The 56779-nt window shown below is 61.7% G+C and carries 52 protein-coding genes and 3 tRNA genes (1 of these 55 only partly in view); 20 read left to right on the plus strand and 35 right to left on the minus strand.

The features are described 5' to 3' along the window. Positions 1-432: the 3' portion of a sulfite exporter TauE/SafE family protein gene (locus tag G7016_RS14985; RefSeq protein WP_258195199.1), read on the plus strand. Its footprint begins 324 nt before the window's first position; only the last 432 of its 756 coding nucleotides appear in the window; the start codon falls outside the window, past its left edge; its stop codon occupies positions 430-432. Positions 433-532: 100 nt separating this feature from the next. Here the strand turns inward: G7016_RS14985 and G7016_RS14990 are convergent. From G7016_RS14990 to rluD, 6 genes are all read right to left on the minus strand, one after another. Then, positions 533-608, minus strand: a tRNA-Lys gene (locus tag G7016_RS14990). A 5-nt stretch (positions 609-613) separates the two neighbouring features. Beyond that, positions 614-690: transfer RNA gene (locus G7016_RS14995), tRNA-Pro, on the minus strand. A gap of 4 nt (positions 691-694) precedes the next feature. Beyond that, positions 695-770, minus strand: a tRNA-Asn gene (locus tag G7016_RS15000). 281 nt (positions 771-1051) lie between these two features. Beyond that, positions 1052-3616, minus strand: coding sequence for an ATP-dependent chaperone ClpB (gene clpB / locus G7016_RS15005; protein WP_181115646.1), 2565 nt, complete (start codon positions 3614-3616; stop codon positions 1052-1054). A 289-nt stretch (positions 3617-3905) separates the two neighbouring features. Further along, complete coding sequence (gene pgeF / locus G7016_RS15010; protein WP_181115648.1) at positions 3906-4661, minus strand: peptidoglycan editing factor PgeF; 756 nt, start codon at positions 4659-4661, stop codon at positions 3906-3908. Continuing rightward, the gene (gene rluD, locus G7016_RS15015) at positions 4658-5620 is read right to left on the minus strand and encodes a 23S rRNA pseudouridine(1911/1915/1917) synthase RluD (protein ID WP_181115650.1); all 963 of its coding nucleotides are present in this window, start codon (positions 5618-5620) and stop codon (positions 4658-4660) included. Before rluD ends, pgeF begins: the two co-directional genes overlap by 4 nt. A gap of 159 nt (positions 5621-5779) precedes the next feature. Between rluD and G7016_RS15020 the strand changes: the two genes are divergently transcribed. From G7016_RS15020 to G7016_RS15035, 4 genes are all read left to right on the plus strand, one after another. Beyond that, positions 5780-6805 (plus strand): outer membrane protein assembly factor BamD, encoded by a 1026-nt coding sequence (locus G7016_RS15020; RefSeq protein ID WP_181115652.1) that lies wholly within the window; start codon positions 5780-5782, stop codon positions 6803-6805. Between the two features lie 103 nt (positions 6806-6908). Then, positions 6909-7139: a PP0621 family protein gene (locus G7016_RS15025; protein ID WP_181115654.1), complete on the plus strand. Its 231-nt coding sequence runs from the start codon at positions 6909-6911 to the stop codon at positions 7137-7139. After that, positions 7129-8721: a two-component system sensor histidine kinase NtrB gene (locus tag G7016_RS15030; protein WP_375139696.1), complete on the plus strand. Its 1593-nt coding sequence runs from the start codon at positions 7129-7131 to the stop codon at positions 8719-8721. Before G7016_RS15025 ends, G7016_RS15030 begins: the two co-directional genes overlap by 11 nt. 2 nt (positions 8722-8723) lie before the next feature. Continuing rightward, entirely contained in the window at positions 8724-10064 is a 1341-nt protein-coding gene (locus G7016_RS15035; RefSeq protein WP_181115656.1) for a sigma-54-dependent transcriptional regulator, read from the plus strand. Between the two features lie 212 nt (positions 10065-10276). Here the strand turns inward: G7016_RS15035 and thiO are convergent, their stop codons facing one another. The 7 genes from thiO to G7016_RS15070 are packed head-to-tail and all read right to left on the minus strand — an operon-like array spanning position 10277 to position 17207. Then, complete coding sequence (thiO, locus tag G7016_RS15040; protein ID WP_181115658.1) at positions 10277-11365, minus strand: glycine oxidase ThiO; 1089 nt, start codon at positions 11363-11365, stop codon at positions 10277-10279. Positions 11366-11380: 15 nt separating this feature from the next. Next, positions 11381-11794, minus strand: a complete 414-nt coding sequence (locus G7016_RS15045) for a type IV pilin protein (RefSeq protein WP_181115660.1) — start codon at positions 11792-11794, stop codon at positions 11381-11383. A 9-nt stretch (positions 11795-11803) separates the two neighbouring features. Further along, positions 11804-15037, minus strand: coding sequence for a pilus assembly protein (locus G7016_RS15050; RefSeq protein WP_181115662.1), 3234 nt, complete (start codon positions 15035-15037; stop codon positions 11804-11806). Beyond that, entirely contained in the window at positions 15018-15530 is a 513-nt protein-coding gene (locus G7016_RS15055; RefSeq protein WP_225771716.1) for a pilus assembly PilX family protein, read from the minus strand. The genes G7016_RS15050 and G7016_RS15055 overlap by 20 nt, the downstream gene beginning before the upstream one ends. After that, positions 15527-16258 (minus strand): PilW family protein, encoded by a 732-nt coding sequence (locus tag G7016_RS15060; protein WP_181115664.1) that lies wholly within the window; start codon positions 16256-16258, stop codon positions 15527-15529. The genes G7016_RS15055 and G7016_RS15060 overlap by 4 nt, the downstream gene beginning before the upstream one ends. Then, on the minus strand, positions 16255-16731 hold the full coding sequence (pilV, locus tag G7016_RS15065) for a type IV pilus modification protein PilV (protein ID WP_181115666.1): 477 nt from the start codon (positions 16729-16731) through the stop codon (positions 16255-16257). The genes G7016_RS15060 and pilV overlap by 4 nt, the downstream gene beginning before the upstream one ends. Continuing rightward, on the minus strand, positions 16725-17207 hold the full coding sequence (locus tag G7016_RS15070; protein WP_181115668.1) for a GspH/FimT family pseudopilin: 483 nt from the start codon (positions 17205-17207) through the stop codon (positions 16725-16727). Before G7016_RS15070 ends, pilV begins: the two co-directional genes overlap by 7 nt. A 122-nt stretch (positions 17208-17329) precedes the next feature. On the opposite strand from G7016_RS15070, the gene G7016_RS15075 reads away from it, so the two are divergent. Then, entirely contained in the window at positions 17330-17884 is a 555-nt protein-coding gene (locus G7016_RS15075; protein ID WP_181115670.1) for a GspH/FimT family pseudopilin, read from the plus strand. Here G7016_RS15075 and ispH read toward each other — a convergent pair. The 6 genes from ispH to murJ form a co-directional block, all read right to left on the minus strand. Further along, positions 17868-18815: a 4-hydroxy-3-methylbut-2-enyl diphosphate reductase gene (ispH, locus tag G7016_RS15080; protein WP_181115672.1), complete on the minus strand. Its 948-nt coding sequence runs from the start codon at positions 18813-18815 to the stop codon at positions 17868-17870. The two genes, G7016_RS15075 and ispH, sit on opposite strands and share 17 nt — an antisense overlap. 35 nt (positions 18816-18850) lie before the next feature. Then, positions 18851-19288: an FKBP-type peptidyl-prolyl cis-trans isomerase gene (gene fkpB / locus G7016_RS15085; protein ID WP_181115674.1), complete on the minus strand. Its 438-nt coding sequence runs from the start codon at positions 19286-19288 to the stop codon at positions 18851-18853. Further along, the gene (lspA, locus tag G7016_RS15090) at positions 19281-19793 is read right to left on the minus strand and encodes a signal peptidase II (RefSeq protein ID WP_181115676.1); all 513 of its coding nucleotides are present in this window, start codon (positions 19791-19793) and stop codon (positions 19281-19283) included. Before lspA ends, fkpB begins: the two co-directional genes overlap by 8 nt. Further along, positions 19786-22617, minus strand: coding sequence for an isoleucine--tRNA ligase (gene ileS / locus G7016_RS15095; RefSeq protein ID WP_181115677.1), 2832 nt, complete (start codon positions 22615-22617; stop codon positions 19786-19788). Before ileS ends, lspA begins: the two co-directional genes overlap by 8 nt. 21 nt (positions 22618-22638) lie before the next feature. Beyond that, positions 22639-23565, minus strand: coding sequence for a bifunctional riboflavin kinase/FAD synthetase (ribF, locus tag G7016_RS15100; protein WP_181115771.1), 927 nt, complete (start codon positions 23563-23565; stop codon positions 22639-22641). A 121-nt stretch (positions 23566-23686) separates the two neighbouring features. Further along, a complete protein-coding gene (gene murJ / locus G7016_RS15105) occupies positions 23687-25225 on the minus strand; it encodes a murein biosynthesis integral membrane protein MurJ (RefSeq protein WP_181115679.1) in 1539 nt (512 codons plus the stop codon). Positions 25226-25420: 195 nt separating this feature from the next. Here murJ and rpsT point away from each other — a divergent pair, with 195 nt between their 5' ends. Then, positions 25421-25699, plus strand: coding sequence for a 30S ribosomal protein S20 (gene rpsT / locus G7016_RS15110; RefSeq protein ID WP_181115681.1), 279 nt, complete (start codon positions 25421-25423; stop codon positions 25697-25699). Positions 25700-25772: 73 nt separating this feature from the next. Here rpsT and G7016_RS15115 read toward each other — a convergent pair whose 3' ends face one another. From G7016_RS15115 to rplU, 5 genes are all read right to left on the minus strand, one after another. Then, a complete protein-coding gene (locus G7016_RS15115; protein WP_181115683.1) occupies positions 25773-26243 on the minus strand; it encodes a CreA family protein in 471 nt (156 codons plus the stop codon). Between the two features lie 8 nt (positions 26244-26251). Then, positions 26252-27370, minus strand: a complete 1119-nt coding sequence (proB, locus tag G7016_RS15120) for a glutamate 5-kinase (protein WP_181115685.1) — start codon at positions 27368-27370, stop codon at positions 26252-26254. A gap of 127 nt (positions 27371-27497) precedes the next feature. Further along, positions 27498-28718: an Obg family GTPase CgtA gene (gene cgtA, locus G7016_RS15125; RefSeq protein ID WP_181115695.1), complete on the minus strand. Its 1221-nt coding sequence runs from the start codon at positions 28716-28718 to the stop codon at positions 27498-27500. A 189-nt stretch (positions 28719-28907) separates the two neighbouring features. Beyond that, entirely contained in the window at positions 28908-29165 is a 258-nt protein-coding gene (gene rpmA / locus G7016_RS15130) for a 50S ribosomal protein L27 (protein ID WP_040261664.1), read from the minus strand. Positions 29166-29203: 38 nt separating this feature from the next. Beyond that, positions 29204-29515 (minus strand): 50S ribosomal protein L21, encoded by a 312-nt coding sequence (gene rplU / locus G7016_RS15135; RefSeq protein ID WP_181115697.1) that lies wholly within the window; start codon positions 29513-29515, stop codon positions 29204-29206. A 297-nt stretch (positions 29516-29812) separates the two neighbouring features. On the opposite strand from rplU, the gene G7016_RS15140 reads away from it, so the two are divergent. The 3 genes from G7016_RS15140 (at position 29813) to G7016_RS15150 (ending at position 31527) form a co-directional block, all read left to right on the plus strand. Beyond that, positions 29813-30781 carry a polyprenyl synthetase family protein gene (locus G7016_RS15140; RefSeq protein ID WP_181115699.1) on the plus strand — a complete coding sequence of 323 codons (969 nt, stop codon included), beginning with the start codon at positions 29813-29815 and terminating at the stop codon, positions 30779-30781. 86 nt (positions 30782-30867) lie between these two features. After that, entirely contained in the window at positions 30868-31206 is a 339-nt protein-coding gene (locus tag G7016_RS15145) for a zinc ribbon domain-containing protein YjdM (RefSeq protein ID WP_181115701.1), read from the plus strand. 78 nt (positions 31207-31284) lie between these two features. Next, a complete protein-coding gene (locus G7016_RS15150; RefSeq protein ID WP_181115702.1) occupies positions 31285-31527 on the plus strand; it encodes a PA4570 family protein in 243 nt (80 codons plus the stop codon). A gap of 108 nt (positions 31528-31635) precedes the next feature. Here G7016_RS15150 and G7016_RS15155 read toward each other — a convergent pair whose 3' ends face one another. From G7016_RS15155 to G7016_RS15170, 4 genes are all read right to left on the minus strand, one after another. Then, positions 31636-32253, minus strand: a complete 618-nt coding sequence (locus G7016_RS15155; RefSeq protein ID WP_181115703.1) for an FKBP-type peptidyl-prolyl cis-trans isomerase — start codon at positions 32251-32253, stop codon at positions 31636-31638. 60 nt (positions 32254-32313) lie between these two features. Continuing rightward, the gene (locus tag G7016_RS15160; RefSeq protein WP_181115705.1) at positions 32314-32802 is read right to left on the minus strand and encodes a TIGR00645 family protein; all 489 of its coding nucleotides are present in this window, start codon (positions 32800-32802) and stop codon (positions 32314-32316) included. A 108-nt stretch (positions 32803-32910) separates the two neighbouring features. Then, positions 32911-33252, minus strand: coding sequence for a PA4575 family protein (locus G7016_RS15165; RefSeq protein ID WP_181115707.1), 342 nt, complete (start codon positions 33250-33252; stop codon positions 32911-32913). Positions 33253-33360: 108 nt separating this feature from the next. Further along, positions 33361-35802: a Lon protease family protein gene (locus G7016_RS15170; RefSeq protein WP_181115709.1), complete on the minus strand. Its 2442-nt coding sequence runs from the start codon at positions 35800-35802 to the stop codon at positions 33361-33363. Positions 35803-36038: 236 nt separating this feature from the next. Here G7016_RS15170 and G7016_RS15175 point away from each other — a divergent pair, with 236 nt between their 5' ends. The 4 genes from G7016_RS15175 to G7016_RS15190 all read left to right on the plus strand — a co-directional run bounded on the left by G7016_RS15175 (position 36039) and on the right by G7016_RS15190 (position 39479). Further along, entirely contained in the window at positions 36039-36527 is a 489-nt protein-coding gene (locus tag G7016_RS15175; protein ID WP_181115711.1) for a DUF3015 domain-containing protein, read from the plus strand. 59 nt (positions 36528-36586) lie between these two features. Further along, a complete protein-coding gene (locus G7016_RS15180; RefSeq protein ID WP_181115713.1) occupies positions 36587-38440 on the plus strand; it encodes an Lnb N-terminal periplasmic domain-containing protein in 1854 nt (617 codons plus the stop codon). A gap of 103 nt (positions 38441-38543) precedes the next feature. Further along, positions 38544-38900 (plus strand): hypothetical protein, encoded by a 357-nt coding sequence (locus tag G7016_RS15185; RefSeq protein WP_181115715.1) that lies wholly within the window; start codon positions 38544-38546, stop codon positions 38898-38900. Positions 38901-38978: 78 nt separating this feature from the next. Next, complete coding sequence (locus G7016_RS15190; protein WP_181115717.1) at positions 38979-39479, plus strand: GreA/GreB family elongation factor; 501 nt, start codon at positions 38979-38981, stop codon at positions 39477-39479. 58 nt (positions 39480-39537) lie between these two features. On the opposite strand, the gene ettA is transcribed toward G7016_RS15190, so the two are convergent. Continuing rightward, the gene (gene ettA, locus G7016_RS15195; protein WP_181115719.1) at positions 39538-41202 is read right to left on the minus strand and encodes an energy-dependent translational throttle protein EttA; all 1665 of its coding nucleotides are present in this window, start codon (positions 41200-41202) and stop codon (positions 39538-39540) included. Between the two features lie 243 nt (positions 41203-41445). Here ettA and G7016_RS15200 point away from each other — a divergent pair, with 243 nt between their 5' ends. From G7016_RS15200 to G7016_RS15210, 3 genes are all read left to right on the plus strand, one after another. Next, positions 41446-45264 carry a sensor domain-containing protein gene (locus G7016_RS15200; protein ID WP_375139697.1) on the plus strand — a complete coding sequence of 1273 codons (3819 nt, stop codon included), beginning with the start codon at positions 41446-41448 and terminating at the stop codon, positions 45262-45264. A 186-nt stretch (positions 45265-45450) separates the two neighbouring features. Then, positions 45451-46704, plus strand: a complete 1254-nt coding sequence (gene glyA / locus G7016_RS15205; RefSeq protein ID WP_181115724.1) for a serine hydroxymethyltransferase — start codon at positions 45451-45453, stop codon at positions 46702-46704. Positions 46705-46854: 150 nt separating this feature from the next. Continuing rightward, positions 46855-47424, plus strand: a complete 570-nt coding sequence (locus G7016_RS15210; protein ID WP_181115726.1) for a hypothetical protein — start codon at positions 46855-46857, stop codon at positions 47422-47424. 2 nt (positions 47425-47426) lie between these two features. On the opposite strand, the gene yjiA is transcribed toward G7016_RS15210, so the two are convergent. The 3 genes from yjiA to G7016_RS15225 all read right to left on the minus strand — a co-directional run bounded on the left by yjiA (position 47427) and on the right by G7016_RS15225 (position 50773). Further along, a complete protein-coding gene (gene yjiA / locus G7016_RS15215; RefSeq protein ID WP_181115729.1) occupies positions 47427-48407 on the minus strand; it encodes a GTPase in 981 nt (326 codons plus the stop codon). An 87-nt stretch (positions 48408-48494) separates the two neighbouring features. Beyond that, the gene (locus tag G7016_RS15220; protein ID WP_181115730.1) at positions 48495-48695 is read right to left on the minus strand and encodes a YbdD/YjiX family protein; all 201 of its coding nucleotides are present in this window, start codon (positions 48693-48695) and stop codon (positions 48495-48497) included. An 11-nt stretch (positions 48696-48706) separates the two neighbouring features. Further along, a complete protein-coding gene (locus tag G7016_RS15225; protein WP_181115732.1) occupies positions 48707-50773 on the minus strand; it encodes a carbon starvation CstA family protein in 2067 nt (688 codons plus the stop codon). A 234-nt stretch (positions 50774-51007) separates the two neighbouring features. On the opposite strand from G7016_RS15225, the gene G7016_RS15230 reads away from it, so the two are divergent. Beyond that, complete coding sequence (locus G7016_RS15230; protein ID WP_181115734.1) at positions 51008-51364, plus strand: PilZ domain-containing protein; 357 nt, start codon at positions 51008-51010, stop codon at positions 51362-51364. A gap of 4 nt (positions 51365-51368) precedes the next feature. Here G7016_RS15230 and G7016_RS15235 read toward each other — a convergent pair whose 3' ends face one another. Continuing rightward, a complete protein-coding gene (locus G7016_RS15235; RefSeq protein ID WP_181115736.1) occupies positions 51369-52058 on the minus strand; it encodes an HAD-IA family hydrolase in 690 nt (229 codons plus the stop codon). Between the two features lie 66 nt (positions 52059-52124). Next, positions 52125-53492, minus strand: coding sequence for a DNA repair protein RadA (gene radA, locus G7016_RS15240; protein WP_181115738.1), 1368 nt, complete (start codon positions 53490-53492; stop codon positions 52125-52127). Between the two features lie 186 nt (positions 53493-53678). Between radA and mscL the strand changes: the two genes are divergently transcribed. Beyond that, positions 53679-54125 (plus strand): large-conductance mechanosensitive channel protein MscL, encoded by a 447-nt coding sequence (gene mscL, locus G7016_RS15245; RefSeq protein WP_181115741.1) that lies wholly within the window; start codon positions 53679-53681, stop codon positions 54123-54125. Here mscL and G7016_RS15250 read toward each other — a convergent pair whose 3' ends face one another. Beyond that, the gene (locus G7016_RS15250; RefSeq protein ID WP_181115743.1) at positions 54126-54896 is read right to left on the minus strand and encodes a ferredoxin--NADP reductase; all 771 of its coding nucleotides are present in this window, start codon (positions 54894-54896) and stop codon (positions 54126-54128) included. Between the two features lie 114 nt (positions 54897-55010). On the opposite strand from G7016_RS15250, the gene G7016_RS15255 reads away from it, so the two are divergent. Next, positions 55011-56135, plus strand: coding sequence for a methyltransferase (locus G7016_RS15255; RefSeq protein WP_181115745.1), 1125 nt, complete (start codon positions 55011-55013; stop codon positions 56133-56135). Positions 56136-56779 lie beyond the last annotated feature (644 nt).

Here is a 56779-nt window from a genome sequence, read left to right on the forward strand (position 1 = left end):
GGCGTGTTCGCGATCGGCTATGCGCTGTATTCACTGAGCGGCGTGAAGCCCCAGCATCAGTTCACACCACGGGCCGCGGTGCCCTTCGGGTTGGTAGGCGGCGTGTTCAGCGCGCTCTTTGGCAGCGGCGGGTTTGTGTACATCATCTATTTGAGCGGCCGCATTCAGGACAAGACCTCGGTGCGGCTCACCCAAACCACCTTGATCGGCTTCAGCACACTCACCCGCGTGGTGCTGTTCGCGCTGGCGGGCGTGTACCTGGACACCAGCCTGCTATGGCTGGCGCTGCTGTTGGCCCCGGGGATGATCGCAGGCATTACCCTGGGGCGCCGCATTACCCTGAACATGTCGCGGGAACAGTTCCTGAAGGTGATCAACCTGGTGGTGCTGGCATCGGGGGTGATGTTGGTGGGGCGGTATTTCATGGCTTAAGTGATGTGGCTCGGGTTCACCGTGTGAACGCGGGTCTACAATAAGGCAATGAAAATCTGCAGACGAAAAAAAGGCACCCTATTGGGTGCCTTTCTTTACATGGTGGGTCGTGTAGGATTCGAACCTACGACCAATTGGTTAAAAGCCAACTGCTCTACCAACTGAGCTAACGACCCAAAAATGGTCGGGGTGAGGGGATTCGAACTCCTGACATCCTGCTCCCAAAGCAGGCGCGCTACCGGACTGCGCTACACCCCGAAGTTGGCTCCGCGACCTGGACTCGAACCAGGGACCCAATGATTAACAGTCATTTGCTCTACCGACTGAGCTATCGCGGAACTACATACAACGGTACAACTGGGACTACGTTTGTTGCTTCCGAAGGGTTCGGCCTTCGTCTCAACTTGCGTCGCGTATCGCTACGTTCGCTTGTCTGAGGCGCGCCATTCTACACCTTCGTTTTACCCTGTCAACCCCTGTTTTAGCAGTAAGATGCTGATTTCCATCTTTTTTCTGCCACCGGTAAAACCGGCTTACCCAAGGACGTCTGGAGCGGGGCGCATGATATATAACATCGCCAGCGCGTGCAAGGGGTCTGCACGCACTGGCGTTATTTACCTTACGCGAACACGATTTCCTCGCCTTCCACCTTGGCGTGAATCGAGCTGCCAGGCAGGAAAGCCCCGCTCAGAATCAGCTGCGCCAGCGGGTTTTCGATCCAGCGTTGAATTGCTCGCTTCAGCGGCCGCGCCCCGTATACCGGGTCGTAGCCAATCGCGATCAGCTTATCCAAGGCTTCGTCGCTCAGCTCCAGCGCCAGGTCGCGCTCGGCCAGCCTGCTGCGCAAGCGCCCCAGCTGGATCTGCGTGATACCGGCGATCTGCTCGCGGCCCAGTGGTTCGAAGATCACCACTTCGTCCACACGGTTGATGAATTCCGGCCGGAAGTGCGAGCTGAGGGCATCCATCACCGCCGCCCGTTGCGCTTCGCGATCCCCTACCAGCTCCTGGATGCGCGCCGAGCCCAGGTTGGAGGTCATCACTACTACCGTGTTGCGGAAGTCCACAGTGCGCCCGTGGCTGTCTGTGAGCCGGCCATCCTCAAGCACCTGCAGCAGGATGTTGAACACATCAGGGTGCGCCTTCTCTACCTCGTCCAGCAGCACTACCGAGTAAGGTTTGCGCCGCACCGCCTCGGTCAGGTAGCCACCTTCTTCGTAACCCACATACCCTGGAGGCGCGCCAATCAGCCGGGCGACCGAATGCTTCTCCATGAACTCGGACATGTCGATCCGCACCATGGCTTCTTCGGTGTCGAACAGGAACTCGGCCAGCGCCTTGCACAGTTCCGTCTTGCCCACGCCGGTCGGGCCCAGGAACATGAACGAGCCACTGGGGCGGTTCGGGTCGGACAGCCCCGCGCGGGAGCGGCGCACGGCGTTGGAAACCGCAACCACGGCCTCGTTCTGGCCGATCACTCGCTTGTGCAGCAGGCTTTCCATCTTCAGCAGCTTGTCCCGCTCGCCTTCCAGCATCTTGGACACTGGAATGCCGGTCCACTTGGACACGACCTCGGCGATCTCCTCTTCGGTTACCTTGCTGCGCAGCAGCTGGTTCTCGGTCTTGCCGTGCTGGTCGACCATCTGCAGGCTGCGCTCCAGGTCCGGGATGATCCCGTACTGCAGTTCGGCCATACGGCTCAGGTCGCCACGGCGGCGCGCCGCTTCCAGCTCTTGCCGGGACTGTTCGATCTTCTGTTGGATTTGCGCAGAGCCCTGCACCTCGGCCTTTTCAGACAGCCACACTTCTTCAAGGTCGGCGTATTCGCGCTCCAGCCGGGCAATATCCTCGGTGAGTTTTTCGAGGCGCTTGCGAGCGGCCTCGTCTTCTTCCTTCTTCAACGCCTGGGATTCCACCTTCAGCTGAATCAGGCGGCGCTCCAGGCGGTCGAGCTGCTCGGGCTTGGAGTCGATCTCCATACGAATACGGCTGGCCGCTTCGTCGATGAGGTCGATGGCCTTGTCTGGCAGCTGGCGATCGGTGATATAGCGATGGCTGAGCTTGGCTGCGGCAATGATGGCGCCATCGGTGATCGCTACCTTATGGTGAACCTCGTAGCGCTCTTTGAGGCCGCGCAGGATGGCGATGGTGTCTTCCTCGCTTGGCTCGTCTACCAGCACCTTCTGGAAGCGCCGCTCGAGGGCTGCGTCTTTCTCGATGTATTGGCGGTATTCGTTGAGCGTGGTGGCGCCTACGCAGTGCAGCTCGCCACGGGCGAGTGCCGGCTTGAGCATATTGCCGGCGTCCATCGAGCCTTCGCCCTTGCCGGCGCCGACCATGGTGTGCAGCTCGTCAATGAACAGGATGACCTGCCCTTCCTGCTTGGACAGTTCATTGAGCACGGACTTGAGGCGCTCTTCGAACTCCCCGCGGAATTTGGCACCGGCGATCAGCGACCCCATGTCCAGCGACAGCAGGCGCTTGCCCTTGAGCCCGTCCGGCACTTCGCCATTGATGATGCGCTGGGCCAGGCCTTCGGCAATGGCGGTTTTACCTACGCCAGGCTCACCGATAAGCACGGGGTTGTTCTTGGTACGGCGCTGCAGCACTTGGATGGTGCGGCGGATTTCGTCGTCCCGGCCGATCACTGGGTCCAGCTTGCCTTCTTCGGCACGGCGCGTGAGGTCGACGGTGTATTTTTCCAGCGCCTTGCGCGATTCCTCAGCGTTGGGGTCATTTACCGCTTCGCCGCCGCGCAGGTTATTGATGGCGTTTTCCAGGGCTTTCTTGCTCACGCCCTGCCCGAGCAACACCTTGCCTACCTTGGTGTTCTCGTCCATCGCTGCGAGGAGCACCAGTTCGCTGGAAATGAACTGGTCACCTTTCTGCTGCGCCAGGCGATCGGCCTGGTTAAGCAGGCGCGCCATCTCCGGCGACATGTTTACATCGCCGGTGGGGTTCTGGATCTTCGGCAGCCGGTCCAGCTCCTTGGCGAGCTCTTTACGCAGGCCAGCCACATCGAAGCCTACCTGCATCAGCAGCGGTTTGATCGAGCCGCCCTGCTGGTCAATCAACGCCTGCAACAGGTGCGCAGGCTCGATGGCGGGATGGTCCAGGCCCACCGCCAAGGATTGGGAGTCGGACAGCGCCAACTGCAACTTACTGGTCAAACGGTCTATACGCATGGAAAGTCCTTCCTGATAAAGGCAGGCCGGAGCGATAACCAACTCCGCATAGATGACGAGACAACCTGCCCGAGATACCGGTTAGATAGGGGCGATTGTTCAAGATTCAAGCAGCAGGCGGCGAACACTGGCTGCAGGAGGGGGGCTTGCCACGGTGTGAGTACCGATGTGTGGCAAGCGCGGACTCTGTGGGAGTAGGCGAAAGCCTGCGAACTTTCCCGGCTACGCCTACGGCTCTGGACGCCCCCGGATGGCCGGCCCCCGGATGGTCGGCAGCAGTATCAGAGGGTCAGGCGGCGCCAGTTCCTTCGCCAGCCAACCACACCAACGAAGCAAACCGCCCTGTACGCGCCGCACGACGGTAAGAGAACCAACGCGGGTCGGTCACGGTACACAACCCGCCGCCATACACGGCTTGCACGCCCGCACTCGCCAGGCGCAGGCGGGCCAGGGCGTAGATATCGGCCATCAGCTTTCCAGGGTGCGCCCCCGGCACGAACGCGGCGGTGGCCTCTGCGTGTTGGGAGGTGAAGGCGTCGCGGACTTCTTCGCCCACTTCGAACGCACTGGGCCCGATGGCCGGGCCGAGCCATACGAGAATATCGCCGGGCGGCACGCCAAAACTGGCCACGGTTGCCTCCAATACGCCATTGGCCAGCCCGCGCCAGCCCGCGTGCGCGGCAGCGACCTGTGTACCCGCGCGGTTGGTGAACAGCGCGGGGAGGCAATCGGCGGTCATGGCGGTGCAGGCAATGCCAGGTGTGGCTGACCAACTGGCATCGGCCTCTGGCTGCCGGGCGGGGTCGGCCTCTACCACAACGGTGCTGTGCACCTGCCGCAGCCAGGCAGGACGAATACCGTACAGCCCGGCCAGCCGCCGGCGGTTTTCGGCTACGGCAGCAGGGTGGTCACCCACGTGGTCGCCCAGGTTCAGGCTATCGAACGGGGCCTGGCTAAACCCGCCAGCGCGAGTGGTGACGCAGGCCCGCACGTTGGCTGGCGCGGGCCAGTCCGGCAGAAGCAGGCTGCCGGAAAGGTCGGTCATCCGACGAAGGCCTCGCGGTCCTGCTTGAGCAGGGACGTGAGCCATACGAAGTCGTCAGGCAACGGCGACTCCCAACCCATGCGCTCACCGGTGGTCGGATGGTCCAGCTCGAGGAAGCGGGCATGCAGCGCCTGGCGCGGGAAGGTTTTCAACGCATCGACCAAACTGGCGCTGGCTGCTGGCGGGATGCGGAAGCGGCCGCCATAGGTCGGGTCGCCCACCAGCGGGAAGCCCACATGCGCCATGTGCACGCGGATTTGATGGGTACGGCCGGTTTCCAGCTTCACACGCACGTGGGTGTGCGAGCGATAGCGGTCCAGCACGCGGTAATGGCTGACGGCAGGCTTGCCGTTGTCCATCACACCCATGCGCTGGCGCTGGGTACCATGACGGCCGATAGGGGCATTGATTTTGCCGCCCGCGGTAACAACGCCCACCACCACGCATTCATAGATGCGGCTGACGCTGCGCTTTTGCAGCTGGGCGACCAGTTGCGTCTGCGCCTGTAGCGTTTTGGCGACCACCATCAGGCCGGTGGTGTCCTTGTCGAGCCGGTGCACGATACCCGCGCGCGGCACGTTGACGATGTCCGGCACGTGGTGCAACAGGGCATTGAGCAAGGTGCCATCGGCGTGGCCAGCGGCCGGGTGAACCACCAGGCCCGCAGGCTTGTTGATCACCAGGATCTGGTCGTCTTCATAGACGATGTCCAGTTCGATGTCCTGGGCGACCCATTCGCCTTGGGCTTCCTGCTCGGCTTCGAGGGCCAGCACAGCGCCGCCGTGGACTACGTCACGCGGGCGCAACACGGCGCCGTCAACGGTCAGGCGGCCTTCCTTGATCCAGGCGGACAGGCGTGAACGGGAAAATTCCGCGAACAGTTGCGCGGCAACCTGATCGAGGCGCTGGCCTCCCAGGTCGGGGGTGACTTCGGCGCTAAGCCGGATGATCTCAGACATGCTTGGCTACACAGGGAAACAGCGCGACCGCACAGCCTTTGGTTTCAGCTGCGCGCTTGTGGTTAAATACGGCGTCTTTCGCCCCGGAGGTTCGCGGGGCGCTCATCATAACAGGACGGCCGCGCCCAAGACAGCGGCCGTTAAGGGACGCAAGCCGCCATGCAAGTGAAACACCTGCTGCTGATCGCCATTGTCGGCCTTACCGCCGCCTGTTCGTCGAACAAGGAAGTGGTCGACGAGAACCTGAGCGAAGCCGAGCTGTACCAGCAGGCCCAGACCGACCTGGATAACCACAGTTATACCAGCGCAACGGCCAAGCTCAAGGCGCTCGAATCCCGCTATCCGTTCGGCCGCTACGCCGACCAGGCACAGCTGGAGCTCATCTACGCGAACTACAAGAACGCCGAGCCCGAGGCTGCCAAGTCCGCCGCCGAGCGTTTCATTCGCCTGCACCCCCAGCACCCGAACGTCGATTACGCCTACTACCTCAAGGGCCTTACGTCCTTTGACCAGGACCGCGGCATCGTGGCTCGCTTCCTGCCGCTGGACATGACCAAGCGTGACCCGGGCGCCGCTCGCGATTCGTACAACGAGTTCGCCCAGCTCACCAGCCGTTACCCGAGCAGCCGCTACTCGCCGGACGCCAAGCAGCGCATGATCTACCTGCGCAACCTGCTGGCAGCCTACGAAATTCACGTAGCCCATTACTACATCACTCGCCAGGCCTACGTGGCCGCCGCCAACCGTGGCCGGTACGTGGTGGAAAACTTCCAGGAAACCCCCGCCGTGGGTGATGGCCTGGCGGTAATGGTCGAAAGCTACCAGCACCTGCACCTGGACGACCTCGCCGATACCAGCCTGCAAACCCTGAAGTACAACTACCCGGACCACCCCAGCCTGCAGGACGGCCAGTTCACGCCGCTCAAGGAAGAGGCAGACAACCGTTCGTGGCTGTCCAAGGCAACCCTGGGCCTGATCGAGGGCGATAACACCCCGCCGCCGCCGAGCGAAAGCCGCGCCAACCAGGAGTTGGCCAAGCAGTACCAGGACGCGAAGGACAATATCCCGGCTGAACTGCGCCCTGCGGACGAAGGCGGTACCGCCGACGAGCCACCGGTCGAAAACGCCGAGCCCACGCCGCACCGTTCGTGGCTCAGCCGCCTGACCTTCGGTCTGTTCGACTGATCAGCGATGTAACGGTCGCTCCTGCAACGGGAGCGACCGCGCTGGCTCTCCCCCGCTTCCCTTGGCTACACTGCGCGCTCCTTCTTGCAGAAGCCCCGCCATCATGATTCGCCTGCTCTTCTGGATCGCCATCATCGCCGTCGCCGTGTGGGCATGGCGTACCTTCAAGGCGCCCAAGGCTCAACCACCACGCGCTTCGGGCAACACGTTGCCAATGGTGCGCTGCGCTCAATGCGGCGTGCACCTGCCCAGCGACCGAGCGCTGGCCAGTGGCACACACTGGTATTGCAGCCGCGCCCACCTGGAGCAAGGGCCCGCCCGGCGTGACCACTGAGGCCTCTGCCAGCGGCAGGGCCCAGGCGCGGCGGATGCTGCGGCTGTACCACCTGTATCGGCTGGTGATCGGCATCAGCCTGGTGCTGCTTATCTCGAGTGACATGGACAACCGCTTGCTGGAGCTGGCCGATGGCCAACTCTTTCGCATAGGCAGCTGGCTGTACCTGGTGTTCAACCTGCTGGTAGCACTCACCTTCGGCAACGCTCACCGCTCCGCCAAGGTGTTCAGCCTGTCCACGGCCGACGTGATTCTGCTGGCCGGGTTGTTCTATGCAGGCGGCGGCACCGCCAGTGGCATTGGCAACCTGATGATTGCCTCGGTGGCGATGAGTAACCTGTTGCTGCGCGGTCGCCTTGGGCTGCTGATCGCCGCCTTGGCCTCCATCGGTATAATCTACCTGACCTTCTACCTGAGCTTCACCCGCCCTTCGGCCGCCAACGATTACGTTCAGGCCGGCTCGCTGGGCGTGCTGTGCTTTGCCGTGGCGTTGATCGTGCAGGGTCTCAGCCACCTGCTGCGCACCAGCGAAACCCTGGCCGAGCAACGCGCCAGCGACGTGACCAACCTTGAAGAACTGAACGCGCTCATCCTGCAGCGCATGCGTACGGGCATTCTTGTGCTGGACGCCCAGCATCGGGTGCAACTGGCGAACCAAGGCGCGCTGGCGTTGTTTGGCAAGCCGGTGCTCAGCGGCCAGTTGATCAGCGTGCATGCCCCCGACCTGATCGAGCGGCTGCTGCAATGGCGGGTAAACCCTGCCTTGCGGGTGAAGAGCATCAAGCTTCAAGCCGACGGCCCGCCCGTGCAGGTGAGTTTTATCGCGTTGAGCCGCGGCGCGGGGCAGCAAACCTTGGTATTTCTGGAGGACTTGTCACAGATCGCCCAGCAGGCCCAGCAACTGAAACTCGCCGCGCTGGGTCGCCTTACCGCCGGTATCGCCCATGAGGTGCGCAACCCATTGGGCGCGATCAGCCACGCTGGCCAGCTGTTGCAGGAATCAGACGCACTGAACGACCCCGATCGTCGGCTGGTGCAGATCATCCTGGACCAGTCCAAGCGCATGAATCTGGTGATCGAAAACGTACTGCAGCTATCAAGGCGGCGCCCGGCCGAGCCCGAGATGCTTGACCTCTCCGCCTGGTTGAGCGCCTTCGTGACCGAATTCATGGCAACGGCGCCCAGCCATCATCGGCTGCATGCGCACATTTCCGAAGGCTTGATCGAAACCCGCATGGACCCGCACCACCTCACTCAGGTTGTCACCAACCTGGTTCAGAACGGCTTGCGCTACAGCGGCCTCAATCACACGCAGGCGCAGGTGTGGCTAAAGTTGGGAGTAGAGCGCGCCAGCGGTTTGCCGATACTGGATGTAGTGGATGACGGCCCGGGGATCGCCCCGGAAAAGCTCCAGCACATCTTCGAGCCGTTCTTCACCACCGAAACAAAAGGTACCGGCTTGGGTCTGTATATTTCTCGGGAGCTGTGCGAAGGCAACCGCGCTCACCTCGATTATCGGCCAGGCGCACAGGGCGGCAGTTGCATGCGTATTACCTTCGCTCACGCTCGAAGACAGGCCTGAACATGACGGCACGGCAAAAGATTCTAATCGTCGATGACGAACCGGACATCCGCGAACTGCTCGAGATCACACTCGGCCGCATGAAGCTGGACACGCGTGGCGCTCGAAACCTCAAAGAGGCCCGCGACTGGTTGAGCAAGGAAGCCTTCGACCTGTGCCTCACCGACATGCGCCTGCCCGACGGCACGGGGCTTGAGCTGGTTCAGTACATGCAACAGCGACACCCCAACCTGCCGGTGGCCATGATTACCGCCTATGGCAACGTGGACACCGCCATCAATGCGCTGAAGGCCGGCGCCTTCGACTTCCTCACCAAGCCCGTGGACCTGCCCCGCTTGCGAGAGCTGGTGGCAACCGCCCTGCGCCTGGTAAACCGTGCCACCGAAGCAGCTACGGCCGACGACCGGTTACTCGGCCAGTCACCTCCCATGCAGGCCCTGCGCAAGCAGATCGCGCGACTGGCCCGCAGCCAGGCCCCGGTGTATATCAGCGGGGAATCCGGCACCGGCAAAGAGCTGGTCGCCCGGCAGATCCACGACCAAGGCCCCCGCTGCGAGCGGCCCTTCGTACCAGTGAACTGCGGCGCGATCCCCACCGAATTGATGGAAAGCGAGTTCTTCGGCCACCGCAAGGGCAGCTTCAGTGGTGCCATGGAGGATAAGCCCGGGCTGTTTCAGGCAGCAGACGGCGGCACGCTGTTCCTCGATGAAGTGGCCGACCTCCCCTTGGCGATGCAGGTGAAGTTGCTACGGGCTATCCAGGAAAAAGCCATTCGCAGCGTAGGCGGGCAAAGCGAAGTGATCGTGGACGTGCGGGTACTGTGCGCCACCCATAAAGACCTCGCCCAGGAAGTACAGGCCGGGCGTTTCCGCCAGGACCTGTATTACCGGCTTAACGTGATCGAACTGCGGGTACCCCCTTTGCGCGAGCGGCGCGAAGACATCGACCTGATTGCCCAGTGCGTGCTCAAGCGCCTCGCCGCCAGCAGCGGCCTGCCCCCTGCCCGGCTAGCCACGGACGCCCAGGCCACGCTGCGTCAGTACCGCTTCCCTGGCAACGTGCGAGAGCTGGAAAACATGCTCGAACGTGCCTATACGCTGTGTGAGAACGACATCATCGAAGCGGCCGACCTGCGCCTGGAAGACCCCGCCCCCCTCCGTGAAAACGGCGAGCACAGCCTGGCCGAGGTGGACAACCTCGAGGATTACCTGGAGAACATCGAGCGCACGCTGATCCTTCAGGCCCTGGAAGAAACCCGCTGGAACCGCACTGCCGCCGCCCAGCGGTTGAACATGTCGTTTCGGTCGATGCGCTATAGGCTAAAAAAGCTAGGGCTCGAATAGGTGCGACCCCGTTCGCCAGCTTCGCTGGCTCCTCACCGGCCGACGAAACCGGCGCTATATGTAGGAGGCCTCCACCCTTGTGGGAAGCGGGCGCCCGCTCGCGAAAAAAAAGTCCATTCGCGAGCTGGCGCCCGCTTCCCACAAGGGTCCGCTGTCGCCGCCAGAACAGTGTTTTTCCATGAGAGTGAGCGAAGCTCGCGAACAGGGTAAGCTCATCGCGGCGCATAGGGCGCCGGGTCAACAATCGGCGCTCGGCCCAACATCAGGTCCGCCAGCAGCTGACAGGACGCCGGCGCCAGCACCAATCCATTCCGGTAATGCCCACAATTGAGCCACAGCCCAGGGTGGCTGGCGACCGGGCCAATAAACGGAATGCCTTCGGGTGATCCGGGCCGCAGCCCCGCCCAATGGCCAACCACTTCAGCACCCCGTAGCGCGGGCAGCAACTCCTCTGCCGAGGCTTTGAGGCTAGCCAGCGCCTGCTCCGTCGGCGTTTTGTCGAACCCGGCATGCTCCAGCGTACTGCCCACCAGAATGTGCCCATCCCGCCGAGGGATCGCATACCGCGTGCGGGCGAGCACCATGGCTGGCAGAAAATCTTCAGCGCATTTGAACAGGATCATCTGACCTTTTACCGGCTGAACGGGCAGCGCCAGCCCCAGCGTACCCAGAAGCTTTCCGCTCCAGGCGCCCGCCGTAAGCACCACCTGATCGCCGCGCAGCTCACCCTCATCGGTGAGCACACCGCCAATGCGCCCCTGATCCTCGATAAAGCCGGTAACAGGCACATGCTCCCGCAGCGTGACATTGGGCAATGCCTCCAGCGCCGCCCGCAGGGCCTTCACCAATCTGGGGTTACGCACATTGGCTACATCTGCCATATGGATGCCGCGGCTGAAACCTGGCCCGAGCACCGAGACCTTGCGGTAAACCTCCTCGATCGGTACTTGGCTCAGCGGCCGGGCCTGAGCCCGCGCCCAGTCGAGGGCTTGCGCTTCATCGTCGAGGTCCAGCCAGTACAAGCCGGTGACGTGAACTTCAGGGTCCACGCCGGTACGCCCGAACAAGTGATCGCCCAGCTGTGGATAAAAATCCTGAGACCAATGGGCCAGCGCGGTAACCGCCGGGCTGTAGCGCCACGGATACAACGGCGAGACTATCCCGCCCCCGGCCCAGGACGCTTCCTTTCCCGCCTGCTGACGGTCCAGCACGGTCACGCGCGCGCCTGCGCTGGCCAGGTTCAGGGCAGTGAGCAGGCCGATCACGCCGGCGCCTACGATCAGGATGTGTTCTTCGCTCATCAGGCTTGCGTTACCTTAGCGGCCCCAGCAGAAGGCGGTTGTAACGCCTGTCGTGGCGCCGGGATTGGTCCGTTGGCCAGTATTGGTAAGCTGGAAAGACCCGCAGACATCAGTCGCCATCATGGTGTTGTTGACGGGCGTTGCGGTAAGGGTAAACGTGGTTTTATCCCGGGCAACCGCAATGTTGTACCAAGCGTTTCCGGTAGGGTTCGCGGTGGTGATGCTGTCGGTGTTGCTGTATTGCCCAGCCTTGGAATAATGCCGTTCCAACGTCTGGGCAGATTCCGTCAGCAATTGGACGATTTCCGCCCGGTGCGTCTTTCGCACATATTTGGTGTAGCTCGGGTAAGCGATCGCCGCGAGGATGCCGATGATCGCAACGGCAATCATCAGCTCAATCAACGTAAAACCCTTCAATGAGCCTTTCATGTTTACCTCTTACTGTATCTGTCGCCACATGATGCGCCTGTTGGGGCTGCTGGTACCGTCGCCATCGTCGGGAGGGGGGTTAGGGTCATCTGCCGGATTGCGGGGTCCCTTTTCCTTGAGCGTGGTGACTGATCCGGAGGAGGAGTTGACAACTTTGGTGTCCGGATTTCCGGCAGCATCTTCCACCACGCCATTCAGCGTGGGAATGCCCGCCCCGAAGATCATGCCTGCGGAGATGGCGTCGGAGCTATCAACCACGCCGTCGCCGTTGGTATCGATCACAGCATAGGTCAACATATTCCCGGTAAGCGCCGAGAGCTCTACCAGCCTGCCAAAGCCTTGGCTGGCACAGGGGTCGGTGGTATCGACCCCTGCAGTGGTGAACAGGATTCGCCCGCGTGTATAAGCAGCCTGGTAGATCACGCGCTCTCCGACCAAGGTGTTGTTGTAGCTTAATGGCAGGTACCACCCGCTCTTCGTGGTGTAATCGACCGAGTTCTGGGACACGGTAAGGTACTGCCCCCCAGTTGCGCTGAACGACCCGGTGATGGATTGGGCCTGAAGGTTACTGACGGTCAGGTTCCCCGAAGCGCTGGTGGCATCGAGCACTGCGTAGAAGCTTTGAGTGGCGGTGGTGGTTTTGTCGCTGGTTTCAAGAAGTTTGCCCGTGCCGAAATACACCATGTAGCCTTTGCCGCTGTAGGTCGTCACCAAGGGTGGTGCGGTGATAGGCTGGGCTGCGCCGCCGGGGGCGGTGAACAGCGGGTTGCCGGAAAACGCCGTCTTCCAGCTGGACGGATTGGTACTAGTCAGGTCGAACTTCCACATCCGGCCTTTAAGGTCGCCAGCATAGGCAGCCTGAACCACATTGTTGGCATTGACCACGAGCTTGACCGACGACAAGCCATTGTCCGTTTCGCTGGTATTGATCACGATCTTGCGGATTAGCGATCCGTCCGCCACATTCACAACATAGAGCGCAGCCACTCCACTGTTACTGCCGTAGCCGTTGGAAATAAAGGCTGCCCAAGTCCCGTCAGCCAAGCGCGCGACCTCTGGCTTGGCATAGGCGTAGCCAAGGTCGTTCCAACTGTCAGTAGCACTAGCAGCGGCAGGCGCGCGAATCTCCCACAGTGCTTTCAGCGCATTACCGGCGGTTGCATCAAACAGCTGGATCGCATAGAAGGCCTTGCCTGCCCCCCCCATACCGCCGAACGCGACGGTTTTCCAGGTGCTGCCGGGCTTTACATCGAACACAGCCAGTTGGCCGTCGTTCAGGAACTTGTGGGTGGTGCCGTTGATGTACGTCGGGTCAGCAACGGTGACTAACCCTGGCAAGGCCGGGGACGGCAAGAAGCCATAGCGCCGTGCGCCCGTATTAGCATTCAGCACGTTGGTCAAGCCATCGTTAGCGTTCACGATCAGGCTGCTTGTCATGTTAGCGGCCTTGGTGGTGAGGTAGCTGCTGTAGGTGTACTCACCTGTTGCATCGGTGGCGGTCTGGTCCGTGGGTGCGGCCAGCACCACGGGGGAGTCGACAATATCCCCGAGTAACACGCTGCGAACCTTCAGCCCCGCCTTGCTGCTGGTGCCTTTGACCCACTCGATCAAATCGGAGCCCGTCACGCTTGCGCCCGTACTGCTCCGCGTACTCAAGCTAGACAAGCTTGTCGTTAAAGATGCCTGTTGGGTTGTGGCGAGGTTGGCATAGGCCAAGGTTACGGCGGCGTTGGTAGCCGTATTCCACGACTCGAAACTGCCCCCGGTGGTGCCAGCAGCCATCGTGGTATTGGTGGTCCATGCCGGTGTGCCGGTGGTGTTCAAGGTGCCATCGCTGGCGAAGGCGAACGCCCGGATGGTGCCCCGCCAGTCCGTGGGGTCGTAGAGGCTCTGGTAATAATAGTTGGCGTTATAGGTGGTAGACGACGCAGTGGTGCCACCGCCCCCAGAGCCCGAGCGTGAGCTGATATCGTTCAAAGCCTGGGTTAATACCGCTGTAAGGGTAGCGCTGTCAGTGGCTTGGTAGTACTTGCCATAACCATAGGTGGCCGCATCGGACAACATTTGGTTTGCCGCAGTAAATCCGACGGTATAGGTCACCAAGTTTTGCTTGGGAAAATCCGTGGCGTCCCAGCTTTTGCCAGAAAGGTCAGTACCGTTACTGGTGTTGGTCGCGGTGCGAAGGTCTATGTCATACCCGAACTTGGCGATGTCATCGAGGTAGAGCGAATCGCCCTCGGCATCTCCGCTGGTAGGGTTGTCGCCGTCGTTGCTTACGTTATCCCAATTGGGCAGTTTGTTCGCAGACGTTATTGCCGGATCATTGGTCGGGAAACTACGGTCATAGGTGGGCAAGCCGTCAGTGATGACCACCCCGAAATTCTTCTGGCATCGGTACTGTATCGGGCTGGTGTAGGTGCTCGGTGAGCTGTTGTAATACGGGGCCATTGACCGGAAATAGCGAGTGACTTCGTAGTAGCTTTCCGCTAGCGGCGTGTTGGCTACCGCACCTAGTGCGTTGATAGAACTTACAAGGTTGTTGTAGTTGGTCGTGGCTTGGGAGCTGGTGGTGCTCGTGGTGGCCTGCAGGTCTGTAATGGACCGCACAATGTATCCGCCAGGCCCACGGTCGGCGTTGGTTGGCGAGTTGAAGGTCGCCAGGCCCATGCGCAACGCGCGGTTGGCGGTAACCAGCGAGGCGGATACGGTACGGGCGACGTTGATGCGATAGTCCGTGGGGACGCTGCCGTCTGTATAGTCTTTGCTGGTGGTTGAGTTCGACAACAAACCTATCAGATAGGCAATGTACCGTGTTGAATAGCGGGTACCCTCGCTACCCACCGGATCGGGCAACTTGAGGCAGATACGGCTGCCGAGACTGTATCGATAAAAACCATAGTACCCAGTGCTACAGCCCCCCTTGTACAGGCTGCTCAGCAATAGGTTTTCGTTGTCCATGTCCTGGGCAGCGATATTGCTGCAGTTATCATCTCGGGTACAGGTGTACAACTGAGTACGAGTGACAGACTGGTCGAAGGCCGTCGCCCGTATAATGTTGTTCATACTCCCGGAGTCGTCTACGAGCAGCATCACATTCGGCGCGACTGCGGCGGAGCTCAACAACGGGGCACTTGCCGGTGTAAACGCAGCATACGCGGGTACGGAGGCATAAAGCCCTAATAGCACGCCAGCAAGCGCGGCGCGCCAGCTGAAGGGCTGCGGCCTAGTTGCAGTTTTTTGCATAAATGCTCTCCAGCGCAGTGCGGGCGTTGCCAACCATGCCGATACTCGTAATGCGATAAAGCGTTTGAGATTCATTGTCGGAGCCAGCCGTGGTACAGCCCAGTGCGGTTTTGGCAAGCCCCAACTGCTGCACAGCATATAGCCCACCGGTACCCGCCTGCACCCAAAGTGCATTCACCCCCTGCCCTGCTGTTTCTCGCGTGGCGGAGTCGGAAGGTGGCGCGCAGGCGGCTACGCTGCCACAGGCGGCGAGCACATAGGTAGCCTTGCTGACTGCCGTTTCCCCAACGCGTAAAGCGGCTTCCGCCACTTGGAAGGACTGGTTACGGAACTGCACGCTGCTACTCATTTTTTCCTGAAGGGTTGAATTCTGGATGGAGCTCAGACCAATAAGCGTGAGCAGCAAAAGAAAAACCAAGGCCACGATCAGTGCCATACCTTGTTCGCGGCGGGATGGGGCCACCGGCGAGCCCTGCTTGCGCGCGCCGCTCATTGCAGGCGGTTCCGCAGCGCAGCCACTACCGAATACGTACGGTCGCGGGTTCGGTTCGCTGTGTCCGTCAGCACAAGGGTCAACCGCACGGTCCGGATCCTCTCCAGCTGGGCAGCCGTTACCGTTGTCACGTAGCTGGTGACCGTGGTATCGCTGGCACTGCCCGACAGGCCAAAGCGTACCTGGAAGTCCTTCACATTACTGATGAGAGGCTGCTGGGCGCCGACAGCTCCGGTGAGGATCTGGCTATCTTTGAAGGAATATGTCACCTGACGTAACGGAAAGGCTATTTGCCCGCTGGGCACCACGGCCGCACCGTTGGTCGCGGTCGCGACGCTTCGACAGTCAGTGAGAATGGTCCATGTTGGGGCTGTGCCAGCAGTGCCCACGTCAGCGGTCACCATTTGCAGGCGGTTACCGTTGGTGCCGTCCACCGTCCAGCTGATCGGCGTCGCCAAGGCAGCAGTAAACAGGGCGGGGCTGGTAGCCGGCAATGTGATGCTGTCTGTACTCAAACATCCGAACATTCCTGTCATGCGGATTTCCTGGCTCATCCGTGAAAGCAGGTAGCGGGCGTCCTCCTGCATGGCAGAGGCGGCGTTTTGGGTCAGGTAGGTATTTTTGGCGGAGATAAACGTCTGGGTCACGCCAAGTACGATGATCAAGCCAAGCACCAAGGCGACCATCAGCTCGATAAGGGTGAGCCCACTCTGGCTGCGGCCGGTCATTGGGTTGTCACTCCACCTGTGGCAACCCGGCTGCGTAGCACGAAGGTCTGGGCCGTTGAACTGTCAGCCACCGAGCCATTGGCCGTTACCTGTTTGCCGGCACGAGAATCGTCCCAGGTAATGGTAATGGTGTAGACCACGGTGTCGGTAAGTACGATGGTGGCATTAGTGCCGCCGAGGTCGGTCACGTTTTGCCTGAAATCCATCAGGTCCTGGGTGGCCACCGTAGCGGAGGTGGTTCCGGTCGGCGCGGCCGCCAGGCTGGTAAGGGCGTATTTTCCACTCGGGTTAGCCCGGATTCGGTCCATCATGTCATAGGCAACGAAACTGACTTTGGTGCGCAGGTCGGCGCTGTCCGTGTATTTCAAGGCATTGATCTGCAACGCAGCAGCGCCGAGGAGTGCCACCGTCATGATCAACAGGGCAATAAGCACCTCGATCAGGGAAATACCTGACTGCTGCCTGCTCAGCATCCGGAGGCCGCTCCGTTGGGTACAACCCGCCCGTTCACGCAGACCAGAATGGTTCGCACAATCGTGCCATTCTTGTAGGTAAGCAAGGTTTGGGCGGTGGGGACGGCAAGCGCCCCTAGGCTATTGAACTCAATGTAGTCAGGAGTCACAGTGCCGGCGGCAATGGTGAGCGTAGGGCTGCCGCCGAGCCCGGGCAACCGGCGCAACTCGGTTACAGAGGTGCTGATGACCTGTACGGCCAGGTCACCCGTCCATATCCCTGTATTGACCGGTGCCACACGCACCCGCAGCCCACGATTGATCGCTTCGAGGCGTGCGTAGCTCAGTGCCCGAGCGATTTCCGCAGCATCAGCCTCGCTGCGGTTGCGGGCGATCAGGGTAGTGAAGCCAGGTACCACCATGGTCACGCCGATAATCAGGACGGCCACCGTAATCAGCAACTCGACCAGCGTAAATCCCTTGTTACCGTGCCGCATTGGACGCTCCCCCTCGACGCACCGACTATAAACCAGCTTCGGCGCCGGACCACTCAGCAAAGCATATACGGTTATTTCCCACTAATCAGCGCAAGGAAGCGCTGTGGAGGAATATTTCAAGGATGATCGCCATGCACCCTCAAGACACCGCCAGCCTTGGCTATTCGTTGCTGGAGCTTTTGGTAGCCATTGCTGTGCTTGTCGCCATCGCAGGGCTTGCCGTGCCAAATTTCAGGGTACTTATCGCGACGCATGAACGGCAGCTTCTGGCTGACGAATTGTCCAGTAGCCTGCGGGCCGCGCGCATGGAAGCCATCAACCGAAACAGAACTGTCATCGTCCAGGCCATGGAGGAAGACTGGGCGAAGGGCTGGAGAATCATCGTGGATGAAACCGGAAAAGGGTCGGCCGATTCGAACAATCCCACCCTTGTCATTCGCCGGGGCAACGCCCGCATACAGGCTGTTGCCACAAAGAACATGCAAGCTCAGGTCGCATTCAACTATCTAGGGATTCCACGGTCGAGCAGCCACGCGGCGCTTAACGGTTCGATACACTTTTGCGACCCGAAAGGTAGTGATCGCCATCGACGTGTAGTGCTTGCCCGCTCCGGCCGCGTGCGGGTAGCCACGTCGCCGCCGCCCACACCGCTGTGCCCCGCTACACCAACGTCTTGACCCGCAGTTCCTTGGGCATGGAGAACGTGATGTTCTCTTCGCGCCCGGCCAATTCATCGGCACCCGTGGCGCCCCAGGCCTGAAGTTGCTGGATGACACCGCGCACCAGCACTTCGGGCGCGGAAGCACCGGCAGTGATGCCGATCCGCCCTACCCCGTCGAACCAGCCCTGCTGCATGTCCTCGGCGCCGTCAATGAGGTACGCCGGGGTACCCATGCGCTCGGCGAGCTCGCGCAGGCGGTTGGAGTTGGAGCTGTTGGGGCTACCTACCACCAATACCACGTCGCACTCGTCGGCCAGCTGCTTGACCGCGTCCTGGCGGTTTTGCGTGGCGTAACAGATGTCGTCCTTGCGTGGCCCGCCGATGTTCGGGAAGCGCCCGCGCAGGGCATCGATCACCCGACTGGTGTCGTCCATGGACAGTGTGGTCTGGGTGACGAAGGCGAGGTTGTCCGGGTTGCGCACGGCGAGCGTGGCCACGTCGGCCTCGTCCTCCACGAGGTAGATCGCGCCGCCATTGCTGGCGTCGTACTGCCCCATGGTGCCTTCGACTTCCGGGTGGCCTTCATGGCCGATCAGGATGGTTTCGCGGCCATCGCGGCTGTAGCGCGCGACCTCGATGTGCACCTTGGTCACCAACGGGCAGGTGGCATCGAACACTTTCAGCCCGCGGCCGGCCGCTTCCTGGCGCACGGCCTGGGACACGCCATGAGCGCTGAAGATCACGATCACGTTATCCGGCACTTGATCGAGTTCTTCGACGAAAATGGCGCCACGGCTGCGCAGGTCTTCGACCACGAACTTGTTGTGAACCACTTCGTGGCGCACGTAGATCGGCGGGCCGAACACCTCGAGGGCGCGGTTGACGATCTCGATGGCTCGGTCCACGCCCGCGCAGAAGCCGCGAGGGTTGGCGAGTTTGATGTGCATGCTGGGCTCCGAGGCGCTGCGCCGGTTGGGTGGGCTCAAAGCGCCCGAACGTCGAGGATCTGGACTTCGAAACGCAGGGTCTTGCCAGACAATGGGTGGTTGAAGTCAACGGTGACCTGCTGATCATCGAACGCTTTCACAATGCCCGGCAACTCGGCATTGGCGGCGTCGTTGAAGATCACCAGCAGGCCTTCGGCCAGCTCCATGCCCTCGAACTGTTTGCGCGGCATCACCTGCAAGTTCTGCGGGTTAGGCTGGCCGAACGCGTTCTCCGGTGGCACGGTGAGGTCGCGCTTGTCGCCGGCCTTGAGGCCGAACAGTGCATTCTCGAACCCGGGCAACAGGTTGCCGTCACCGACCTTGAAGGTGGCCGGCGCCTTGTCGAAGGTGCTGTCCACGGTATTGCCGTCCTCCAGGTGCAACGCGAAGTGAAGCGTCACCTCGGTGTGCTGGCCGATCCGAACATCACTCATGAACCGCTTCTCCGCTTTTCTTGCTCTTGAACATATCCAGGGCCAGCATGATCGCGCCAACGGTAATGGCGCTGTCGGCGAGGTTGAAGGCCGGGAAGTACCACTGCCGGTCCCAGTGCACCAGCACGAAGTCGATCACATGGCCGAGGACGATACGGTCGTACAGGTTGCCGATGGCGCCGCCGAGCACCAGCGCCAGCGCGATGGCCAGCCAGGTATCGGCGCGGCCCAGCCGCTTGAGCCAGATGATCAGCACGGCGCTCACCACCACGGCGATAAGCGCGAACAGCCAGCGCTGCCAGCCGGAACTATCGGCCAGGAAACTGAAGGCCGCGCCGGTGTTGTAGGCCAGCGTCCAGCTGAAGTAGCTGGGGATCACCACGATCTGCTGATACAGCTCCAGCGTGTTTTCAAAGTACCACTTGCTGGCCTGGTCCAGTACCACCACCAGCACACTCAGCCATAGCCAAGCCAGGCGCCCGAAGCGCCCCGCCACGTCAGGCATAGTGACGCTCCTCGCCACCGGTAGTGATGTTGGTCACGCAACGGCCGCAGATTTCCGGATGAGCCGGGTTGGCGCCCACGTCTTCGACGAAGTGCCAGCAACGGGCGCACTTGGCGTGGCTGGACTTGACCACCTTGAGCTTCAGGCCGGCCACGTCGGTTACCACCGCATCGGCCGGTGCCGCGGCGAACGGCGCCAGGGTGGCCTTGGAGGTGATCAGCACAAAGCGCAGCTCATTGCCCAGCTTGCTCAAGTCGGCCTGCACGGCCTCGTCCGCATACAAGGTGACTTCGGCTTGCAGGTTGCCACCGATGGCCTTGGCCGTACGCTGGTTCTCCAGTTCCTTGTTCACCGAGGCCTTCACGGCCATCACGCTCTCCCAGAACGCACGGTTCAGTTCGAAGCCTTCCGGCAGCTCGCTCAGGCCGGTGTAGGCCGTGTTGAGCATCACCGACTCGTTGCGCTCGCCTGGCAGGTAGCTCCAGATCTCGTCGGCGGTGAAGGCCAGGATCGGGGCGATCCAGCGCACCAGTGCCTCTGCGATGTGGAACAGCGCGGTCTGGCAGGAACGGCGGGCAACGCTGTCGGCCGGCGTGGTGTACTGGCGGTCCTTGATGATGTCCAGGTAGAAGCCGCCCAGCTCCTGCACGCAGAAGTTGTGCACCTTGGAGTAGATGTTCCAGAAGCGGTACGCCTGGTAGTGCTCTTCCAGTTCACGCTGCAGCAGCAAGGCACGGTCCACCGCCCAGCGGTCGAGCGCCAGCATCTGATCCGGCGGCAGCAGGTCCCGCGCGGGGTCGAAGCCGCTGAGGTTGGAAAGCAGGAAGCGCGCGGTGTTGCGGATACGCCGGTAGGCATCGGCGCTGCGCTGCAGGATCTGCTCGGAAACCGCCATCTCGCCGGAATAGTCCGTGGAGGCAACCCACAGGCGCATGATGTCAGCGCCGAGGGTGTCGCTGACCTTTTGCGGCGCGACCGTGTTGCCCAGCGATTTGGACATTTTGCGGCCGTTCTCGTCCACGGTGAAGCCGTGGGTGAGCAGTTCACGGTAGGGCGCGTGATCGTCGATGGCGCAGCCGGTGAGCAAGGAGGAGTGGAACCAGCCTCGGTGCTGGTCGCTGCCTTCCAGGTACAGGTCGGCGCGCGGCCCCTGTTCGTGGCCCATCGGGTGCGAGCCGCGCAGCACGTGCCAGTGGGTGGTGCCCGAGTCGAACCACACGTCCAGCGTGTCGCTGATCTTCTCGTAATCGGCAGCTTCGGCGCCCAGCAGCTCGGCGGCGTCCAGCTTGAACCAGGCTTCGATACCTTCCTGTTCCACGCGCTGGGCCACTTCTTCCATCAGCTCGACGGTACGCGGGTGCAGTTCGCCGCTCTGCTTGTGCAGGAAGAACGGGATCGGCACGCCCCAGTTGCGCTGGCGCGAGATGCACCAGTCTGGCCGGTTGGCGATCATCGAGTGCAGGCGCGCCTGGCCCCAGTCCGGGACGAAGCGGGTTTCTTCGATGGCCTTGAGCGCACGTTGGCGCAGGGTATCGCCGGTCACCGGCTGCTTGTCCATGCCCACGAACCACTGCGCGGTGGCGCGGTAGATCAGCGGGGTTTTATGGCGCCAGCAGTGCATGTAGCTGTGGGTGATGGTTTCGGTGTGCATCAGCGCGCCGACTTCAGCCAGCTTCTCGACGATGGCGGCACCGGCCTTCCAGATGAACTGGCCGCCGAAGAACGGCAGGCTGTCCACGTACACACCATTGCTCTGGACAGGCGTGAGGATGTCGTCGTTGTGCATGCCGTAGCGTTTGCAGGTAACGAAGTCGTCCTCGCCGTAGGCCGGCGCAGAGTGAACGATACCGGTGCCCGCGCCCAGCTCCACGTACTCGGCCAGGTAAACAGGCGACAAGCGCTCGTAGAACGGGTGGTGGAAGTTGATGTTTTCCAGCGCGGCGCCCGGGGCACGGGCAATGATGTGGCCCTCGCGGCCATAGCGCTGCAGGCAGCTTTCAACCAGCTCCTCGGCCAGCACCAGCAAACGGTCGCCGATATCGACGAGCGCGTAGGTGAACTCGGGGTGCACGTTAAGTGCCTGGTTCGCCGGGATGGTCCACGGGGTGGTGGTCCAGATCACGATGGCGGCGGGCTTTTCCAGGCCCGGCAGGCCAAAGGCATCGGCCAGGGAGGCCTGGTCGGCGATCGGGAAGGCCACGTCGATGGTGGTGGACTTCTTGTCGGCGTACTCCACTTCGGCTTCAGCCAGCGCCGAGCCACAGTCGAAGCACCAGTTCACAGGCTTGAGGCCCTTGAACACGAAACCGCCCCGAACCATTTCGGCCAAGGCGCGGATTTCCCCGGCCTCGTTGACGAAGCTCATGGTTTTGTAGGGGTTGCCCCAGTCGCCCAGCACGCCCAGGCGGATGAAGCCTGCCTTTTGCTCTTCGATCTGCTCGGCGGCGTAAGCCCGGCACAGCTCGCGCGTTTTATCCGCAGGCAGGCCCTTGCCGTGGGTGACTTCCACCTTGTGCTCGATCGGCAGGCCGTGGCAATCCCAGCCCGGTACGTAAGGCGCATCGAAGCCCGCCAGCGTACGCGAGCGGATGATCATGTCCTTGAGGATCTTGTTGACCGCGTGACCGATATGAATGCTGCCGTTGGCGTAGGGCGGGCCATCGTGCAGCACGAACTTGGGCCGATCCTTGCCAATTTCGCGCAGCTTCTGGTACAGGCCAATGCTGTCCCAGCGCTGCAGTATCTGCGGCTCGCGCTGGGGCAGGCCGGCCTTCATCGGGAAGGCGGTGTCCGGAAGGTTTAGCGTGGCTTTGTAATCGGTCATTTCAGGCTCTTCATTAGGCGGTTAGCCCTGCCAATGGGCACGGGCGGCGGCGACGTCCGCGTCGATCGCCGACTTCAACGCCTCCAGTGAGGCGAAACGCTGCTCATCACGCAGCTTCTGGTGGAATTCCACCGACAAATGCCGGCCATACAGATCGCCAGCGAAGTCCAGCAGGTGTATTTCGAGGTGTGGCCGGCCATCGCCGGCAACGGTGGGGCGAACCCCTATATTGGCAACGCCGGGCCAGGTTTGGCCGTTTACCGTGGTGCTCACGAGGTAAACGCCAGTGAAGGGTACGCGGCGGCGCTTCAGCTGAACGTTGGCGGTGGGCCAGCCCAGCTGCCGCGCCAGCTTCTGGCCATGCAACACGCGGCCACTGATGCGATAAGGGCGGCCGAGCAGGCGTTCGGCCTGGGCAAAATCCCCCGAAGCCAGCGCCTGGCGCACCTGGGTGCTGCTCACGCGAGCGCCCTCTTCTTCTACGGTATTTGCCGCCTCCAGGGTGAAACCATGGCGGCGCCCAGCTTCGACCAGAAAGTCGAAATCCCCCAGGCGATCACAGCCAAACCGGAAATCATCCCCCACTTCGAGGTGTTTCACACCCAGCCCGTCGATCAGGATGGTTTCAACGAACTCGCTGGCGCTCAGGCTGCGTAGCCGCTGATTGAAGGCCAGGCACAACACGCGGTCGATGCCTTCGGCCGCGAGCAGCTCGAGCTTGTCGCGCAGCCGCGTCAGCCGGGCCGGGGCGGTTTCTGGCGTGAAATACTCACGCGGCTGTGGCTCGAAGATCACCACGCAACTGGGCACGCCAAGTTCCTGGGCACGCTCGCGCAAGCGCTTGAGGATGGCTTGATGCCCCCGATGCACTCCGTCGAAATTGCCAATGGTGGCAACGCAGCCCCGGTGACGGGGGCGCAGGTTGTGAAGGCCTCGAACCAGCTGCATAGCGCGCTTCTTGCTCATAAAGTCGTCGATTATAACCACACCCGGGCGCCGACGACAGGCAACAGCGCAGGCAGTGGGCCACAGGTGGATGAAACCGATATTCGGCCAACCGGCAGAAATTTCAATGCAGGCCCCGACGGGCGAACTGATGAAGGCGCATGCCGGTTGCCAGTAGCACCAGGAAATAGGTCGCTGCGCCAGCGACCACCAGCGCACCCAGCCGCAGGAACCGCGCCAGCATGTCACCCTCCGCCCACGGCGGCATGACGGCCATCAGGCCCAGCAATACGCCGCTCATGGCAATCACTGCCAGCCCCAGGCGGGCGAAGAAGCCCAGCCAACCGGGTTGGGGCTGGAACATTTGCTGGCGCCGCAGTTGCCAGTACAGCAGCGCAGCATTGAGGGTGGCACCGCCGCTGATCGCCAGCGCCAGGCCGGCGTGCTTGAGCGGGCCAATCAACGCCAGGTTGAACAGCTGGGTCGCCAGCAAGGTGGCGATAGCGATTTTCACCGGCGTGCGCAGGTTCTGCTGGGCGTAGAAGCCGGGCGCCAGCACCTTGATCAGAATGATACCGAGCAAGCCCACGGCATAAGCGACCAGAGCTCGCTGGGTCATCGCGGCGTCGAAGGCATCGAATTGACCGTACTGGAACAGCGCGACAGTCAGCGGCTCGGCCAGCAAGCCCAGCGCCACCGCACATGGCAGCACCAGCAGGAAGCACAGGCGCAGGCCCCAATCGAGGATGCGCGAGTATTCATGGCGATCCTTGTTGGCGTATGTGCGGGCCAGCGTAGGTAGCAGGATGGTCCCCAGCGCCACCCCGAGTACGCCGGAGGGCAGCTCCATCAGGCGATCGGCGTAGTACATCCAGGAAACCGAACCGGCCACGAGGAAGGACGCGAAAATGGTGTTGATGATGAGGGAGATCTGGCTCACCGACACACCAAGGATCGCCGGGCCCATCTGCTTGAGCACACGCAGGGCGCCACTGTGGCGCAGGCTCAGCCGTGGCAGGACCAGCATGCCGATCTTTTTCAAGTGCGGCAGTTGATAGAGTAATTGCGCCAGCCCACCCGCCAACACAGACCACGCCAGTGCCATCACCGGGGGATGAAAGAACGGCGTGAGAAAGAGCGCGAAGCCGATCATCGCAACGTTGAGCAACGTAGGCGTGAACGCCGGGACGGAGAAACGGTTCCAGGTATTGAGGATCGCACCCGCCAGGGACGACAGCGAGATCAGCAATATATAGGGGAAGGTAACCCGCAACAGCGAACTGGTGAGCTCGAACTTTTCAGGGGTGTCGGCAAAGCCCGGCGCGGTGGCCCAGATCACCCAAGGGGCCACCAGCATGCCCAGCGCCGTGACCACCGCCAGCGCAAGCGTGAGCAAACCCGCCACATAGGCGGTGAAGGTACGTGCGGCCTCATCGCCTTGCTGCTGGCGGTATTCGGCGAGAATAGGCACGAACGCCTGGGAGAACGCCCCCTCGGCGAAGATGCGGCGCAGCAGGTTGGGCAGCTTGAATGCGATGAAAAACGCGTCCGTGGCCATGCCGGCACCGAAAATCCGCGCCACGAGCGTATCGCGTACAAAACCCAGCACGCGCGAAATCATGGTGATCGAACTGACCGCAGCGAGGGATTTGAGCAGGTTCATGGTGGAGATGCCGCCAAGCCAAAAAGCCGAAAGTGTACAGCCCACGTGGCGGAAGGGAAGGTTTTCTGTACACTGCCGTTCGTCCTGAAAAGGCATGCAATGCAAGGCACTTTCCCTTGACATTGAACCCGCGCATCGGCATGATTCGCGGCCTTATTTGTTTGCTATTACCCAAGTCTTTCGAGGAGCTCGACGGTGGCCAACTCACCTTCCGCCAAAAAACGTGCAAAACAGGCTGAGAAGCGTCGCAGCCACAACGCCAGCCTGCGTTCGATGGTTCGTACCTACATCAAGAACGTAGTCAAAGCGATCGACACCAAAGACGCCGAGAAAGCGCAAGCTGCCTACACCCTGGCTGTGCCTGTAATCGACCGTATGGCCGACAAGGGCATCATCCACAAGAACAAGGCCGCTCGCCACAAGAGCCGTCTGAATGGCCACATCAAGGCCCTGAAGACCGCTGCCGCTGCCTAAGCGACGCGCTTCAAGAAAAACCGGCCCATGTGGCCGGTTTTTTGTTGTCCGGGTTTTACCCCGAATTTGCGAGCTAGCGCCCGCTGCCCACGGGCCATGGAAGGATCGGGATGGCCGTTACCGCGTTCTGCGGGCTGCCTTCGATTATGCGATCGCTGTACACCAGGTACACCAAGGTGTTGCGCTTCTCATCGAAGAAGCGCACTACCTGCATGGTCTTGAACACCAGGGAGGTTCTTTCCTTGAATACCTCTTCGCCATCCTTCAAAGGCTGCGCAAAGCGGATGGGCCCCACCTGACGGCACGCGATGGACGCCTCGGCGCGATCTTCAGCGAGCCCCAGGCCACCCTTCACGCCGCCCGTCTTGGCGCGCGAGAGGTAGCACGTCACGCCCTCGACCTTGGGGTCGTCGAATGCCTCGACCACGATCCGATCGTTGGGCCCAAGAAACTTGAATACCGTGGACACTTCACCAATGGTGTCGGCCGTAGCCAGCAGGGGCAGAAAAGCCAGCCCCAGCAGCGCGGTTCGCAGTACGCTCATGTGTGCCCTCATACCAGGATCAGGTTATCGCGGTGGATCAGTTCGGGCTCGGCCATATAGCCCAGCACCCCATGAATCGCGTCCGACGGTTGGCCGATGATCTTCTGGGCCTCCGCAGCGCTGTAATTGGTAAGGCCCCGCGCCACTTCCGAACCATCGGGTGCCAGGCACACCACCATTTCACCCCGACGGAACCCACCCTGCACCGCTTTCACACCCACCGGCAGCAGGCTCTTGCTGGCCGCGCGCAGCGCCTGCACAGCGCCTTCGTCCAACTGGAGCGTGCCGCGAGTCTGCAAGTGCCCGGCAAGCCACTGCTTGCGTGCCGCCAACATGCCGCGCTCCGGCGACAGCAGCGTGCCAAGGCGCTCACCGGCCTTGAGCCGATCCAGCACACGCTCAATGCGCCCCCCCACGATCAGTGTATGAGCGCCGGAACGGGCGGCGAGGCGGGCTGCACGCAGCTTGGTTTGCATACCTCCGCGCCCCAGCGCTCCACCCGTACCACCGGCTACGGCGTCCAGGCTTGGGTCATCGGCGCGGGCTTCGTAGATAAGCTTGGCATCGGGATTATTGCGGGGGTCGGCGTCGAACATGCCGTCGCGATCGGTGAGGATCACCAGCAGGTCAGCTTCGACCAGGTTCGCCACCAGTGCCGCCAGTGTGTCGTTGTCACCGAAGCGAATTTCGTCGGTGACCACGGTGTCGTTCTCGTTGATCACCGGGATCACGCCCAACTCGACCAACGCACGAAGCGTGCTGCGAGCGTTGAGGTAACGCTTGCGGTCCGAGAGGTCGTCATGGGTGAGCAGGATCTGCGCCGTGCGGCGTTCGTGCTGCGCGAAGCTGGACTCCCACGCCTGCACCAGCCCCATCTGGCCGATCGCGGCCGCAGCCTGCAACTCATGCATTGCGGTGGGGCGCTGCGCCCAGCCCAGGCGGCTCATCCCTGCGGCAACCGCGCCGGAAGACACCAGCACCAGCTCCACACCCGCTTCGTGCAAGGCGACCATTTGTTCCACCCACACCGCCATGGCCGTGCGGTCGAGGCCTTTGCCATCCGCGGTCAGTAACGCGCTGCCGATCTTTACCACCCAGCGCTGCGCACCCGTTACCTTGCTTCGCATCTTTCCTGTCCTTGCCTGCCCAACCCAGAAAAATCACAAACGACAACGCCCCGGCCCGATCGGGAGCCAGGGCCATTCAGCCTGCCTGCCCGCCCGGAACCGGGGCGCTGTAGTGTACTGCAACCAATCAGTCGCGCACGTAAATGATTTCCGGACCGTCCTCGTCGTCTTCGTCGTCCCAGTCATCATCGTCGCCGATGTCGTGCACGCTCTTCACGCCGGTACGGCGAAGGGCACGGGCATCGTCCAGGGCTTGCAGCTGTGCCCGGGCTTCGTCTTCGATGCGCTGATCCAGCTCGGCCACTTCTTCGGCAAAGCCTTCTTCCTGGGCGATACGCTCGGCGCGCAGCTCCAGGTAGCGCATGATGTCGCGGCTGAGGCGCTCGGTGCCTTCCTTTGCCAGCGCGGAGATCACGTACACCGGGCCTTCCCACTGCAGGCGGTCGACCACTTCCTTCACGGCGGCTTCGTGCTCTTCCTCGAGCAACTGGTCGCATTTGTTCAGCACCAGCCAACGATCGCGCTCAGCCAGGGAGGGGCTGAATTTCACCAGCTCGTTCACGATCACTTCGGCAGCATCGGCGGCACTGCTGCCATCGAACGGCGCCATGTCCACGAGATGCAACAGCAGGCGCGTGCGCGCCAAGTGCTTGAGGAAGCGAATCCCCAGCCCAGCGCCATCCGAAGCACCCTCGATGAGGCCGGGGATGTCGGCGATCACGAAGCTCTTCCAACGGTCTACGCTGACCACGCCCAGGTTTGGCACCAGGGTAGTGAACGGGTAGTCGGCCACCTTCGGCTTGGCGGCCGAAACGGAGCGAATGAACGTGCTTTTGCCAGCGTTCGGCAAACCCAGCAGGCCTACGTCTGCCAGCACTTTCATTTCCAGCTTGAGGTCACGCTGCTCCCCAGGCTTGCCTGGCGTGGTCTGGCGCGGCGCGCGGTTGGTACTGGACTTGAAGCGGGTGTTGCCGAGGCCGTGCCAGCCACCCTGGGCGACCATCAGGCGCTGCCCTGGCTTTACCAGGTCGCCGATCACTTCCTGGGTACTGGCGTCGATCACCGTGGTGCCTACGGGCACGCGCAATACCAACTCCTCACCCTTGGCGCCGGTGCAATCGGTGCTGCCGCCATTCTCGCCGCGCTGCGCGTCGAAATGGCGGGTGTAGCGGTAGTCCACCAGCGTGTTGAGGTTCTCGTCGGCCACCAGGAACACCGAGCCGCCATCGCCACCGTCGCCGCCGTTCGGGCCGCCGTTCTCGATGAACTTTTCACGACGGAAGCTCATGCAACCGTTACCACCGTCACCCGCCTTCACGCGGATGGATACTTCATCTACAAACTTCATAAATCATGCCTCTCGCCACCAGGGCGAGCCTATAAGCCAGAAAACATAAGGCTCTTGCAAAAATGAGCGCAGCGCCCCAATCAACGACCGAGTAGAACAGCGCTGGAGCTCAAGCAGACAGCTTTGCAAGAGACTCACTACAAACAAAAAAGCCCCGTCGCGAGACAGGGCTTTTCAGCGGGGTCGCGATCAGGCTGCGACGACGCTTACGTAACGACGGCCGAACGCACCTTTGACTTCGAACTTCACAACGCCTTCGACTTTAGCGAAGAGGGTGTGGTCCTTGCCGATGCCAACGCCGTAGCCGGCGTGGAACTGGGTGCCGCGCTGACGCACGATGATGTTGCCGGCCTTGATGACCTGGCCGCCGAACATTTTCACGCCAAGGCGTTTACTTTCGGAATCGCGACCGTTGCGGGTACTACCACCAGCTTTTTTGTGTGCCATGAGTTCAATACTCCAATGTGCGGATCAGGCTGGAAAAATCAGGCCTGGATACCGGTGATTTTGATCTCGGTGAACCACTGGCGGTGGCCCATACGCTTCATGTGGTGCTTACGACGACGGAATTTGATGATCCGGATCTTGTCGTGACGGCCTTGGGCGATTACTTCTGCAACCACTTTGGCGCCTTCAACGACAGGTGCGCCGATGCTCACGTCGTCGCCATTGGCAACCAACAGAACGCGATCGAAGGTAACGGATTCGCCAGTGGCGACTTCCAGTTTTTCGATCTTCAGGTATTCACCTTCGGCGACCTTGTATTGCTTGCCACCGGTAACGATTACTGCGTACATGATATTTCTCCGTTAATCCTGCTCACCCAGCGCTTTATAGGAAGAGGTCTCGGCTGGCATGGCTGCAGCGGGCGGGAAACCCCAGGGGGACCCAACTGCAATTGCGTAAGGCAGGTGATGCCCAGGAAGTTCAGGGTGCGCGATTGTACGCAACGCAAGGTAGCCGCGCAAGGGCCGCTGGACGAGCGAAGCACCCTGCCCTGCGCTCTCAGGCCCCGTGGCGCGGGGGCGCCGCCTTGACAGGTCGGGACCTGACACCTAGCATGCCGCGCAACCTTTATGGAGCGTTAGTCGCTGATGCAACCCCAAGCCTTTTATCGTGTGGTGGCGGAAGATTTCACCGCCGTCGACGAGATCATCAAGCAGCAGCTGACCTCGCGGGTGCCGCTGGTATCGAAGATCGGCGACTATATCATCTCCGCTGGCGGCAAGCGCCTCCGGCCGCTGCTGGTGCTTCTGGGCGGCAAAGCCCTGGGCTACGAGGGCGGCAACCTGCGGCTATTGGCCGCAACCATCGAGTTCCTGCATACCGCCACCCTGCTTCACGACGACGTAGTGGACATGTCCGGCATGCGCCGCGGCCGTTCCACGGCGAACGCCATGTGGGGCAACGCGCCTAGCGTGCTGGTGGGCGACTTCCTTTATTCCCGTTCCTTCGAAATGATGGTCGAGCTGGGCTCCATGCCGGTCATGCAGATCCTCTCCCAGGCCACGCGCATCATCGCCGAGGGCGAGGTGCTGCAGCTGTCCAAGGTGCGGGACGCCAGCACCACCGAAGAAACCTACATGGAGGTCATTCGCGGCAAAACCGCGATGCTGTTCGAAGCCGCTACCCACAGCGCGGCTGCCCTGGCCGGCGCCAGCGACCAGGCCCGAGAAGCATTGCGCCAGTTCGGCGACCACCTTGGGGTGGCGTTCCAACTGGTGGACGACCTGCTCGACTACAAGGGCGACGCTGACACGCTCGGCAAGAACGTGGGCGACGACCTCGCCGAAGGCAAGCCTACCCTGCCCCTCATCTACACCATGCGCGAAGGCACCGCCGAGCAGGCGGCCCTGGTCCGGCAGGCGATCCAGAAAGGCGGTATCGAAGACCTCGAACGCATTCGCGAAGCCGTCGAGGCGTCCGGCGCCCTCGCCTATACGGCCCAGATGGCACAAGGTTACGCCAACCGCGCCATCGCGTGCCTGGACGCTCTTCCCGCCAGCGAGTACCGTGACGCGCTGGTGGAGCTGAGCGAATTCGCCGTCGCTCGCACCTACTGATACCTTCCCCCGCAGTGGCAGTTACCTGCCTGCCCGACAGGCTGGCGAGGTAACGGCCATGTGCGCCATTACCCCGAGGAACCCACATGTCTTTGCCACCCTGCCCTCAATGCGGCTCCGAGTTCGTCTACGAAGACGGCGCACAGCTGATCTGCCCGGAATGCGCACACGAATGGACAGCGGGCGAAGCCGCCAGCAGCGACGATGACGCACGCGTGGTGAAAGATTCGGTTGGCAACCTGCTCCAGGATGGCGACAGCGTAACCGTGATCAAGGACCTGAAGGTCAAGGGCACTTCGCTGGTGGTGAAGGTGGGGACCAAGGTGCGGAACATCCGCCTGTGCGATGGCGACCACGACATCGATTGCAAGATCGACGGTATCGGCGCGATGAAGCTCAAGTCCGAGTTCGTTCGCAAGGCGTAACGACAGCCGGGCGAGATCGGCCTTTGCAAAACTGCAAATACGAATTATTCTCAATGAACCCCATCAAGGAGAATGATCGTGACCTACCTCATCGACGCCTGGCTCGACCGTACTCATCCCTACCTGCGCATTCTTCATCGGGAAACCGGCGAGGTGTGCGCGGTGCTGCACGAAGACGCCCTGGACGAGCTGCGAGAGCAGGGTGAGCTGGATTACGAGGGGCTGAACTCTACCGAACCGCATGTACAGAAGGAGCTGGTGCGCAATCTGTTCCTGTTCTGCTACGCCCGGGCACTGCGCCCGGCGGGTGAGTTGCATTGAGGCCTTGATCGGGGCAAGCCTGAACCCGGTGTTTACCGGGTCGCCTTGCCCGCGACAGGGCGCCCCCGTAGCAGCCGGGCTCGCCCGCGACCAGATCCGCCCGCGAACTTACAAAATCTCGAGCAGCTCTACATCGAATACCAGCACGCTGTGCGGTGGGATCGACCCCACGCCTTGCGCGCCGTAAGCCAGCTCGCTTGGCACGTACAGGCGCCATTTGCTGCCGGTGTTCATCAGTTGCAACGCTTCGGTCCAGCCAGCGATCACGCCGCCAACGGGGAATTCAGCCGGCTGGCCGCGATCGTAGGAGCTGTCGAACACAGTGCCGTCGATCAAGGTGCCGTGGTAGTGAGTGCGCACGGTGCTCTCACGGGTAGGCTTGGCGCCCTCGCCAGCGGTCAGCACTTCGAACTGCAGGCCGGACGCCAGCGTAGTAACGCCTTCGCGCTTGCCGTTCTCGGCCAGGTACGCCAGGCCTTCGCCCGCGGCGGCTTCGGCCTTCACGCGCTCCTGCTCCTGCATGATTTCGCGAATGGCGCGGAAGGCGTTGTTCAGCTCTTCCGGTGCCACACGGCTAGGCTCGCCCTGGAAAGCATCCGTGAGGCCAGCGATCAGCGCGTCCAGGCTTACGCCGGGTGGTGGGTTGCTGCGGATCTGGTCGCCAAGCTGGCGGCCGATGCCATAGCTGACGCGGGTTTCGTCAGTAGTGAAGTTCAATTCAGGCATTGCACTGCTCCGTTGAAGGCCGGCAAGCCGGCCAGCCAAAAAGGGGAGCAGCCTAGCACATCAATGCTTGGTGAGCTTATCCAGGTAGCCCATGGCGAACGCCGAAATCACGAAGGTCATGTGAATGATCACATACCACATCAAGTGGTCGGCACCGATGTTCTGGGCGTCCATGAACACGCGCAGCAAATGGATAGAGGAGATGGCGACGATGGAAGCCGCGACTTTCATCTTGAGCGACGAGGAGTCCATTTTCCCAAGCCAGCTGAGCTTTTCCGAACCTTCGTCGATGTCCAGCTGCGACACGAAATTTTCGTAGCCCGAGATCATCACCATCACCAGCAGCCCGCCTACAAGGGCCATGTCGATCAGCGACAACAGGACCAGGATCAGCTCAGACTCCGCGAGGGCGAACACATTGGGCAGGATATGGAAGATTTCTTCGAAAAACTTCAACGCCAGGGCCAGCAAACCCAACGACAAGCCAAAGTAAATCGGTGCCAGCAGCCAGCGCGAGGCGTACATGGTTCTTTCGATCAGACGTTCCATTGCAACTCACAGGTAGCTTAAAAATCGGCCGTGAGTATACCAATGTCCGCCGGGCCGCGGGATGCGGTCGAATGCCCCAAGAGATTGCACGCTCGCTATCAGATGAGCTCAGGCGTCCGGCCGGGCCAGGTGATCGCCCAGGTGACGACCGCGCTCGGCGTTGATCTTGCGCAATTGGCCGTGCAAGTGAATGTCCCAGATTTGCGGGTCGTGCCGTAGCTGGTAGCCGTGGAGGGTCAGGCTATCGACGATGGCATCCAGTACCGATTCCGCGGCCTTGGCCCCATGGAACGGGCCCTGTGCCTTGATTGCCGTGGGCTGCTCGCCCGCCATTCCGGCCGCGAACAATAGCGTCCAGTGGCCCACATTCCCAGCCACAGGGCGGATGATGCACTCGATGCGGGTTTCAAGCCCGAGGCATTGGCGAGTGAGGCTAAGCGAGTGATCCATGCTGCGGTCCCTCCGCTGGGTGGATTCTCCTCAGACCGCATTCGCGCAAAAAGATCCGTACACCGGGCAGATGAGCGCCGAGCGGTCATCTCGCCCGGCGCCAACGCCTCAGGAGCAGGGCTTGACCTCGGCTAGCGCTTCCACTTTGTGGTCTCGCTCGGCTTCACGCAGCTCTTCTTCGCTGATGACTTCGGCAATAGCCCGCAAGCGATCCACCACCAAAGCATTCACGCTGCCTTCCGGGAAGTTGCCGTTGGCATCAGGCTCGCCTGCCTCTTCGCCGACCAGCAAGCTGAGCGCTTCGTCCGCCTGGCTGACCGCATACACGTGGAAGGTGCCGTCGCGCACGGCCTTCACCACCCGCTCGTCGAGCATAAGGGTAGCCACGTTGGCCTTGGGAATGATCGCGCCCTGCTCGCCGGTAAGCCCACGCGCTTCGCACAGCCGGAAGAAGCCCTCGATCTTCTCGTTCACCCCGCCTACAGCTTGCACTTCCCCGAACTGGTTGATCGAGCCGGTAATGGCGAAGCACTGCTTGAGCGGTTTGCGCGACAGCGCCGAGATCAGTGTGCACGCTTCGCCGAGCGAAGCGCTGTCGCCATCCACGTAGCCATAGGATTGCTCCAGCGCGATGCTGGCGGAGATCGCCAACGGAAACTCCTGGGCATAGCGGCTGCCAAGGTAGCCCGTGAGGATCATCACGCCTTTGGAGTGAATGGGCTGCCCCAGGTTGACCTCGCGCTCGATGTCCACGATGCCGCTGCTGCCGGGGTACACCGTGGCGGAAATACGCGCGGGAACGCCAAACGCCGAGTCGCCCACCGCCAGTACCGTGAGCCCGTTGCATTTGCCCACGGCGGCGCCGGAGGTGTCGATCAGCACGATGCCCGCAAGCATGTCGTCGAGGATGCGTGCCGACACTCGGCCGGTCCGCGTAGCCTTGGCCTTGAGCGCGCGCTCGATGTGGCCCGAATCAGTCACCGGGTCGCCCGCCACCTGGCGAATGAAATCCGCCTCGCTCACCAGCTGGAAAAGGTCGCCGATCCTGGCAGACAAACGCCCTTGGTGCTCGGCCAGGCGAGCGCTGTAAGTGGCCAGCCGAGCGACTGCATCGGCACTGAGGGCAGCCATACCCTCCTCGGAGGTACGCGTTTTAAGCAGCTGGGCAAACTGCTCAAGGCTGTCACCGTCCATGGGGATGTCTTCGTCGAAGTCCACCAGTACCCGGAACATCTCCTGGAAGTCCGGATCGTGGTCTTGCAGCGCGTAATACAGCTGACGGGAGCCGATGATCACCACCTTCACATTGAGGGGGATCATCTGCGGCGCCAGGGTTACGGTCGCCAGCCGGCCATACTCGCCCAGGGGGGATTCCATCTTCAGGCGGCGCGATTGCAAGGAGCGCTTGAGCGCATCCCACACGAACGGCTCGCCCAGCATCTTCTCGGCTTCAAGGATAAGGAAACCGCCATTGGCCCGGTGCAGCGCACCCGACCGCAGCTGGCGGTAGTTGGTGTACAACGCGCCTTGGTCCGTGCTGTATTCGATGCGGCCAAACAGGTTGTCGTAGGTGGGGTGCGGCTCGAACACGACAGGCGCGCCCCCGCTGGCGTGGTGCCCGATCACCAGGTTGGGCGCGTACTGTTCTTCAAGCATCTTGCGAGCGATGGCATCGCCCTTGGGGTCGTCGACCAGCTGCTCTACTACCGTGCGCAGCAAGTGCACCTGCATAGCCTGCAAATAGGCACATACCCCGGCCTGCTCCGAATACCGCTCGGACAAGGGGCCTAGCAAAGGCTGGAGCGCAATGGTGATGGTTTCTTCATTGAGCTGGCGCAGCTGGTTACTGGACTCGCGCTTCCATTGCGGCAGGCTGGCGAGCTCCTCGTTGAGGCGCTCCTCGAGGGCGGCAATGTCACTATGGAAGCGATCGCGATCCGCCTCGGGCAGCCCGGCGAATTCCGCCTCGTCCAGCGCCTTGCCCTCGAGCATCGGAGTGAAGGCAATATTGCTGCTGTCCCGGTACAGGGCCACGTCCTTCTCGAGCGCCGCACGCTCGATCACATCCAGCGCACGGTCGTAGCGATGGTTGAAGGCGCGGTCGATGGCGCTTTTTTTCTGCTGGTAGGAGGGATGCTCGAACACTGCCGGAAACGTCGCCAGCAGGTTGTCGATAAGCCCGCCGATATCGCTGATGAACGCGCCAGCGCTGCCAGGCGGCATTTCCAGCGCGCGCGGATTACGCGGCTCATCGAAATTATTGACGTACACCCAGTCGCAAGGCGTTTGCATGCGCTTGGCTTCAGTCTTGAGGTAACGCTTGGCGAAGGAAAAGCGACCGGTACCCGGCTCGCCCATCACGAATACGTTATACCCCGGGCGGGGCATGGCCACACCGAACTGCAAGGCTTCCACAGCGCGTTCCTGCCCCAGCACACCGCGGAAGGGCTCCAGGTCCTCGGTGCTGGCGAAACTGAACTGCTCGGCAGTGAACGGCCGCGCCAGGGCTTCAGGTGCGAGACGCAGGCGGGCGGCAACGGAATCGGGCATCAGGCTTCCTTAGGTTTACAAACTTTGAGCATTCTGGCGCTCGCAAGGCGCGGCTGGCAAGGGAGCGCTGCCCAGACAAGCACATGGCTCGCACGGTGTACGCTAAATGCGTAGCAAGGCCGACGGAACCGCAAACCCTGCCTAAACTCCAACATGCGCGCCCAGCCCAACGGCAGGCGTGCACCTGGTGCTCGAAAGGGCACAGGCCATTTTGATCGACATGCGAGAACAATGCTATGAAACGGATTCTGCTTGGCTCCCTGTTTACCGTCGCTTCCCTCCAGGCATTTGCCCAGGCCCCCGGCGGCCCGGACTGCGGGTGGGGCAACATGCTGTTTGAAGGCCAGCGCGGCACCCCGGCTCACTTCCTGGCTTCTACCACCAACGGCACTTCCGGGAACGCCACGTTCGGGATGACCTCCGGAACCAACGGTTGCAACACCAGCGGCGCGCTGACCTATGGCGGCAAGTCGTGGATTGCCATGAATGGCATGATGAACGAACTCTCCGAAGACATGGCGCAAGGCCAAGGCGAAGCGCTGACCACCTATGCAGTGGTACTGGGCGTAAAACCTGAAGATCGCGCTTACTTCTCCAGCGTGACCCACCAGCACTTCAATGACATTTTCAAAACCGCTGACGTGACGGCCGAAGACGTTCACGCCAACACCCTCAATGTACTGAAAAACGATCCACGTCTGGCCAAGTACGCCACCCAGGCGTAAGGTCGCTGCGTGTCCCCGCCCCGCTTGGGGCGGGTTCTGTCATTTGCCGGATGCAAGGGATGCTCACCCGCTTTCTATGGCTGGCCCTGTTGGCCTGCACCTCGCTCAACGCCGCTCCGTCTATAGCCCCCGCCACCCTGGATCGCCTGGCTCAAGACCCGAACTGGATCGCCTTGGGGCATTACGAATACAAACGCCTCCGTGGCTGGCACAGCTACGTGGATGATCGCCGTTTTTTCCTGGCAGAAAACGGCCGCTACAGCCCTGCCGATGAATTGGCCGCCACGCTCCGGGCGCTGTATGCCCCGGCCAACCTGGGCAATCGGCATGCCCAGTGTGTATTTCCTGCACGTACGCGGTGGCTGCGCGCCCGCTTGAACCTTGACGATTTGCCCCAGGTGGATTGCCCGGACTTCCAGCACTGGTACGGCGACATTTCGCCTCATTCGGCCGTGCTGGTGTTCCCGGCCGCCTACCTCAACAGTCCTTCCTCGATGTTCGGGCATACTTTGCTGCGCATCGATCAGGCCGACACACAGGCCAACCAGACGGCGCTGCTCAGCTATGCGATCAACTTCGGCGCCTATGTAGAAGGCAGTGACAACAGCATGCTCTATGCCTGGAAAGGGCTGGCCGGTGGCTACCCCGGGCTGTTCTCGCTGGTGCCGTATCAGCAGAAACTGGCCGAATACCGCAGCCTGGAAAATCGGGACCTGTGGGAATACCAGCTTAACCTCACCCCGGAAGAAACCGGCCGGCTGGTAGAGCATGTGTGGGAGCTACAGCAGATACGTTTCGATTACTACTTCTTCGACGAAAACTGTTCGTACCGGCTACTGGAGCTACTGCAAGTGGCGAGGCCCGGCTTGCAGCTGACCGAGCAATTCCCTCTGGCGGCAATCCCTACCGATACGGTGAAAGCGGTCAAGGCCGCCGGGCTGGTACAGCGCACCGACTACAGGCCCTCCCGCGAACGGGAGTTGTTGGCCCGAGCTGCCCCCTTGAGCGCTTCAGAGCAGGCGCTTGCCAAGCGCATGGCAGACACGCCAGCGGCCGCGGGCGATCCAGCGTTCAACGCCCTGCCCCGCGCGCAACAGGCCCTGGTGCTCGACACGGCCTACCGGCTGCAGCGCTACGAGGCAACCGGCCAGCCCCGGGATGCCGAGCGAAGCCAGCGCAGCTTCGCCTTGTTGCAGGCTATCAACCGCAACCCTCCGCCTGCCTTGGCAGTGGAACGCCCGGGGTTGCCAGAAGAAGGCCACCCCTCTCGAACCTGGGAGCTGGGGCTGGGTACCCGCGATGATCGCGCGTTTGCCGAATATGGCTTGCGCATGGCGTATCACGACCTGCAGGACAACGCCTACGGCTTCCCGCTGGGCGCGCAGATCGAACTCGGTGGGCTGAAAGTTCGCCAGTACGAAGGCGGCGAGTGGCAGTTGCAACAGTTCAACCTTGCAACGATCCGTTCGCTGTCCCCGCGCAACGACCTGCTAAAACCCTGGTCGTGGCAGGTCAGCGGCGGCCTGGAACGCGTGCTGGGAAAGCATGGCGATAACGTGCTGGTCACGCATTTGAATGGTGGCGCGGGAGGAACCTGGCAGCTCGCGCCGGAGGTACTCGGCTTTGCCCTGGGTACGCTGCGGGTAGAGCATAACAATGACTTCGCGGCGTTCGCGGCGCCAGCGGCAGGCTTTGACACCGGGCTGTTGTGGCGCAACGGCCTGGGCAATCTGCGCCTGGAAGCCAAGGGCGATTACTTCACCAATGGTGAAGCGCGGCGCCAGCTGAGCCTGGCCCAGCAATGGGAGTTGAGCCCTACTCTCGGCGTGCGGCTCGCGGCGCAGACAGACTTCAGCCACCTCGGCGGGCCGGTGAACGAAGTGCTGCTGGAGCTCAAGTGGTACCACTATTGACGCACCAACCAAACACTGACCGACGATTGACATTTAATCTACAAAAACACACCTAAACTGATACCTATGCCGGGCAGCTGGCCTGGCGCCTGAGGTATCCAACATGAAGATGCAGTGGTGTGTGGTCTTCGGCGTAATCATGCTCGCCGGCTGTACGACGACTCACGAACAGTTGCTGCAGCAGGGTTATCCGCCGGGCTTCGCCGACGGTTACCAGGACGGATGTGGCAGCGGCCGCGGCGCCGCCGGCTCCATCACAGGCACCTATACCAAGAACGTGCCTCGCTATTTGTCCGACAAACTCTACAGCAGCGGCTGGGACGATGGGTTCCGTCAATGTCAGGCTGCGCTGGCCAACCAGGAACGGCAGGATCTTCACGACAAAGTGTTGAACGACCGCGATCGGGACTGGCAGCGCGACGTGGACAACGGCAAGGCGCGGGCCTACCACTCCAATTGATCACTGTTCGGCATTGAATGGAAACTCCAGGCGGTCAGCTATTGCCTATTCAAAGGAGACGTACCAGGAGGGATATTCATGAGCCGCGCATTCGTCAATGAAGATCAGGCAGCCGCCCACGCCAGCCAACCAGTGGAGCGGATGGTAAGCACCCTTCCCAACTACGTGACCGAGTCGGGCCTGGTGCAGTTACGCGCCCGGGCCGATGAGCTCCGGGCGCTACACCTGGAGCAGAGTGCCTTGGGCGAACGCGCCGACCGCCAGGCGCTGGCGGATCTGGAGCGTGACCTACGCTACTACCATCAACGCTTGCAGACAGCGAAGGTCGTGCCGCCGGTTCAAGCGACCGACACGGTACAGATCGGCAGTTGGGTCAGTTATGTGGATGAGCACAACATGCACCGGCAAGTGTGCCTGGTGGGAGAGGATCAGGCTGACGTAGGTGTTGGCCTGATCAACTGGGCCTCTCCGCTCGGCCGCGCCCTGATGGGCGCGAAAGTGGGCGACGAAGTGGTATGGCGCCGCCCGGCAGGTGAACATGTGCTGGAAGTACTGGCTATCTCCGCTACGCCTGACTGAGCGCAGGTCGCAGGCAAGCCTCGCTGCTACAGAGGACACCTGTAGCAGCGAGGCCCGATTACGCCAGCTTGCGGTACTTGACGCGGTGCGGTTGCGCCGCGGCTTCGCCCAGGCGCTTCTTGCGATCGGCTTCGTACTCGGTGTAGTTGCCTTCGAAGAAGACGATCTGGGAGTCGTCTTCGTAGGCCAGGATGTGCGTGGCCACACGGTCCAGGAACCACCGGTCGTGGGAGATCACGATGGCGGCGCCCGGGAAGTCCAGCAGCGCTTCCTCCAGCGAACGAAGGGTTTCTACGTCGAGGTCGTTGGACGGTTCGTCGAGCAGCAACACGTTGCCGCCTTCCTTCAAGGTCAACGCCAGGTGCAAGCGGCCGCGCTCACCACCGGAGAGGTCCTTCACGAACTTCTGCTGGTCCCCGCCCTTGAAGTTGAACCGGCCCACATAGGTGCGGGACGGCACTTCATAGTTGCCAATGCGGATCTGGTCCGAGCCGTCGGAGATCTGCTGGAACACCGTCTTGCTGCCGTCCAGGTCCTCGCGGCTCTGGTCCACGCACGCCAACTGCACGGTATCGCCGATGTCGATGGTGCCCGAATCCGGTTGCTCCTTGCCCATGATCATGCGGAACAGCGTGGATTTACCCGCGCCGTTGCCGCCGATCACGCCCACGATCGCGCCCTTGGGCATGGCGAACGAAAGGTTGTCGATCAGTACCCGGTCGCCATAGCTCTTGGTGACGTTGTTGAACTCGATCACCTTGTCGCCCAGGCGTGGGCCCACCGGGATGTAAATCTCGTTGGTTTCGCTGCGTTTCTGGAATTCCTGCGACTGCAGTTCTTCGAAGCGCTGCAGGCGGGCCTTGGATTTGGACTGCCGCGCCTTGGCGCCCTTGCGCACCCACTCCAGTTCTTCCTTGAGCGCCTTCTCGTGAGCCGACTGCTGCTTGGATTCCTGCGCCAACCGCTCGGACTTCGCTTCGAGCCAGCCGGAGTAGTTACCTTCGTATGGAATGCCGTGGCCACGGTCCAGCTCGAGGATCCAGCCGGCAACGTTGTCCAGGAAGTAACGGTCGTGGGTAATGGCTACCACAGTGCCCTGGAAGTCATGGAGGAAACGCTCCAGCCAGGCCACCGAATCCGCGTCCAGGTGGTTGGTGGGTTCGTCGAGCAGCAGCATGTCAGGGGCCGACAGCAGCAAGCGGCACAGCGCGACACGGCGTTTTTCACCACCGGAAAGGTGTTCGATACGGGCATCCCATGGCGGCAGCCGCAGGGCATCGGCGGCCACTTCCAGCTGGCGCTCGAGATTATGCCCGTCGGAGGCCTGAAGGATGGACTCGAGCTTGGCCTGCTCGGCGGCCAGCTTGTCGAAATCGGCATCCGGCTCGGCGTAGGCGGCGTACACCTCGTCAAGGCGCGCCTGGGCGTCCTTGATGGCCGACACGGCCTCTTCCACCACTTCACGAACGTTCTTGTTCGGGTCCAGCTCGGGCTCCTGAGGCAGGTAACCCACATTCAGCTCGGGCATCGGGCGGGCTTCGCCGTCGAACTCTTTGTCTACCCCGGCCATGATCCGTAGCAGCGTGGATTTACCCGAGCCGTTCAGGCCCAGCACGCCAATCTTGGCGCCAGGGAAGAAAGACAGGGAAATGTTCTTTAGGATTTCCCGCTTCGGCGGAACAACCTTGCTCAGCCGATGCATGGTGTAGACGTATTGGGCCATGGGTAAACCTGACTGGTAACGATGATGGCGCGCACAGATGAAAAGCGCGTTTCGGGAGACGGTCAAAACTACCGGAATGCGTGATTGAGGGCAAACTTAGAGCCCGGGGGCTGGCACTTTGCCAGACATGGCGGCATGCTAGCCTGTCAACGGCAGCAGCGCCTGTTATCATGGGCCTTTCGCGGCCCATGGCACGCGCGCAGCGCCACTGGCGGTCTCGGCGCAACACCGCAGGATTTCAGTTTGAGCAACCTCGATCAGTCGTCGTCCCTGCGCCAGCGAACCCCTGCGGCCAGTGGTTCTTTTTCTGGCTCGCTGAAAAGCGCGCTCGCCGTGCTGGTGTTGCTCCTCTTCGGCCTGCTGGTATGGCAGGTACTGAACGAATATCACCGCAATCAGGACGAGCAACGCGCCGCTGCCGTAGAGCATAGCGCCAGCCTGGCAGACCGCCTGGGCCTGAACATGGCATTGTTCGCCGAGAGCAGCCTCAACGCGCTGTTGCTTGGAACGCCGCCGGGTGGAAAGGGGGTGCCGGCCGGGCTGATCGGCACGGTGCATCTGGGCGCCAATGGCCAGCCCCTGCCCGGCGAGCGCCCTTCAGCGGCGTTATCCAATGCGCTGCCCGAGCTGACACAGCACGCCAGCAACACCCGCTACTGGTACAGCAACAGCCCGGACGGCGCTGAAACCTGGCTGGCCCTGCGTGACCCTCGCAGCCAAGGCTTCTGGATATTGCGCTTCGCTCCGTCGTTTTATGGCCTTTTGGCGCCCCACCTGGGCGACCACGGTTGGTCCCAGTGGCTGGTCAAGGACGCCGAAGGCCGACCGATCTACCGGGCCTCGGGTGACGCAACCGCAGGTACCTCCCCTGCTCCGGTTCTGGCATTGTCCGCCGAGGAGCAACGTACCAGCGTCGCCAGTTACTCGCTGCCGGGGAGCGGCTGGCGCCTGGATGGGCTTTTTGATCCGCAGCTTGCGCGGTTGCCGCTGCTTCCCGGCCTGTTCAGCAAGCTTGCGCTTGGGCTCGCCTGCACCATTCTGCCGTTGCTGGTACTGCGTGACTTGCGCCGCAGGCAGCAGGAAGTGCAAGCGCAACGGCGTCGCTATCAGGATATTTTCGAAGGTGCCGGTGTTGGCCTTTGCGTGTTCGACCTGCGGGACCTGCGCCAATTGGTCACGCTTGCGGGCTTGCGGCGCATCGAAGATATCCTGCCATGGCTCGAAGCACACCCAGCCCAGCATCGGGTGTTGCGCGAAGCCATGCACCTGACCGAAGCCAACCAGGTTGCACTAAACCTGCTGCAGCTTCAGGACGCCGGCGCGGTGTGGGCGCGGCTGGTTGGCAGCAGCACGTTGGTGCCGCAAAACCTGCCCTACGAATTGCTGGTCGCCTTGCTCGCACCCGCCACGGTCGAACTCGAGTTTTCGCTGCCTGGCTCCGACGGCGCTGCCCGCCATGTGTGGGCACAGATCCGCGTGCCCGAAGATGGCAGCGTGGATGAAGTGATTCTAAGCCTCAACGACGTCACGCAACGCAAGCAGGCCCAGGTATCGCTGGTAGAGCGCGAGCGGTTCTGGTCGGACGTGGTACGGGCGGTGCCGGACCATCTTTATGTGGCCGACGTGCTCCAGCGCAAGATGCTTTACAGCAACCATCACCTGGGCATGACGCTGGGCTATACCCATAGCGAAGTTCAGGACCTGGGCGACCAGTTCTGGGAAGCCCTCATGCATCCGGTGGATGCCGAGCAATACCGTGCCCTGCGCCAGTACCAGCGGGACACCAGCTATGCCGGTCAACTGCAATGCCAGCTGCGCTTCCAGCACAGGGACGGCAGCTGGCGGCGTTTCGACATCCGCGAGCAAAGCCTCACCGAGGATACCGCCGGGCGGGTGACGCGGATCATCGGCGTGGCCAAGGACGTTACCGAGCAGATCGAGGCGAGCCAATCGCTACGCGACAGTGAACAGCGTTATCGCATGCTTGCTGAAAGCATCAGTGACGTCATCTTTTCGACCGACAGCCGCCTGAAGCTCAACTACGTCAGCCCCTCCGTTCAAACCGTGCTCGGTTATGACGTGCAATCGGTGTTCGATAACGGCTGGCAATCCACCATCGCCACGCCCAGCCAGGTCACCGGCCTGGAGGCGTTGCTCGACCGGGTACGCGCCGCCTTGGGCGAGCCGGCCCTGCTGGCAGAGTTGCGTACGCAGGTGCGCAGCCAGACGTTCATGCTCGACTGCCTGCGCGCGGATGGCCGCAAGATCCCCATCGAGCTGCGCCTGGTATTGATCTGGGACGAACACGACAACTTCGAAGGGATTCTCGGCGTAGGCCGCGACGTAAGCCAACAGCGACGTGCCGAGAAAGACCTGCGCATGGCGGCTACGGTGTTCCAGCACTCCACCTCCGCGATCCTCATCACCGACCCGGCCGGCTATATCGTGCAGGTGAACGAAGCGTTCAGCCGAGTCACCGGTTATCAGCCTGCAGACGTGCTGGACCAGCTACCCACACTGCTCACGGTCATCGAACAGCAGGAAGCCCACCTGCAATACGTGGTCAAGCAGCTTCACCTCAATGGCAGCTGGGAAGGGGAAATACGCCTTAAACGGCGTGACGGCGAACACTACCCGGCTTGGGTGGGCATAACCGCGGTACTGGATGAAGAAGGCGACCTGGCCAGCTATGTCTGTTTCTTCAGCGATATCAGCGAGCGCAAGGCCAGCGAACAGCGTATCCACCGGCTCGCCTACTACGACGCCCTCACCCACCTGCCCAACCGCACATTGTTCCAGGACCGCCTGTTCACTGCGTTGCAGCAAGCCGAACGGCAGAAGGCCTGGGTGGTGTTGATGTTCCTGGACCTCGACCGGTTCAAGCCCATCAATGACTCGCTGGGCCATGCAGCGGGCGACCGCATGCTCAAGGATATGGCCATGCGCTTGCTGGCCTGCGTGGATGAAGACGACACGGTTGCGCGCATGGGCGGTGACGAATTCACCCTGTTGTTGCAGCCGCGCGGCAGCCGCGAAGCGGCGCTTACCCGAGCTATCCACGTAGCGGAGGAAATCCTCGGTAATCTTCACGCGCCTTTCGTGCTCGAGAACCGGGAGTTCTTCGTCACGGCCAGCATCGGCATTGCCCTTAGCCCGCAGGACGGCAGCGAGCTGAGCCAGCTGATGAAAAACGCCGACACCGCGATGTATCACGCCAAGGAACGCGGCAAGAACAACTTCCAGTTCTATCAGGCAGACATGAATGCCAGTGCGCTGGAGCGGCTGGAACTCGAAAGCGATTTGCGCCACGCCCTGGAGCAGGAAGAGTTCGTGCTGTACTACCAGCCCCAGCTCAGCGGGGATGGAAAACGGCTTACTGGCGCCGAGGCCTTGCTGCGCTGGCGGCACCCGAGGCGTGGGCTGGTTCCGCCTCAGGATTTCATCCCCGTGCTCGAAGAGCTTGGGCTGGTGGTAGATGTGGGCGACTGGGTACTGACCGAGGCCTGCCGCCAATTGAAAGCGTGGCATCAGGCCCGGGTACGGGTGCCCAAGGTGTCGGTAAACATATCGGCGCGGCAGTTCTCCGACGGCCAGCTGGGCAAGCGCATTGCGAGCATCCTCGCGGAAACCGGCGTACCGCCTGCGTGCCTTGAGCTGGAGCTGACCGAGAGTATCCTGATGAGGGACGTGAACGAGGCCATGCAGATCCTCGACAGCCTGAAAATGCTCGGCCTGAGCATTGCCGTTGACGACTTCGGCACGGGCTATTCCTCGCTCAACTACCTGAAGCAGTTCCCGATTGACGTGCTGAAGATCGACCGCACCTTCGTCGATGGGCTACCTGAGGGTGAACAGGATGCACAGATCGCCCGCGCAATCATCGCCATGGCCCACAGCCTCAACCTCTCGGTGATCGCCGAGGGCGTGGAAACCCACGACCAGCTGGACTTCCTCCGCGAACACGGCTGCGATGAAGTGCAAGGCTATCTGTTCGGCCGGCCCATGCAAGCCAACCGGTTCGAAGCGCAGTTCAGCAACGACGCCTTGTTCATGTTCGATTGAGCGAGAGCTGCAAGCTCGAAGCTTCAAGCGGCAAGAAGATCTGCCGTGGCTTTTGGCTTGCAGCTTGCAGCTCGCGGCCCTCAGCTGAACCCCGGTCATCCCCAGGATGACGGGCGCTCATGTGCCAGCCTCCGGTGGATGCGGTAGAATGGCGGCTTTCTCTCTGCCGATCCTCGAGGACCGCCAATGTTCAGCCGTGATTTGACCCTTGCCAAGTTTGACGCCGACCTCTTTGCCGCGATGGAGCAAGAAGCCCTGCGTCAGGAAGAGCACATCGAGCTGATCGCCTCGGAGAACTACACCAGCCCGGCGGTCATGGAAGCTCAAGGCTCGGTGCTCACCAACAAGTACGCCGAAGGCTATCCGGGCAAGCGCTACTACGGCGGCTGCGAGTACGTGGATGTGGTTGAGCAGCTGGCCATCGATCGCGCCAAGGAGCTGTTCGGTGCCGACTACGCCAACGTGCAGCCTCATGCCGGCTCACAGGCCAACGCCGCGGTGTACCTGGCGCTGTTGCAAGCGGGCGATACCATTCTGGGCATGAGCCTCGCCCACGGCGGTCACCTCACCCACGGTGCTTCGGTGTCTTCCTCCGGCAAGCTGTACAACGCCGTTCAGTACGGGATCGACGGCAATGGCCTGATCGACTACGACGAAGTGGAGCGCCTGGCGGTAGAGCACAAGCCGAAAATGATCGTGGCCGGTTTCTCCGCCTACTCTCAGGTGCTGGACTTCGCCCGCTTCCGCGCCATCGCAGACAAGGTCGGTGCTTACCTGTTCGTGGACATGGCGCACGTGGCTGGCCTGGTTGCCGCTGGCGTGTACCCTAACCCCGTTCCGTTTGCCGATGTGGTCACTACCACCACACACAAAACCCTTCGTGGCCCACGCGGTGGCCTGATCCTGGCGCGCAGCAATCCTGAAATCGAGAAGAAGCTGAATTCGGCCGTGTTCCCGGGCGCCCAGGGTGGCCCACTGGAACACGTTATCGCCGCCAAGGCCGTATGCTTCAAGGAAGCGCTGCAGCCTGAATTCAAGGCCTACCAGCAGCAAGTGGTGAAAAACGCTCAGGCCATGGCCGAAGTGTTCATCGAGCGCGGCTTCGACGTCGTTTCCGGTGGCACCCAGAACCACCTGTTCCTGCTCTCCCTGATCAAGCAGGACATCTCGGGCAAGGATGCGGACGCTGCCCTGGGCCGCGCGTTCATCACCGTCAACAAGAACTCGGTACCGAATGATCCGCGCTCGCCGTTCGTGACTTCCGGCCTGCGTTTCGGCACCCCAGCCGTGACCACCCGTGGCTTCAACGAAGCTGACTGCCGCGAGCTGGCAGGCTGGATCTGCGACATCCTGGCCGACCTGAACAACGAAGCGGTGATCGATGCCGTTCGCGAGAAGGTCAAGGCTATCTGCGCGCGGCTGCCGGTGTACGGCAACTGATCCGCCAGGCGTAAACGAGAACCCGGCCAAGTGCCGGGTTTTTTTATGGGTTCGAGAAACGCTTCCACTTTCCAGCCACCTGCGGACCGCACTTAAGGTGCCGTCTCCTGGCCCGAACGGGCCTTCACGCAAGTTGCAGGAGTATCAACCATGCCTACCGTCCAGCAACAATCCTTTGTTGGAGCCTTATGGCTCAATGGCCACCCACTCAACACACTAAGCGCACTATTAGGTAAAGCTGCCTGGGCCAACCGCCTCCCAAACCTGGCTGTTCTCGCGCCGCACCTGGCGAGCACAGTGCGCAATGATTCACACTTGCTCAGTTGCCAAGCGGGCGTAACGCCCAAGCCCATGGCGTTCTACTTCCAATGGACAACCGAAGGCTACCAACTGTATGTGCGTTCCCCAGGCAAGTATTTCAGCAGAGGGGTGGCGCTCGACGAAGGAGGTTTTCTTGGTGTCTTGCCCGCCGACCAACGAGCTCCTGCCTTGTTAGAGCTGAACTGCCTCAATGAGCGCCCACTCGATCCGACAGATGTTTCCACAAGCCAGTACGCTATCAAGTTAAGCACTGAAGGCGCTGCCATTACCCCACGCCGTCGAGCTCATTCCGGCTACCAATATCTGGGCGTTGAGCATCCGAATGCTCAAATATGGAAGCTATTGATCATTGAGCGTAACGTGAGTGCCCCATGGCTCAGCGAGCCAGGTGAGCAGTAACTTCACGGGCCCTCGCAAGCCTGCATACCCTTGAACGCTTCTTGGATTGCCTGTTCTGGCAAGTCATCGGCGATGAACACCATCACGCTCTCGCGTGCCTCGCCCTCCTCCCAGGCGGTGTCCCAGTCAAAGCCGTAGAGCTTGAGCACACCCTGGAACACCAGCCTGCAGGGCTCGCCAGCGATATTGAGCACACCCTTGTAGCGCAACAATTGCCGGCCGTGTTCTTCCAGTAGCGTGTTCATGAAATCGCTGAGGCGGTCGATGTCCAGCGGCCTATCCGTGCGCAACACCATGCTGGTGATACGGTCGGTGCTTTCGCCGATGAGCATTGGCCGTGGGCGGAACCCCGCGCCCAGCTCCGCATTGAGGTTGAACCCTCGAATATCCAGCAGCTCCGCCAGGTCGATCTCACCGTGGTCCACTACGCGAATCGGGGCGCGGTTATTGATGCGGGCTAACCGCTTACTGAGTGCTTCGAACGCTTCGGGTGTGACCAGATCCGTCTTGCTCACCAGTAGCCGGTCGGCAAACCCCACTTGGGCCTGGGCGATGGTTTGCTTCAGATGCTCGCCAGCGTGGGCCGCGTCAACAAGGGTCACAATGCCATCGAGCACATAACGGTCACGCAGCTCTTCTTCCATGAAAAAGGTTTGAGCAACCGGCGCAGGGTCGGCCAGGCCGGTGCACTCGATCACCAGCCGATCAAAGGCGATTTCTCCTGAATCGAGCCGTTCCAGCAACAGAAATAACGCTTTGGTGAGGTCAGTATGGATGCTGCAACACACACAACCGTTGGCCAGCGTTACCACCTGCACGGGCTCGTCGCCCAGCAGTTCGGTGTCGATACCGGCGTCACTGAATTCGTTCTCGATCACCGCCAGCTTCAGCCCGTGCTCGGCCTGAAGCATGTAGCGAAGCAAGGTGGTTTTGCCGGCGCCGAGAAAACCGGTCAGCACCGTTACAGGGACAGGGATGGGCACGTACGTCTCCGGATCAGGATCGAGGCACCTGAATCAGCATGTCCCCGGAAGGCCGGGGACAGCTCGCGAATCAGGCCGAGGCGGGGTTCAGCAACAACGGGGCGATCCCTTGCCACCGCCGTAGCGGGCCTCTTGCCGCTCACGGAAGAAGGCCTCGTAATCCATCACCGGCTGGTCCGGGTGGGTCTTTCGCATGTGTTCCACATAATTATCGTAGTCCGGCATGCCGACCATCAGGCGCGCGGCCTGCCCCAGGTATTTGCCCAACCGGCTCAGGTCATTGAACATGGCTCAGGTCCTCATGCGTCTGGCAGCGCCTGGAATGGCGCTTCCTTGTCGGTGCGGTCGCGTTTGCCCAGCGCCGCGTAGCCGACCTTGACCGCGAACACCAGTACTGCCAGCACCACGAACAGGAACAGCACGGTAAGCGTGGCGTTGGTGTAGGCGTTGAAGATCACTGCCTGCATCTGCTCGATACTCTTGGCCGGAGCAAGCACCTGCCCTGCCGCCAGCGCGTCGTTGTACTTTTTCGCCAATGCCAGGAAGCCCACCGCCGGGCTGGGGTCGAACAGCTTGATCAGGCCCGCGGTGGTGGTGCAAATCAGCAGCCACGCCGCTGGCAACAGGGTGACCCAGATGTAGCGCTGGCGCTTCATCTTGATCAGCACCACAGTGCCGAGCATCAGCGCGATGCCCGCCAGCATCTGGTTGGAGATGCCGAACAGGGGCCACAAGGTATTGATGCCACCGAGCGGGTCGACCACGCCTTGATACAGCAGGTAACCCCACAACGCCACGCAACCGCCGGTACCAACCATGTTGGCGCCCCAGGATTCGGTGCGCTTGAGCGAAGGCACGAAGCTGCCGAGCAGGTCCTGCAGCATGAAGCGGCCCGCGCGGGTACCGGCGTCTACCGCGGTAAGGATGAACAGCGCCTCGAACAGGATCGCGAAGTGGTACCAGAACGCCATGGTGTTTTCGCCTGGCAGTACCGTGTGCAGAATCTGCGCGATACCTACGGCCAGCGTGGGCGCACCACCGGCGCGGGCCAGGATGGTGTTTTCACCAATGTCGTGGGCCACCGCCTGCAGCGTTTCGGGTGTGATCGCAAAGCCCCAGCCACTGACCGCGGCTGCCACGGCGTTGATGTCGCCACCCACTACAGCGGCCGGGCTGTTCATCGCGAAGTACACGCCAGGTTCGATGACCGAGGCGGCAACCATGGCCATGATGGCTACGAACGACTCCATCAGCATCGCGCCATAGCCGATGTACCGGGCGTTCACTTCGTTATCCAGCAGCTTGGGCGTGGTGCCCGAGGAAATCAGCGAGTGGAAGCCCGATACCGCGCCGCAGGCGATGGTAATGAACAGGAACGGGAACAGCGTACCTTTCCACACCGGCCCGGTGCCGTCGGTGAACTGCGTGAGCGCTGGCATTTTCAGCTCTGGCATGGTGACCAGAATGCCGATGGCCAAGGCGATGATAGTGCCGATTTTCAAGAACGTAGACAGGTAGTCCCGCGGTGCGAGGATCAGCCAAACCGGCATTACCGCAGCCACGAAGCCGTAGCCGATAAGCATCCAGGTGATCTGCACGCCCGTGAAGGTAAAGGCCTTGGCCCATACCGGGTCGGCAGCCACTTGACCGCCAGCCCAGATGGAAGCCAGCAACAGTGCTACGCCAATGAGCGAGATTTCACCGATGCGGCCCGGGCGGATAAAGCGCATGTACACGCCCATGAACACCGCGATAGGAATGGTCGCCATCACGGTGAACACGCCCCACGGGCTTTCAGCCAACGCCTTGACCACGATCAGCGCCAGCACGGCGAGGATGATGATCATGATCAGGAAGCAGCCGAACAGGGCGATGGTGCCCGGGATGCGGCCCATCTCTTCGCGCACCATGTCGCCCAGCGAGCGGCCGTTACGGCGGGTGGAGAGGAACAGCACCATGAAGTCCTGCACGGCGCCGGCCACCACAACGCCGGCGATCAGCCAGAGGGTGCCAGGCAGGTAGCCCATTTGCGCGGCGAGCACCGGGCCCACCAGCGGGCCAGCTCCGGCGATGGCCGCGAAATGGTGGCCGAACAGGATATGTTTGTTAGTGGGAACGTAATCCAGCCCATCGTTGTTGAGCACGGCAGGCGTGGCTCGACGAGGATCGAGCTGCATCACTTTCTCAGCGATGAACAGGCTGTAGTAACGGTATGCAACCAGGTAGATCGCCACCGAGGCGACCACAATCCAGAGCGCGTTGATGCTTTCGCCGCGACGCAGCGCGACAACCCCGAGCGCCCAGGCGCCAATGACGGCCAGCGCGAGCCATGGCAGATGGCGGGCCAGACTATTATTGTTTTTCATGTTTTATATTCCAGCGAATGGCAACGGAACAAACCCGGCTCCAGTCTAGCTACACTTGCCGGGAAGCACACCCCCCACAAAGGTCGATGGCACGGGGTTTTGTGCCGTTACCGGCTGACTTTCAAGGTTTCGCGAGGTACTCGGCAAAACCTGTATACAAGCATTGCCGGCTACGCCATGGCACGGCAGCATAGAGAGCGACCCGCGCTGACGGGCCTCATTGAGGAAGTACCCATGACTGAAGAACGTCGTCGCTTCAAACGTATTGCCTTCGATGCCCGCACCGAGCTTACCCAAGGTGACAATCGCTGGGAGGTCAAACTGCTCGACCTGTCCCTCAAGGGGCTACTGGTCGAGCGGCCAGCCGACTGGCAAGGCAACCCGGCCGCACCGTTCCAGGTGACTGTGCAGCTGGGTGAAGACGCCCCGGTGAAGATGGAAACCGAGCTCAAGCACGACAACGATGGCCAACTGGGCTTCCAGTGCACCCACATCGACCTTGATTCCATCAGCCACCTGCGCCGCCTGGTGGAGTTGAACCTGGGCGACGAGGCGGAGCTGGAGCGGGAGCTGGGCGCGCTGGTGGGCTGATCCCTTACGGGAACGCCGGCAGCCCCCATCCGCTGGGCTCGAATTCAAGCAGGCTGCCAAGGCGGCCGTCGGCGTGGGTGTACTTCTCCGGGTCCATGGCCGAATCCGGCACGGCCAGGGCGTACATGCCCGCCGCCTTGGCAGCGGTCACGCCGAAGGGCGAATCCTCGAACACGAGGCAGTCTGCCGGTGCCACACCCAGGCGGCGGGCAGCTACCAGAAAGATATCAGGGGCAGGCTTGGCAGCGCCCACTTCCGGGTCATCAGCCGTCACGATCGTATCGAAGAGGGAAAACCATGCTTCGTGCTGCTGGGTCTTGAGCTTGAAGTACGTGCTCGAAGAGCTGGTGCCTACCGCGATCGGAATGCCGTTGGCCTTCAAATGCCGCACCAGCGCTTCGGCGCCGGCCATCCCCATCGCCTCGGGAAAGCGGGCGGTCATCAAGGGCGCGCGAATCTCCAGGAATTCATCCACTGTGATCGGCAGCTGCAGGGCTTCTACCACATAGGTGGCCAGGTCTCGCGCACCGCGGCCGATGATGTGCTGCTTGTGGCTCCAGTCGAAGGTTTTGCCATAGCGCTGAGCAATGGACTGGGTGACTTCGGTGTAGATGCCCTCGGTGTCGAGCAGCAGGCCATCCATGTCGAAAATCACAGCCTTTACCTGCGGTGCGGAGGTTGAAGCGCTCACCATGGGAAATCTCGCTCGGCTTAAAAGAAGGTGATACTCCGGGCGAGTGCTTCAGGTCAAGCTGCAACGCTACTCGAAAAGGGCGTCGAGGGCCTGCTCCAGACGGGTTACCGCTACGATTTCAAGGCCCGCCGGGGCTTCCTTCGGTGCATTGCCCTTGGGCACGATGGCCCGCTTGAACCCGTGCTTGGCCGCTTCCTTGAGCCGCTCCTGCCCGCTGGGGACAGGCCGCACCTCGCCCGACAGCCCTACCTCGCCGAATACCAGCAAGCCATGAGGCAGCGGGCGGTTTCGCAGGCTGGACATCACCGCCGCCATCAAGGCAAGGTCCGACGCGGTTTCGAGCACCTTTACCCCGCCCACCACGTTAAGGAACACGTCCTGATCGTGGGTAGGAATACCCCCGTGACGGTGCAGCACTGCCAGCAGCATCGCCAGGCGATTCTGGTCCAGGCCCAGCGTCACCCGCCGAGGGTTGGCCAGGTGGCTGTCATCGACCAACGCCTGCACCTCCACCAGCATCGGCCGGGTACCTTCCCAGGTCGCCATCACCACGCTACCCGCGATTTCTTCCTGGGCGCGGCTGAGGAAGATCGCCGAAGGGTTGGACACTTCTTTCAGGCCTCGATCGGTCATGCCGAACACGCCCAGCTCGTTCACCGCGCCGAAGCGGTTCTTTACCGCCCGCAGCAGGCGCAAGCGGCCGTCGGACTCACCTTCGAAATACAGCACGGTATCGACCATGTGCTCGAGCACCCGAGGGCCCGCCAGGGAGCCTTCTTTGGTGACATGCCCCACCAGGAATATCGCCGTGCCGCTCTGCTTGGCAAAGCGCACCAACAAGGCCGCACTTTCGCGCACCTGCGCTACGCCGCCCGGCGCGGATTGCAGCTGTTCGGTGAAGATGGTCTGGATCGAGTCGATCACCATCACCTTGGGATTTTCCCTGCGAGCGGTGGCGATGATGCTTTCGATCGAGGTTTCGGTCATCACCTTGAGTTTGTCCTGCGGCAAGCCAAGCCGGCGCGCGCGCATGGCCACTTGTTGCTGGGATTCTTCCCCGGTCACATACAGGGCCGGCATGCGCTCGGCCAGGTTGCACAGGGTTTGCAGCAGGATGGTGGACTTGCCAATACCCGGGTCGCCGCCGATCAGCACCACCGACCCATCCACCAGGCCGCCGCCCAGCACGCGGTCCAGTTCGGTAGAGGCGGTGGAAAACCGTGGAATTTCCTCCACGCTCACTTCTGCAAGGGTTTTTACCGTGGCCTGCTCGCCCGCCCAGCCGGTACGGCTGTTGCTGCCGGCGGCTGGGGTGTTTTCCACCATGGTTTCCACCAGCGTGTTCCAGGCACCGCATTCGGCGCACTGCCCCGCCCATTTGGGGAAAGTTGCGCCACACTCGGTGCAGCCGTACATGCGCTTGGCCTTGGCCATGGTGCCTCCATCGAACGAAAGGGCGCTTATCATACTCCTCGGCTCGGCCAGCCGGGGCTTGCCGAAACAAAACTAATCGGTGGGTTGCCGGTCTGGTAAAACAGTAACCCAAATGCCAAGGCGCTGATTTTCAAGCATTTGGTAAAAAACTTACCCGTTTCTTCAACTTGAAAAAGGATGCACTCAATGAGCTTGCTTAAAGAGTTCAAGGCCTTCGCAGTCAAAGGCAACGTGGTCGACTTGGCCGTGGGTATCATCATCGGCGCGGCCTTCGGCAAGATCGTGTCGTCCTTCGTGGGCGATATCATCATGCCGCCGCTCGGCTTGCTGATCGGTGGCATCAACTTTACCGACCTTGCCGTCACGCTACGCCCCGCCGAGGGGGCTTCGCCGGCGGTGGTGCTGGCCTACGGTAAATTCATTCAAACCGTGGTCGACTTCATCATCGTGGCCTTCGCCATCTTTATCGGCGTGAAGGCGATCAATCGGCTCAAGCGTGAAGAGGCCAAGGCACCCAGCCTGCCGCCAGTGCCTACCAAGGAAGAAGTATTGCTGGGCGAGATCCGCGACATTCTCAAGGAACAGAATGGCAAGCCAGCCCCGGCGGTATCGGTACAACCGCCAGTGGTGTAATCACCAGTAGGTTTCCACCGCGACTGCACCTGGCCGGCGGCTGAGGCTAAGGTTCATGTCGCGGCTTTTCAGCAGCTTGCGGGTGTCGTCGATCATTTCCGGGTTACCACAAATCATTACCCGGGAATGCTCAGGGGTGAGTTCGATACCCGCCGCGCGCTCCAGCTCGCCGTTGGCGATCAGGTCGGTGATCCGCCCCTGCAGGGCGCCTGGCCACGGCTCCCGGCTGACCAGAGGGATGAAGGTGAGCTTGCCGGCATACTCGGCGAGGTACTCGCGTTTCTCCAGGTCCGCGATCAGCTCTCCATAAGCGAGGTCGCGGCCATGCCGGGCGCTGTACACCAGCACAATACGCTCGAAACGCTCCCACGCTTCAAAGCCCTGCAAGATGGAAAGGAAGGGCGCCAGGCCTGTGCCTGTGGCCAACAGCCAAAGGTCGCGGCCATCGGCGAAGCGGTCCAGTGTGAGATAACCGAATGTCTGACGCTCTATCAGAAGCTCGTCGCCCACCTGCAAGCGCGACAGTTCGCTGGTGAACTCGCCGCCAGGCACTACCACCGAGAAGAATTCAAGAAACTCGTCGTACGGCGAGGACACCATGGAGTAGGCCCGCCAGGCGACGGTGCCGTCCGGCTTGGTTACGCCCAGGCGCGCAAACTGCCCTGCCTGAAAGCGAAAGCCTGCATCACGGGTGGTGCGCAGGGTGAACAAGTTGGGGGTCAAGGTGTGCACGGCCAACAGGCGCTGGCGGGTGAACTTCTCGTCGGTCATGGGGCCTCCACGTTTAATACCGCGTAGTTTGGCGCAATTGCGCGCCGACAAACACCGACGGTGCGTGTGGAAACCCCGTAGAATCGCCCTTTTTTTACCTGCCCGAGCCTGCACATGCCCCGCTTCGACAACGCCTTCGCCCAACTCGACCTGGTTCGCCAGCCGGAAATGGCCAACGAACCGTTGTATGCCTTCGATGCCGCCGATGACTACCTGCTCGCTCATCTGGCCGAGCAGCAGCTTCCGTCCGCGGCACGCGTGCTGGTGTTGAACGACGGCTTCGGTGCGTTGGCGATCAGCCTGCTGGGGCGCTTCGATGTGGTGACCAGCGGGGACTCGCATCTGGGGGCGTTGGCGCTGGGCAAGAACCTGGCTGGCAACGGGCACGCTTACGACGCGCTTAACCTGCTGCCGTCGAGCGAGCCCTTCGAAGGCGCCTTCGACCATGTACTGGTGCGCGTTCCCAAAACCTTGGCACTGCTGGAAGAACAGTTGATCCGGCTTCAGCCGCACCTGCGCGACGGGGTGCAAGTGGTGGCCGGCGCGATGATCAAGCACCTGCCTCGGGCCGCGGGGGATTTGCTGGAAAAGTACATCGGGCCCGTGCAGGCTTCGCTGGCGGTAAAGAAAGCCCGCTTGCTCACGGCGACCTATCAGCATCGTGAACCGGCCCGCTCGCCCTACCCTACCTGTTACCAACTGGACACGCCGGCGCTGGAGCTTGTCAACCACGCCAACGTGTTCTGCCGCGACGGGCTAGACATCGGTACCCGCGCCTTCCTGCCCCATCTGCCGCGTAACCTGGGCAGCGCGCGCGTCGCCGACCTGGGATGCGGTAACGGCGTGCTCGGCATCGTCAGCGCCTTGAGCAACCCTGACGCTCATTACACATTGGTCGACGAATCCTATATGGCGGTGCAGTCGGCGCGAGAGAACTGGCACGCAGCCCTCGGCGAGCGTGAGGCGAACATCCAGCCCGCAGACGGACTGGCGGGCCAACCGGCAAGCTCGCTGGACGTAGTGCTGTGCAATCCCCCCTTCCACCAGCAACAGGTGGTGGGTGATTTCCTGGCGTGGCGCATGTTCCAGCAGGCGCGGGATGCATTGGTTACCGGCGGCGCACTGTACATCGTGGGCAACCGCCACCTGGGCTACCACACCAAACTGGCGCGGCTGTTCCGGGGTGTGGAACAAGTGGCGGCGAACCCCAAGTTTGTGGTGTTGCGAGCACGGAAGTAGCGCTATTACCGATCAACTTGTAGGAAGCGGGCGGAGCTCGCGAACAACTTTTCGCCCATTCGCGCTATAAATTCTTCGCGAGCTTCGCCCGCTTCCTACAGAGTATATTCGGATGATCGCATTAAGGCAGCGCGCTTACTGTTCGGATTTTTTCTCGATACCATATAGTTACGAGGCGTGGACCATGTAGCGGCGAATCCCAGGTTCGTGGTGTTGCGGGCACAGAGGTAGCGCCGTTACCGATCAACTTGTAGGAAGCGGGCGAAGCTCGCGAACAACTTTTTGCCCATTCGCGCTATAAATTTTTCGCGAGCTTCGCCCGCTTCCTACAGAGTATATTCGGATGATCGCATTAAGGTAGCGCGCTTACTGTTCGGAGTTTTTCTCGATGCCATTTAGTTACGAGGCGTGGACCATGCAGCGGCGAACCCCAAGTTTGTGGTGTTGCGAGCACGGAAGTAGCGCTATTACCGATCAACTTGTAGGAAGCGGGCGAAGCTCGCGAACAACTTTTTGCCTATTCGCGCTATAAATTCTTCGCGAGCTTCGCCCGCTTCCTACAGAGTATATTCGGATGATCGCATTAAGGTAGCGCGCTTACTGTTCGGAGTTTTTCTCGATGCCATTTAGTTACGAGGTGTGGA

Origin of the sequence: Pseudomonas japonica, assembly GCF_013522925.1 — a bacterium.
Taxonomy (GTDB): domain Bacteria; phylum Pseudomonadota; class Gammaproteobacteria; order Pseudomonadales; family Pseudomonadaceae; genus Aquipseudomonas; species Aquipseudomonas japonica_A.

Excerpts from the sequence above, each read along its gene's own strand:
- ispH (WP_181115672.1), bottom strand. The coding sequence starts at position 18,815 with ATGCACATCAAACTCGCCAACCCTCGCGGCTTCTGCGCGGGCGTGGAC.
- G7016_RS15050 (WP_181115662.1), bottom strand. The coding sequence starts at position 15,037 with ATGCAAAAAACTGCAACTAGGCCGCAGCCCTTCAGCTGGCGCGCCGCG.
- radA (WP_181115738.1), bottom strand. The coding sequence starts at position 53,492 with ATGGCCAAGGCCAAGCGCATGTACGGCTGCACCGAGTGTGGCGCAACT.
- G7016_RS15235 (WP_181115736.1), bottom strand. The coding sequence starts at position 52,058 with ATGGTGAGCGCTTCAACCTCCGCACCGCAGGTAAAGGCTGTGATTTTC.
- G7016_RS15185 (WP_181115715.1), top strand. The coding sequence starts at position 38,544 with ATGAAGATGCAGTGGTGTGTGGTCTTCGGCGTAATCATGCTCGCCGGC.
- lspA (WP_181115676.1), bottom strand. The coding sequence starts at position 19,793 with ATGCCTGACGTGGCGGGGCGCTTCGGGCGCCTGGCTTGGCTATGGCTG.
- G7016_RS15055 (WP_225771716.1), bottom strand. The coding sequence starts at position 15,530 with ATGAGCGGCGCGCGCAAGCAGGGCTCGCCGGTGGCCCCATCCCGCCGC.
- G7016_RS15020 (WP_181115652.1), top strand. The coding sequence starts at position 5,780 with ATGCAAGTGAAACACCTGCTGCTGATCGCCATTGTCGGCCTTACCGCC.
- G7016_RS15225 (WP_181115732.1), bottom strand. The coding sequence starts at position 50,773 with ATGAAAAACAATAATAGTCTGGCCCGCCATCTGCCATGGCTCGCGCTG.
- G7016_RS15070 (WP_181115668.1), bottom strand. The coding sequence starts at position 17,207 with ATGCGGCACGGTAACAAGGGATTTACGCTGGTCGAGTTGCTGATTACG.
- G7016_RS15140 (WP_181115699.1), top strand. The coding sequence starts at position 29,813 with ATGCAACCCCAAGCCTTTTATCGTGTGGTGGCGGAAGATTTCACCGCC.
- proB (WP_181115685.1), bottom strand. The coding sequence starts at position 27,370 with ATGCGAAGCAAGGTAACGGGTGCGCAGCGCTGGGTGGTAAAGATCGGC.
- G7016_RS15190 (WP_181115717.1), top strand. The coding sequence starts at position 38,979 with ATGAGCCGCGCATTCGTCAATGAAGATCAGGCAGCCGCCCACGCCAGC.
- pgeF (WP_181115648.1), bottom strand. The coding sequence starts at position 4,661 with ATGACCGACCTTTCCGGCAGCCTGCTTCTGCCGGACTGGCCCGCGCCA.
- mscL (WP_181115741.1), top strand. The coding sequence starts at position 53,679 with ATGAGCTTGCTTAAAGAGTTCAAGGCCTTCGCAGTCAAAGGCAACGTG.
- G7016_RS15060 (WP_181115664.1), bottom strand. The coding sequence starts at position 16,258 with ATGACCGGCCGCAGCCAGAGTGGGCTCACCCTTATCGAGCTGATGGTC.
- G7016_RS15045 (WP_181115660.1), bottom strand. The coding sequence starts at position 11,794 with ATGAAAGGCTCATTGAAGGGTTTTACGTTGATTGAGCTGATGATTGCC.
- rpmA (WP_040261664.1), bottom strand. The coding sequence starts at position 29,165 with ATGGCACACAAAAAAGCTGGTGGTAGTACCCGCAACGGTCGCGATTCC.
- fkpB (WP_181115674.1), bottom strand. The coding sequence starts at position 19,288 with ATGAGTGATGTTCGGATCGGCCAGCACACCGAGGTGACGCTTCACTTC.
- pilV (WP_181115666.1), bottom strand. The coding sequence starts at position 16,731 with ATGCTGAGCAGGCAGCAGTCAGGTATTTCCCTGATCGAGGTGCTTATT.
- G7016_RS15160 (WP_181115705.1), bottom strand. The coding sequence starts at position 32,802 with ATGGAACGTCTGATCGAAAGAACCATGTACGCCTCGCGCTGGCTGCTG.
- G7016_RS15115 (WP_181115683.1), bottom strand. The coding sequence starts at position 26,243 with ATGAGCGTACTGCGAACCGCGCTGCTGGGGCTGGCTTTTCTGCCCCTG.
- G7016_RS15165 (WP_181115707.1), bottom strand. The coding sequence starts at position 33,252 with ATGGATCACTCGCTTAGCCTCACTCGCCAATGCCTCGGGCTTGAAACC.
- G7016_RS15075 (WP_181115670.1), top strand. The coding sequence starts at position 17,330 with ATGATCGCCATGCACCCTCAAGACACCGCCAGCCTTGGCTATTCGTTG.
- G7016_RS15230 (WP_181115734.1), top strand. The coding sequence starts at position 51,008 with ATGACTGAAGAACGTCGTCGCTTCAAACGTATTGCCTTCGATGCCCGC.
- glyA (WP_181115724.1), top strand. The coding sequence starts at position 45,451 with ATGTTCAGCCGTGATTTGACCCTTGCCAAGTTTGACGCCGACCTCTTT.
- ileS (WP_181115677.1), bottom strand. The coding sequence starts at position 22,617 with ATGACCGATTACAAAGCCACGCTAAACCTTCCGGACACCGCCTTCCCG.
- G7016_RS15170 (WP_181115709.1), bottom strand. The coding sequence starts at position 35,802 with ATGCCCGATTCCGTTGCCGCCCGCCTGCGTCTCGCACCTGAAGCCCTG.
- G7016_RS15210 (WP_181115726.1), top strand. The coding sequence starts at position 46,855 with ATGCCTACCGTCCAGCAACAATCCTTTGTTGGAGCCTTATGGCTCAAT.
- cgtA (WP_181115695.1), bottom strand. The coding sequence starts at position 28,718 with ATGAAGTTTGTAGATGAAGTATCCATCCGCGTGAAGGCGGGTGACGGT.
- G7016_RS15025 (WP_181115654.1), top strand. The coding sequence starts at position 6,909 with ATGATTCGCCTGCTCTTCTGGATCGCCATCATCGCCGTCGCCGTGTGG.
- rplU (WP_181115697.1), bottom strand. The coding sequence starts at position 29,515 with ATGTACGCAGTAATCGTTACCGGTGGCAAGCAATACAAGGTCGCCGAA.
- G7016_RS15175 (WP_181115711.1), top strand. The coding sequence starts at position 36,039 with ATGAAACGGATTCTGCTTGGCTCCCTGTTTACCGTCGCTTCCCTCCAG.
- G7016_RS15180 (WP_181115713.1), top strand. The coding sequence starts at position 36,587 with ATGCTCACCCGCTTTCTATGGCTGGCCCTGTTGGCCTGCACCTCGCTC.
- murJ (WP_181115679.1), bottom strand. The coding sequence starts at position 25,225 with ATGAACCTGCTCAAATCCCTCGCTGCGGTCAGTTCGATCACCATGATT.
- ribF (WP_181115771.1), bottom strand. The coding sequence starts at position 23,565 with ATGCAGCTGGTTCGAGGCCTTCACAACCTGCGCCCCCGTCACCGGGGC.
- thiO (WP_181115658.1), bottom strand. The coding sequence starts at position 11,365 with ATGAGCGAAGAACACATCCTGATCGTAGGCGCCGGCGTGATCGGCCTG.
- G7016_RS15155 (WP_181115703.1), bottom strand. The coding sequence starts at position 32,253 with ATGCCTGAATTGAACTTCACTACTGACGAAACCCGCGTCAGCTATGGC.
- rluD (WP_181115650.1), bottom strand. The coding sequence starts at position 5,620 with ATGTCTGAGATCATCCGGCTTAGCGCCGAAGTCACCCCCGACCTGGGA.
- G7016_RS15255 (WP_181115745.1), top strand. The coding sequence starts at position 55,011 with ATGCCCCGCTTCGACAACGCCTTCGCCCAACTCGACCTGGTTCGCCAG.
- G7016_RS15250 (WP_181115743.1), bottom strand. The coding sequence starts at position 54,896 with ATGACCGACGAGAAGTTCACCCGCCAGCGCCTGTTGGCCGTGCACACC.
- ettA (WP_181115719.1), bottom strand. The coding sequence starts at position 41,202 with ATGGCCCAATACGTCTACACCATGCATCGGCTGAGCAAGGTTGTTCCG.
- G7016_RS15220 (WP_181115730.1), bottom strand. The coding sequence starts at position 48,695 with ATGTTCAATGACCTGAGCCGGTTGGGCAAATACCTGGGGCAGGCCGCG.
- clpB (WP_181115646.1), bottom strand. The coding sequence starts at position 3,616 with ATGCGTATAGACCGTTTGACCAGTAAGTTGCAGTTGGCGCTGTCCGAC.
- G7016_RS15035 (WP_181115656.1), top strand. The coding sequence starts at position 8,724 with ATGACGGCACGGCAAAAGATTCTAATCGTCGATGACGAACCGGACATC.
- G7016_RS15145 (WP_181115701.1), top strand. The coding sequence starts at position 30,868 with ATGTCTTTGCCACCCTGCCCTCAATGCGGCTCCGAGTTCGTCTACGAA.